The organism is Streptomyces sp. NPDC043952, from assembly GCF_056435325.1.
The window spans coordinates 1-54,449 of the sequence record NZ_JBWKES010000044.1 but is presented as its reverse complement, the minus strand read 5'-3'; the positions used below and the strand labels follow the sequence as shown (position 1 = coordinate 54,449).

Genomic DNA, 54,449 nt, shown 5'->3' with positions numbered 1-54,449 from the left:
GCCACCCGCTACGACAAGACCACCCAGTCCTACCAAGCAGCCGTCACCCTCGCAGCACTCCTGATGTGGGCGTGACATTTGACGACAGATCCTAGCGCGGCTGGAGGAATTCCAGGCGGTTGCCGACCGGGTCCCGCGAGTAGAAACGCAGCTGGCCGGGGAGGTTGTCGTCCCAGGTCACGGGCGCGCCGTGGGCGGCGAGGCGGGCGGCGTAGGCCTCGATGTCCCGTACTTCGAGGCCCGGATGGGCCTTCCCGGCGGGGCGGAAGTCGTCTTCGATGCCGAGGTGGAGGCGGACGGGGCCGGCCTCGAACCAGCAGCCGCCGCGGGCCGCGAGCACCGGCGGTTTGGGGACCTCGGTCATGCCGAGGACACCGGCGTAGTACGCGCGCAGCGCGTCCTCCGAGCCGGGCGGCGCCGCGAGCTGCACATGGTCGACGGCCACGAGCATCGTCAGTCCTCCTTCACGGCGACGGCGAACAGGCGGCAGAAGGGCAGGACGGTGCCGTAGGGCTCCCGCGGGTAGGCCGCGCGCAGCAGGTCGCGGTAGGCGGCGAGGAACGCGTCCCGCGCCTCGGGGTCGTCGGCGAGCGCGGTGAGGACGGGCCGCAGGCCGGTGCCCTTCATCCAGTCGAGGACCGGGTCCTCGCCGTCCAGGACGTGCAGGTACGTGGTCTCCCAGACGTCGGCGGCGCAGCCGAGGCGGGCGAGGCGGTCCAGGTAGGCGGCGGGGGTGTGCACGGAGTCGGTGCGGCGCGGGACCCCGGCGAGCCGGTCTCGCCAGCGCGGGTCGGCGGCCAGTTCGCGCAGCAGGACGTGCTGCCGGGCGTCGGTGTTGGCCGGCACCTGGAAGGCGAAGGTCCCGCCGGGGGCGAGGGCCCCGATCCAGTCAGCGAACCGGTCGAGGTGGCCGGGCACCCACTGGAAGGCGGCGTTGGAGACGATCAGGTCGTACGGCTCCTCGGGCGTCCAGGTGCGGGCATCGGCGTGGGCGAAGTCCAGCCGGCCGCCGCCGGGCGTGGGGCCCTCGTGCCGGGTGTGGGCGGTGTCCAGCATCTCGGGCGAGTTGTCGTACCCGGTGATGTGCGCGGTGGGCCAGCGCTCGGCGAGGGTGGCGGTGACGTTGCCGGGGCCGCAGCCGAGGTCGGCGATGCGGGGCCGGGCGCCGGGCAGGGCGGGGACGCGGGCGAGGAGGTCGGCGAAGGGGCGGGCGCGGTGGCCGGCGTGCCGGAGGTACTGGCCGGGGTCCCAGGTCGGTGTCGTCATGGTCACCACCTTCCCGCCCCAACTCTCTTGATGTCAAGATACTCGCGTTGGAGATACTCGATTCCAAGAGACTTCATGTCGACACAACCACTACACTGATCTCATGGAGGACGAGGTCGATCGGCTGGTCGCAGCGTGGCGCCGGGAGCGTCCGGACCTCGATGTGGAGCCGCTGGAAGTGCTCAGCCGGGTGAGCCGGCTCGCCCGGCATCTGGACCGCGCCCGCCGGCTCGCGTTCGCGGAGCACCAGCTGGAGCCCTGGGAGTTCGACGTGCTGACCGCGCTGCGGCGCGCGGGCACGCCGTACCAGCTCTCCCCCGGACAGCTGCTGACCCAAACCCTGGTCACCTCGGGCACCATGACCAACCGGATCGACCGGCTGGCGAAGAAGGGCCTGGTCGAACGGCTCCCCGACCCCAGTGACCGCCGCGGTGTGCTGGTGCGGCTGACCGACACCGGCCGGGACCGCGCGGATGAGTCCCTCGCGGGGCTGCTGGCCCAGGAGCGGGCCATCCTCGGCGAGCTGTCCCGCGCGCAGCGGGCGGAACTGGCGGGTCTGCTACGCCAGTTGACCGCCCCGTTCGACAACATCCCCGGCTAGGTCCACCGGGCCCACCCCGGCCCGGCGGGCGAGGGCGACGGCGGCCAGGGTGGAGTGGACGCCGAGTTTGCCGAGGACGTTCTGCATATGGGTGCGGACGGTGTGCGGGGAGAGGAACAGCCGTTCGGCGACGGCCTTGCGGCCCAGGCCCGCGACCATGCAGCGCAGCACCTCCCGCTCCCTCGGGGTGAGGGACTCCACCAGGCGTTCGCTCTCGCTGCGGTGCCTGCGGGCGGCGGTCAGCTCCTTGAGCACGCCGGTCAGCAGGGCGGGAGGCAGATGCGTCTCGTCGCGCAGCACGCCCCGGATCACCGCGAGCAGCCGCGACAGGGAGCAGTCCTTGGCGACCCAGCCGCTGGCGCCGGCGCCGAGCGCGAGGGCGGCGCGGCGCGGGTCGTCCTTCCCGGCGAGGACCACGGTGCGTACGGCGGGCTGGGCGGCGCGCACCCCCGCGACCAGCGAGAGCCCGTCGACCAGCCCCTCTTCGTCCGCGTCCCGCACGGGCACCGGGGAGCGGCCGCCGGTGGGCTTGCCGCCCAGGTCGGCGTCGACCAGCAGGACGTCGTAGCGGCGGCCCTCGGCGACGGCCCGCTCCAGGCAGCGCAGCGCGGCCGGGCCGCTGCCGGCGGCGGCGACCTCGACATCGGGCTCGGCGGCCAGGGCGGCGGCGAGCGACTCGGCGAAGATGCGGTGGTCGTCCACGACCAGGACTCGGATACGAACCACAGAACCCCCTGAACGGCACCGGCCCCCACCGGTCGCTGTATCTCAGCGTACGGATACCGGCACGCAGCGGAAGGAGATTTACAGAACTGGCCGTCCGGCGCGTTTATGGTGTGCCGCATGTTTCGTATCGAGGCGGAAGTCGACAAGGCACGACAGGACTTGCTGCGCACCCGGCTGCTGGACGCCAACACGGCGGCCTCGCCGGTCCTGGCCGCCCTGCGCGGCACCCCCGCCGAGCGCGAAGTCCCGCTGCACGTCTGGGCCCTCGATCCGGCCGGGGCCCTCGCGGGCGGCCTGGTGGGTCACACCTGGACCGCCTGGCTGCACGTCACCTACCTCTGGGTGGACGCCCCGCACCGCGGCACGGGCCTCGGCTCCCACCTGCTGGCCCGCGCCGAACACCTCGCCACCGACCGCGGCTGCACCGCCGCCCGCCTGGAGACCTGGGACTTCCAGGCCCCGGCCTTCTACCGCCGCCAGGGCTACGACGTGGTCTGCGAGATCCCCGACTACCCGCCGGGAATCACGGAGTACACCCTGGTGAAACGGCTGGCCTGACGGCGGATCACGCCGAGGGGGGCGGCTCCGGCGGGCGCCTGCGACGCGGAGCGGCCGGCCGGTGGGCGAGCGGGAAGTCGGCCGGGGCAGCTCCGGAGGGCGTCCGGCTCCCGCTCCACCGGCGGGGGGCCGCCCATCCGCAGCCGCTCGATCGCCCGCTCGGCCCGGCGGGTCTCGGCGGACACCAGCCGGCACCCGAGGGCATGCGCGATCGGTTCGGCCCGCGCCCTGATCGACTCCCCGCCGCGGGCGTCAGAGCACCCGCCGCGCCCCCGCCGACGGCACCGCCTCGAAGATCCGGGGGATCGTGAAGCCCGCTGTCGTGAAGGCCTCTTCCAGGGCTTTGGTCAGGGTGGGGACCTCGGCGGTTTCCGTGAGGACGATGGCCGAGCCGCCGAAGCCGCCGCCGGTCATGCGGGCGCCGAGGGCGCCGTGCGCGAGGGCGGTGTCGACGACCAGGTCCAGTTCCGGGCAGGAGATGCGGAAGTCGTCGCGCAGCGAGGCGTGGCCCTCGGTGAGGACCGGGCCGATCGCGCGGGGGGTGCCGGCGCGCAGCAGGGCGACCGTGCGCTCGACGCGCTCGTCCTCGGTGACGACATGGCGCACCAGGCGGCGGATCTCCTCCTCCTCGCCCAGCCGGTCCAGCGCCGCGTCCAGGTCGGCGTAGGCGATGTCGCGCAGGGCGTCGACGCCGAGCAGGGCCGCGCCCTTCTCGCAGCCGGCCCGGCGCTTGCCGTACTCGCCGCCGCTGTGGGCGTGCTTGACCTGCGTGTCGACCACCAGGAGGCGCAGGCCCCCGGCCGCGAGGTCGAAGGGGATCTGCCGCTGGGACAGGTCGCGGGTGTCGAGGAAGAGGGCGTGGCCCGGCTCGCAGCAGGCGGCGGCGGTCTGGTCCATGATGCCGGTCGGCGCGCCGACGTAGACGTTCTCGGCGCGCTGGCACAGCCGGGCCAGCTGCCAGCGGGCGAGGCCGAGGCCGTACAGCTCGCCGAGGGCGAGGGCGATCACGACCTCCAGGGCGGCGGAGGAGGACAGGCCGGCGCCGGTGGGCACGGTCGAGGAGAGGTGGATGTCCGCGCCGGTGACCGCGTGGCCCGCCTCGCGCAGGGCCCAGACGACGCCCGCCGGGTACGCCGTCCAGCGCGGGTCGCTGCCCGGCGCGAGCGCGTCGAGGCGCAGCTCGACGACGCCCTGGGCCATGTCCGCCGAGTGCAGGCGCAGCAGGCCGTCGGCGCGGCGGGAGACCGCCGCGAGTGCCTGGTGGGGCAGCGCGAACGGCATGACGAAGCCGTCGTTGTAGTCGGTGTGCTCGCCGATCAGGTTGACCCGTCCCGGCGCCGCCCACACTCCCTCCGGGCGCGCTCCGTACAGCTCGGCGAAGCGCTCGGCGACCTGCTGTGCCCCCACTAGTCCTCCTTGGCCAGGTTCTGCGCGAACTCCCAGGCGTCCGCGACGATGCCCGCGAGATCCGCGCGGGTCGGGTTCCAGCCCAGCTTCTCGCGGGCGGTGTCCGCGGCGGCGACCAGGACGGCCGGATCGCCGCCCCGGCGCGGGGCGGCGACCTCGGGGATCGGGTGCCCGGTGACCTCGCGGACGGTCTCGATGACCTCGCGCACGGAGAAGCCGTTGCCGTTGCCCAGGTTGCAGATCAGGTGCTCGCCGGGGCGCGCGGCCGTCAGCGCCAGCAGGTGCGCGTCGGCGAGGTCGGCCACGTGGATGTAGTCGCGCACGCAGGTGCCGTCGGGGGTCGGGTAGTCGTCACCGTAGACGGAGATGGCCTCGCGGCGGCCCCGGGCGACCTGGAGGACGAGCGGGATGAGGTGCGACTCGGGGTCGTGGCGCTCGCCGTACGCGCCGTACGCGCCCGCCACGTTGAAGTAGCGCAGCGAGACCGCCGCGAGGCCGTGGGCGTGCGCCTCGCTGGTGATCATGTGGTCGACGGCGAGCTTGGACGCCCCGTAGGGGCTGGTCGGGCGGGTCGGGGCGGTCTCGGTGATCGGGACCTGCTCGGGCTCGCCGTAGGTGGCGGCGGTGGAGGAGAAGACGAGGGTGCGCACGCCCGCCTCGCGCATCGCGCCGAGCAGCGCGAGGGTGCCGGCGACGTTGTTGTCCCAGTACTTCTCGGGCTTCACCACGGACTCGCCGACCTGGGAGAACGCGGCGAAGTGCAGCACGCCGTGGTAGGAGGCGTCGAGCCACTTGGCGGCGTCGCGGATGTCGCCCTCGACGAAGGCGGCGCCGGGCGGGACGCCCTCCCTAAAGCCGGTGGAGAGGTTGTCGAGGACGGTGACCTCGTGTCCGGCCTCCAGCAGATGCTGGGCCACCACGCTGCCGACGTATCCCGCGCCACCCGTCACCAGGTACTTCATGAAGTCGCTACCTCTCGCAGTCGCTCGGCCGCGCGTTCCGGCGGCACGTCGTTGATGAACACGCTCATGCCGGACTCGGAACCCGCGAGAAACTTCAGCTTGCCGGAAGTGCGGCGGATGGTGAAAAGCTCCAGATGGAGCGCGAAGTCCTCCCGCGTCACCCCGTCGAGACCGGCGAGCGCCCCGAACGGCGCCTGGTGCCAGGCGGCGATGTACGGCGTCGGCGGCTCGCCGGGCCCGAAGATCCGGTCGAAGCGCCTCAAGAGTTCCAGATACACCTGGGGGAATTCTGTGCGCGCCGCCTCGTCCAGCGCGAGCAGATCGGGGACGCGGCGCTTGGGATACAGGTGGACCTCGTACGGCCAGTGCGCCGCGTACGGCACGAAGGCCACCCAGTGTTCACCCTCCAGGACGACCCGCTCACCGGCGCGTTCCCTCTCCAGGACGGCGTCGAACAGGTTCTCCCCGCCATGTGCCGCCCGGTGCGCGGCGAGCGAGCGGAGCATCAGCGTGGTGCGCGGGGTGATGAAGGGGTAGGCGTAGATCTGTCCGTGCGGGTGACCGAGGGTCACACCGATCTCGGCGCCGCGGTTCTCGAAGCAGAACACCTGCTCGACACAGGGCAGCTGCGACAGCTCCGCCGTGCGGTCGGTCCACGCGTCCAGCACCAGGCGCCCCTGCTCGGGGGTGAGATCGGCGAAGGAGGCGTCGTGGTCGGAGGTGAAGCAGACGACCTCGCAGCGTCCGGAGTCGCCGGCGAGCGAGGGGAAGCGGTTCTCGAAGACGACGACGTCGTACGAGGAGTCCGGGATCTCGCTGAGCCGCTCGCCCTCGGTCGGGCACAGCGGGCACTGGTCGGCCGGCGGGTGGTAGGTGCGGCCCTGCCGGTGGGAGGCGACGGCGACCCGGTCGCCGAGCAGCGGATCGCGGCGGATCTCGGAGGTGGTGGCCGTGCGGTCCAGCGGGCGGCAGTCGACGGCGTCGCGCACGGTGTCGTCCCGCAGGTCGTAGTAGATCAGCTCGCGACCGTCGGCCAGCAGGGTCGGGGTCTTCTTCACGCCGGACTCCTCTCAACAGAATCAAACATAACAGACCACAACCCGACACAGAATCAGATCATCACAATCGAACAAAGATCACCATCACAACTGTTCATTTTCTAAACACACAGGCGTAGGTTCCGCTCTGATCAGTTCGCGCAACGAAGCGAGTTCTTATGCAAACGTCCACATACGCGTATACGTATCTGGCGGCGGCCGAGCTACGGCTCCCGACCAACTGGCTGGACTACACGATCCTGGCGATCTACTTCGTCGTCGTGCTCGGCATCGGCTTCGCCGCCCGCCGGTCGGTCAAGACCAGCCTCGACTTCTTCCTCTCCGGACGCTCGCTGCCCGCCTGGATCACCGGCCTCGCCTTCATCTCGGCGAACCTGGCGGCCACCGAGATCCTCGGCATGGCCGCCAACAGCGCCCAGTACGGTGCCTACACCGTGCACTGGTACTGGATCGGCGCCATCCCCGCCATGGTCTTCCTCGGCCTGGTGATGATGCCGTTCTACTACGGCAGCAAGGTCCGCTCGGTCCCCGAGTTCCTGCTGCTGCGCTTCGACAAGGCAGCCCATCTGCTCAGTTCGATCCTGTTCGCCTTCGCCGCGATCCTGATCGCCGGCGTCAACCTCTACGCCCTCGCGATCGTGGTCGAGGCCCTGCTCGGCTGGCCGCAGTGGGTGGCCATCGTGGTCGCCGGCGCCTTCGTGCTCGCGTACATCACGCTGGGCGGCCTGTCCTCGGCGATCTACAACGAGGTGCTCCAGTTCTTCGTGATCCTGGCCGCGCTCATCCCGATCACCATCCTCGGGCTGCGCAAGGTCGGCGGCTGGGGCGGGCTGACCCACAAGCTCGCCGAGACCCACGGGCACAACTTCACCACCGCGTGGGGCGGCACCGGGATCGGCAGCAGCAACCCGCTCGGCGCGAACTGGCTGACGATCGTGCTCGGCCTCGGCTTCGTGCTCTCCTTCGGCTACTGGACCACCAACTTCGCCGAGGTGCAGCGGGCCCTGTCCGCGAAGAACCTCTCGGCGGGCCGGCGCACGCCGCTGATCGCCGCGTACCCGAAGATCTTCATCGTCTTCCTGGTGATGATTCCGGGCCTGGTCGCGGCCGCGCTGGTGCCCGGCATCGGCACCAGCGGCTCCGGGCTCCAGTACAACGACGCCATCCCGTACCTGATGCAGGAGCTGCTGCCCAACGGTGTGCTCGGCATCGCGGTCACCGGTCTGCTCGCCGCGTTCATGGCCGGCATGGCGGCCAACGTGTCGTCCTTCAACACCGTGTTCACCACGGACATCTGGGCGAAGTACGTGGTGCGCGGACGGGAGGACGCGTACTACGTCCGGTTCGGCCGGTGGATCACCGTGATCGGCGTCTGCGCGTCGGTGGGCACGGCGTTCCTCGCGTCGTCGTTCTCGAACATCATGGCCTACCTCCAGACCCTGTTCTCCTTCTTCAACGTGCCGATGTTCGTCGTCTTCATCATCGGCATGTTCTGGAAGCGGGCGTCGGTCAAGTCCGGCTTCTGGGGGCTGCTCGCGGGCACCGTCACCGCGATGGTCAACTACTTCGTCCTCTACAAGAAGGGGATCATCTCCATCCCCTCCGACCAGGGCGCCAACTTCGTGTCGGCGATCGCCGGGTTCGTCGCCGGCGCGGTGGTGATGGTCCTGGTGTCGCTGTTCACCAAGCCGAAGCCCGCGCAGGAACTCCAGGGCCTGGTCTACGGCACCCGGTCGCCGGGGATGTCCGAGCCGCCGGCGCCCGGTGACGACGCGTGGTACCGCAGGCCGGCGCTGCTGGGCTGGGGTGCGGTCGTGCTGGCCGCCGTCTGCTACATCCCGTTCTCGTTCTGACGCGGGAGGATCGAGGGAACATGTCCGAGAACTCCGAACACCACTACACCGAGGGCGATATCGCGCGCGAGGTCACCGAGCTGGAGACCAAGTCGGCGACGGCGTCCCGCATCTTCGACCTGCGCCGGATCATCGGCGGGCTTTTCGTGCTCTACGGCGTGATCGTCACCATCGCCGGGATCACGGATTCGCGGTCCGCTATCGACAAGGCGCAGGGGGTCAACATCAACCTGTGGACCGGGATCGGGATGCTGGTGCTGGGTGTCTTCTTCCTGGTGTGGCTGAAGATGCGTCCGATGCCTGCGGCTCCGCAGCAGGAGGACTAGCGCCTCGGGGGGCGGGTCCGTCCGCCGAGTGCGGCCGCGTCGTGGCTGATCGCGCAGTTCCCCGCGCCCCCTGACGGGGCGCTGTGGCGGGGCCGGGAGCTATGTTCCCGGCCCCGCCGCGCGGTCCAGCAGGCCCGTGCGCGCGGCCAGTGCCGCCGCCTCCAGGCGGGAGCCGACGCCCAGTTTCATCAGCACCCGCTGCACATGCGTCCGCGCCGTGCTCGGTGCTATCCGCATACCGGAGGCGATCACGCGGGTGTCCTCGCCGTCGGCGACCCGCACGAGGACCTCGACCTCGCGCGGCGTCAGCACGCTCAGCAGGCGCTGGGCCTCGTCGTCGGGCTGGGCGGCGGGGTTCAGCAGTTCCCCGAACGCCTCCTGGAGGAGCGCCGGGGCCACCGCCGACTCGCCCGCCCGTGCCTTCAGGAGCGCGCGCTCGACCCCCTCGATGCGCTCGTCGTGCCGTACGTATCCCGACGCCCCGGCGGCGAACGCCGCGGCGATCCCGCGCGGCGAGGGCACCGGACCGAGCACCACCACCGCCACCTGCGGCCGCTCCCGCTTGATCTTCGCCACCGGGTCGAAGGCCCCCGGCTCGGCCGGGGCAGCCGTGCCCAGCAGGCACACCTCCGGCGCCCGCGCGATCACCAGATCGGCGGCGCCCGCGGCGGGCGCGGCCGAGGCGAGCACCCGGTGCCCGCGCAGTTTCAGCGCCGATGCCAGCGCCTCCGCGAGCAGGCGATGGTCGTCCACGACCATGAGCCGTACTCCCATAGAGAAACCCCCCAGTCCCGCCCATGGATGCCCCACTATGGACGTCCACCGGCCCGAAGGACAGAGGGCCCCCCGGCACCCCGCCCCTTTGCATGCCCCCGGAAGCTACACGCTTGTTCGACGCCATGCCGCCCCTGGACAGCAGAAGTGCCCCGGACCGATGACATCCGGGGCACCGCTGACCAAGTCACCCGTCCGGGTGATTGTGTGGGGGCGGTCAGCCGTCCGTGCCGAAGGCCAGCACCAGGTACGACTTGTCGTCGCCCGCGGCCACCTTGTCGACGAAGACGTCGGACATGTACAGCCGGCCGTTTCCGAACAGGATCTCCGCGTAGTCCGGCAGCATGCTGTCCTCCGCGCGCCGGGAGCTCTCCGTGGCCGGGTTCTCCAGGAGCTTGGTCTGCTTGAAGGTGGAGCCGTCGATGCTGACGATCTGTCCGCCCTTGTCGTACGGCGGCTTCTTGTAGGCGATGAGGTTGGCGCCGTCCATGCGCAGCGGCGACAGCAGATAGCCGTCCCCGGCCTCGGCGCGCTGGCCGGTGGGCTTGCCGGTGGTCAGGTCGAAGGCGACGACCTCGTTGGTGGTGCTGTAGGAGGTGCCGCTGCCGTCGTGCTCCTCCGTGGGCACGAACAGCTTGCCGCCACCGACGACGACCTCGTGGCAGTCCTCGATGCGGGTGATGCCGTCGCAGCGGCCGCCGTAGGTCTTGCCGGGCGCGGAGATCCGGGCGAGCAGCTTGCCGGTCTTGTTGTCGATGGAGAAGTAGTCCGAGATGCCGCTGCCGTCGCCCGCGCTGTCGCCGACGTCGGCGGCCACCACCAGCGGGTCGGTGGAGACGACCGAGGCGTACTCGATGCCCGGATCCATCTTGTACTCGGAGAGGACCTTGCCCGACCGCGGGTCGATGGTCTGGATGGACAGCCGGGTGTTGTCCGACTCGCCGCAGCTGCGCACCGCGACCAGCTTGGCGCCGCCGCCGTACCCCGCGTCGTAGCAGTCCTCGCCCTGCTTCGGCTGCCACAGCGGCTTGCCGGAGTCGATGTCGAAGGCCGCGCCGCCGTTGCTGTCGCCGAGCGCGACGGTGTGCTGGGAGACCGTCACGTTCTGGTAGTTGATCGGGTAGTCACCGACCTTGACGGTCTTCGTCCACAGCTTTTTGCCCGCGTCGAGGTCGATCGCCGCGATGTCGGAGCAGCCGTCGTACTTCTTGTTCGTCGGCTGGTAGGTGATCGCGGTCTTGTCGTCGGCGGTCATGTGCCGGCTGGCCGCGCAGACCGGGCCGGGCAGCTTGACCGTCCACAGCCTGGTGCCCTTGGCGGGGTCGTAGCCGACGATCTCGTCCACGCCGGTCTTGGCGTACACCTTGCCGGTCAGCCAGGAGCCGGAGGTGCTCACCGTGTCCTGCACGGAGGGCGAGGGGACCTGGAAGAGGACCTTGGCGGCCGGGTTCGCCGGCACCTTCTCCTTGCCGCCGGTCGAACCGCCGGAGCCCTTGTCCTGGCCTCCGCCGCCGGTGCCGCCGGAGGAGGCGGAGTCCTGCTTGGTGCCGCCGTCACCGGAGCCCGCGTACCAGATGCCGCCGACGACGATCAGCGCGATGACGACGACCGCCGCGATGACGATGTACAGCGCGCTGTTGCCCCGCCCGCCACCGCCGCCCCGCTGCTGCATCGGCATGGTCGGGGGCTGGCCCGGATAGCCGTAGCCCGGCTGCCCGGACTGCTGCATGGGCTGGGTGGGCATGGCGTACGGGTTCTGCTGCGGCGCCCCGTAGGGGGCGGGGGGCTGGGTGCCGTACGGGTTCGGGGGCGCGGCGGGGTAGCCGTAGCCGGCCGGCGGGGCCGGGGGCGCCTGCTGGGGGTAGCCGTAACCGGGGGCCGGCTGCTGCGGATAGCCGTAGCCGGGGGCCGGCTGCGGGGGGCCGGCCGGCGGGGCCGGCTGGTCCTGCCGCGGGGGCTGCTTGTCCAGCGAGGGCGGCGGGGTGGGCGGGGCCGGCTGCGGCGGGGACGACGGGGGCGGCGGGCCGAAACCCCCCTGCTGCGGGGGCTGGTTCGGCGGGGGCGGGGGCGGCTGGGTCATGACTCGGGTACCTCGGTGACACTCGGAAGACCGGACGGCGGACGGAAGGGGAGGAGGGCCGGGAAGCGGGCCGGGCTCAGTTGCCGAAGGCCATGATCAGCTTCTCCTTCGCCTCGTCGCTGCCGTTCAGCCGGCCGGACGAGATGATGAAACGACCGTCGGCCCAGTCCACGACGCCGTCGTAGAAGGTGTCCTCGATCTCCGCGGTGCCCTGCGGGTTCTGGAGCAGCTTCGTCGTGGTGTGGGTGGAGCCGCCGGTCGGGATCGAGACCACCTGGCCGCCCGCGTCGTACGACGGCTGCACATACGCGATGAGCTTGCCGCCCTCGACCTTCATCGGGGCCATCGGCTCGTTTGCCGGGGACTTGACCCGCCACTTCGCGGTGCCGGTGGAGAGGCTGATCGCGACGATCTCGTTGGCGGTGGACGTGGTGTCCGTGGGCAGGTAGAGCGTGTCGGCGTCGGCCGCGACGCCCTGGCAGCCCTGGAGGTCGCGCTCCAGGATCGCCCAGCCGCAGCTCGGGGAGAACTTCTCGTCCACCTTGACCTGCGAGCGGAATTTTCCGTCCGCGGTGAAGGTGGAGATGTTCCACACCTTCTTGTCGTCGTTGGTCAGATAGACCACGAGCGGATTCATCGAGTACACCCGGCTGACCTGCCAGCCCTTCTTCAGGGGCTGGGTCCACCGCACCTTGCCGGTGGCCGGGTCGAGTTCCTGGAGCTCGTCGTGCTCGCCGCTGGTCGAGGCCCCGCAGGACGCCACCTGGACGAGCTTGCCGGCGCCGCCCGCGTACCCGGCGGGGAAGCAGGCGTTGCCGTAGCGCTTCTTGTCGTACAGCTTCTTGCCGCTGTCGATGTCGTAGGCGGTGCCCGACTCGGCGCGGCCCACCATCAAGGTGCTGCCCGCCACGCTGAGTTCGACGTTGAGCGCGCTGTCGAACAGCCCGCCGTCGGCGACCTGGGCGCTCCAGCCCTTCTTGCCGGTGGCGAGGTCGAGCTGGACGAGCTGGTTGCACTTGGCGTTGTCGCTGGTGCCGTTCATGTACGCCACGACGACCTTGCCGTCGTCCGACTTCTGCGGGGTGACCGCGCAGATCTTCTGCGGGAAGGTGACCGGACCCCAGGGAGAGGAGCCGTTGCCGGTGTCGTAGGCGAAAACCTGCTTGTACGCCGCCTTCACCACGGTGTTCCCGGCGACCCACATGCCGGGGGCGTCGGCGCCCTCGCCCGGCGCGTCCGGGGCGGACTTGTACCAGAGGACCTTCGCCTCGCCGGGCGCGCGGCCCTTGTTGAGGTCCTCGGGGTCGTCGCCGCCGGTGGACGAGGAGGAGGCCGAGGGGGCGCCGGACGAGGTCGGCGCGCCGCTGCCGCTCTGCTCGGCCACGGGCTTCTTCTTGCCGTCGCCGCCGCTGGTGACGGCGTAGACGGTGCCGGCTATGACGAGCAGCGCGGCCGCCGCGGCGCCCACGATCAGCGCCGTCTTCTTCTTGTTGCCGCCGCCGCTGTGGGGCGGGAAGGGGGCGCCGGGCGCGGTGCCGGGGGCGCCGGGGTACGGCGGCTGCGGCGGGAAGCCGTAACCGGGCTGGGGCTGCTGCCCGTAGGGGCCCGGCTGCGGGGGCTGCTGCGGGTAGCCGTAGGGGCCGGGGGCAGCGGGGGTGGCGTAGGGGCCGGGCGCGCCGGGGGTTCCGGGTGCCGTAGGGGTTCCGTAGGGGCCGGGCTGCTGCGGGTAGCCGTAGCCGGGCGCGGGCGGGGCCGGGGGTGCGGGCGGCTGGGAGGGGACCGGCGGCGGGGCGCCGAAGCCGCCGTTTCGCGGCGGCTCGTTCCCCGGAGACTGATTCCCCGGATCCCGCGGGTCCGCCGATGCCTCCGGACCCTTCGGGTCTCTGGGATCTCTCGGATCCTGCGGTGCTCCGAAGCCGCCGCTGGGCGACTGGTCGGGCGGCTGAGTCATCAGCGCTCTCCCCCTCGTTCACTGATTTTTAGCCACGCCCTGAGGTTCTCTACGGACCCAAGGTCGTTGTGCAGACGGTTCTCAGACCGCTCTTTCTATCACTCGGCACGGACAGCGCTACGGGCCGGATCCGCCCTGTTCCCAAGGGAGAACCGGCCCGTGATGCCTCCGTTACGCGCCTTCACGCCCCCTTCACGCGGCGCACGCGCGGCCCGTCGGGCGCCGGGGGCGGACCGCCCGCCGCACTGGCTGATTCACGGCGGGCGAACCGCTACGCGTCCTCCGCCAGTTCCAGCCAGCGCAGCTCCAGTTCCTCGCGTTCACCGGCGAGTTCCCGCAGCTGGGCGTCCAGTTCGGCCACCTTCGCGAAGTCCGTCGCGTTGTCCGCGATCCGGGCGTGCAGCTTGGCCTCCTTCTCCGAGACCTTGTCCAACTGCCGCTCGATCTTCTGGAGTTCCTTCTTGGCGGCGCGCTGGTCGGCGGCGCTGCGCTCCTGGGTGGCCGGCTTGGGCGCCGCGGCGGCGGTGCGTTCGGCGACCGCCTCCTCCATCCGCTGCCGCCGCTCCAGGTACTCGTCGATGCCGCGCGGCAGCATCCGCAGCGCGCCGTCGCCGAGCAGGGCGAACACCCGGTCCGTGGTGCGCTCCACGAAGAACCGGTCGTGGGAGATGACGACCATCGAGCCGGGCCAGCCGTCGAGGACGTCCTCGAGCTGGGTGAGGGTCTCGATGTCGAGGTCGTTGGTGGGCTCGTCCAGGAAGAGGACGTTGGGCTCGTCCATCAGCAGCCGCAGCAGCTGGAGGCGGCGGCGCTCACCGCCGGAGAGGTCGCCGACCGGCGTCCACTGCTTCTCCTTGGTGAAGCCGAAGGTCTCGCAGAGCTGGCCGGCGGTCATCTCGCGCCCCTTGCCGAGATCGACGCGCTCGCGCACCCGCTGCACGGCCTCCAGGACCCGCCAGGTGGGGTCGAGTTCGGCGACCTCCTGGGAGAGGTAGGCCAGCTTGACCGTCCGGCCGACGTTGATCCGGCCGCCGACCGGCTGCTCCTCGCCCCCGGTGCGGGCGGCCTCGGCCATGGCGCGCAGCAGCGAGGTCTTGCCGGCGCCGTTCACCCCGACCAGGCCGATGCGGTCGCCGGGGCCGAGCTGCCAGGTGACGTGCTTGAGCAGCACCTTGGGGCCGGCCTGGACGGTGACGTCCTCCAGGTCGAAGACCGTCTTGCCGAGCCGGGAGGAGGCGAACTTCATCAGCTCGCTGCTGTCGCGGGGCGGCGGCACGTCGGCGATCAGCTCGTTGGCGGCCTCCACCCGGAAGCGGGGCTTGGAGGTGCGGGCGGGCGCGCCGCGGCGCAGCCAGGCCAGCTCCTTGCGGATCAGGTTCTGCCGCTTGGCCTCTTCGGTGGCGGCGATGCGTTCGCGTTCGGCGCGCGCGAAGACGTAGTCGGAGTAGCCGCCCTCGTACTCGTACACATCGCCGCGCTGCACGTCCCACATGCGGGTGCAGACCTGGTCGAGGAACCAGCGGTCGTGGGTCACGCAGACGAGTGCCGAGCGGCGGTTCTGGAGGTGCCGGGCGAGCCAGGAGATGCCCTCGACGTCGAGGTGGTTGGTGGGCTCGTCCAGGACGAGCAGGTCCTGCTCCTCGATCAGCAGCTTGGCCAGCGCGATGCGGCGGCGTTCGCCACCGGACAGCGGGCCGATGACCGTGTCCAGGCCCTTGGGGAAGCCCGGTAGGTCCAGGCCGCCGAACAGTCCGGTCAGTACGTCCCTGACCTTGGCGTTCCCGGCCCACTCGTGGTCGGCCAGGTCGCCGATCACCTCATGGCGGACGGTGGCGGCGGGGTCGAGCGAGTCGTGCTGGGTGAGCACGCCGAGGCGCAGCCCGCCGGAGTGGGTGACGCGGCCGGTGTCGGCGTCCTCCAGCTTGGCGAGCATCCGGATCAGCGTGGTCTTCCCGTCACCGTTGCGGCCGACGACCCCGATCCGGTCCCCCTCCGACACACCGAGCGAGACGCCGTCCAGCAGGGCACGGGTGCCGTACACCTTGCTGACGTTCTCGACATTGACCAGGTTGACGGCCATTTCACTCCTGCTCGCGGGGCGGTATCGACATGCGGCTCCGCCGCGTGGGTCAGCCTTCTAGCGTAGGGCCTCGGGGGCGGGGGGCGGCGCGCGAGGGGATGGTCACTCTTTGTGATGACGTGATCGGGAACGGGCCGCTACCGTGGAGTGCAGGCAGCAGGATCCCGTCCATGGGAGGAACCATGACCGCCGAGTCCGCAGAGCACCGGGTCCACTGGCCGGTGCCGCCGCACGACGGCTACACCGTGGATGACCTGTTCACCCTGCCGGATCTCCCGCCGCACACCGAGTTGATCGACGGGAGCCTGGTTTTCGTGAGTGCCCAGCGGGACTTTCACAGTGTTGTCATCGACCTGCTGGTCAGCGAGTTGCGGCGCACCGCTCCGCGAGAACTGAAAGTGCGCCGTGAGATGACCATCGTCATCGATCGACACAACGGCCCGGAGCCGGACATCTCGGTTGTGCGCGCGGAGGCCCGCAAGAGCCCGGAGCAGACGTACTACCGAGCCTCCGATGTCCTGCTCGCCATCGAAGTGGTCTCACCGGACTCCGAGGCTCGTGACCGTGACTACAAGCCTCACAAGTACGCGGCCGCCGGCATCCCCCACTTCTGGCTGGTCGACATGGCGGGCCAGGACAACCACCCCGTCATCCAGGTCTACGAACTCGGCAATGCAACCGGTACGTACGCCCTGACCGGCATCTATCACGACCAGGTCAAGATCACCGTCCCCTACGACATCGACATCGACCTGAGCGCCATCGACGCGCTCTGAGCGCTAGAGCACCGTCGCCCCCGCCACCGGCCCCGCCGCCGTCCGTACCGTCCGGCAGGTGCCGGAGGCGGAGAGGGCTTCCGCGACCTTCTCGGCCGTGGCGGCGTCCCGTGTGAGGAACGCGGTCGTCGGGCCCGAGCCGGAGACCAGGGCGGCGAGGGCGCCCGCCGCGCGGCCCGCCGACAGGGTGGCCGCGAGTTCCGGGAAGAGGGAGAGCGCGGCCGGCTGGAGGTCGTTGGCGACGGCCGCGGCCAGCGCGTCGGCGTCGCCCTTGGCCAGCGCGTCCAGCAGTTCCCGCGCGGCCACCGGCTCCGGGATCTCCCGGCCCTCGGCCAGCCGGTCGAACTCGCGGAAGACCGCCGGCGTGGACAGCCCCCGCCCGGCCATCGCGAACACCCAGTGGAAGGTGCCGCCGACGTCGAGACCGGTCAGCCGCTCGCCACGGCCGACACCCAGCGCCGCCCCGCCGACCAGACCGAACGGCACATCGCTGCCCAACTCGGCGCAGATCGCGAGGAGTTCGGCCCGCGAGGCGCCCGTACCCCACAGCGCGTCGCACGCGAGCAGCGCGCCCGCGCCGTCCGCGCTGCCGCCCGCCATGCCGCCGGCGACGGGGATGTCCTTGTCGATGTGGATGTGCACCTTCGGCTCGATGCCCCGGCGCGCGGCGAGCGCGAGGGCGGCGCGGGCGGCGAGGTTGGTGCGGTCCAGCGGGACCTGGGCGGCGTCCGGGCCCGCGCAGGTGACGCGCAGTTCGTCGGCGGGGGCGACCGTGACCTCGTCGTACAGGCCGACGGCGAGGAAGACGTTGGCGAGGTCGTGGAACCCGTCGGGGCGGGCGGCGCCCACCGCGAGCTGGACGTTGACCTTGGCGGGGACACGGACCGTGACGCTCACTGCGCTCCTTGGACTGTGCGGCTGTACGGCTGTGCGGGCGGCCGGCGTCAGACGCTGGTCTGGGCGTGCTCGGCGATACGGGCGAACTCCTCGACCGTCAGCGACTCGCCGCGGGCCTGCGGGGAGATCCCGGCGGCGACCAGGGCGGCCTCGGCGGCGGCCGCGGAACCGGCCCAGCCGGCGAGCGCGGCCCGCAGGGTCTTGCGGCGCTGCGCGAAGGCCGCGTCGACCACCGCGAAGACCTGCCGCTTCGTGGCCGTCGTCGCGATCGGCTCGGTGCGGCGCACCAGGGAGACGAGCCCGCTGTCGACGTTCGGCGCGGGCCAGAAGACGTTGCGGCCGATGGCGCCGGCCCGCTTGACCTCGGCGTACCAGTTGGCCTTCACGGACGGGACGCCGTACACCTTCGAGCCGGGCGCGGCGGCGAGCCGGTCGGCGACCTCGGACTGCACCATGACCAGGGTGCGTTCGATGCTCGGGAAGGTGTCGAGCATGTGCAGCAGGACCGGGACGGCGACGTTGTACGGCAGGTTCGCGACGAGCGCGGTCGGGGCGGGGCCCGGCAGCTCGGTGACGTGCATCGCGTCGGAGTGGACCAGCGCGAAGCGGTCGGCGCGGGCGGGCATGCGGGCGGCGACGGTGGTGGGGAGGGCGGCGGCGAGCACGTCGTCGATCTCCACGGCGGTGACGCGGTCGGCCACCTCCAGCAGCGCGAGGGTGAGCGAGCCCAGTCCGGGGCCGACCTCCACGACGGTGTCGTCGGGGCGGACCTCGGCGGTGCGGACGATCCGGCGGACCGTGTTCGCGTCGATCACGAAGTTCTGGCCGCGCTGCTTGGTGGGGCGGACACCGAGCGCGGCCGCGAGCTCGCGGATGTCGGCGGGGCCGAGGAGGGAATCGGGGGCGGGGCTACTCACGGGACAAGGGTACGGGGCGGTGAGAGGCGCCCTTGCCAAGCGGGCCCCGCACCAGAGCACCCCAGCGGGTCCAGCACAGTCTCCGACGCCCGCCCAGCTCCCGACGCCCCCGCACACCCCGGAGGCCCCGGTCGCCCGCAAACCCCGCATGCCCCGCATGCCCCGCAAGTCTCCGGCGCCCCGCACACCCCCGACCCCCGCAAGTCTTTGGCGCCCCGCACATCCCGCCGGCCCCGCAGGCTTCAGCCACTCCCGTAAGTCCCGCACGCCCCTCAGACGTCAGCCGTCCCCGCCCCCCTCTCAGCCGTGCAGTCGCTCCCCGCAATGCGGCCAAGGGCTCTCGCCCCGGCGCGCGTACAGCTTCTTCGCCCGGTACGTCTGTTCCGACTCCGGCGCGTCCTGCGGCAGCCCGGTACCGCCCAGCGTGTGCCACGTGTGCGCGTCGAACTGGTACAGACCCCCGTACGTCCCCGACGCGTCCACCGCGTGCGGGTCGCCCCCGGACTCGCACACCGCGAGCCCGTGCCAGTTCAGCGCGTCCACCCCGGCGGCCGAGCGCGGCAGCGCCTTCGTGCCGACCTTCACCACCTGCCGCCGTGGCCGCCGCACCACCTCCGAGCCCTCCCGGCGCGGCGCCTGACGCACCCCGTTGACCGTGCGCAGCAGGTAGGTGATCCGCCGCAGTCCGGGGCGGCCGGGGCGGGCGACGACCTCGGTGCCCTTGATCAGCGAGGGGTCGTACCGCCGCTCGACCTGGAAGGGGATCTCCTCCTCGCGGACCTCCCGCCCCCCGGTCACCCGCAGCACCGTGACGGTCTGCCCGTCGCGCGGGAAGCTGCCGGCCGGGGCGGAGAGCGTGTCCTCGGGGCCCAGGGCGACCCCGGCCTCCTCGACCGCCTCCCCGACCGTCGCCGCGTTGGTGCGGATGGTGCGGGCCCGGCCGTCGGCCATGACGGTGACCGCCCGCTCGGTGCGCACATCGAGCGCGAGCCCGGCGCGGCCGATGCTCTGGGAGCGCGAGGCCGACAGATACGCGCCCTCGGCGCGCACCCCCAGCTCCCGCAGCGCGCCGTCCACGGTGTGCGCCGTCGTCCACACCTGATGCCGCCTGCCGTCCAGGGTGAGCCGCACGGGACGGCCGTAGCGCACCGCGATCGCGTCGCCGGCGGCGAGCGGGGTGCCGGGGGCGGGCGCGACCAGGTCGTGCTCGCCCACCCGTACGCCCTCCTCGGCGAGGAGCGCGTCCACGTCGTCGGCGAAGGTGTGCAGCGCCCGCGGCCGGCCGTCGATGTCGAGCCGGATCGCGCGGTCCTGGGCGACGAAGGCGGTGGTGCCGCCGGCCAGGAAGGCCACCACCAGCGCCTGCGGCAGCAGCCGGCGCACCACGGAGTCCGGCCGCTCGGCCGCCCGCGCCCCGCGCCGGCGCGCACGCCGGCCACCGCGCCGCTCCGGCGACGCGCCCGTCTCCAACCGCCGTTTGCTGCTCACGCCGACACGCTCCAGAGAGGCCGAAAGGTCCGGATCGGGGGCAGAACCTAGCGGACCCTCCGTCACTCTCCAAAGCGGCGCGGATACCGAGCGTTACGACGGCGGGGTCATGCCGGGTAGTCGAAGGCGCGCGCGGTGTTCGCGTTCAGGGCCGTCGCCAGCGCGTCTTCACCGATGCCGCGTACGGCGGCCATCGCGCGCACGGTGACCGGAACGAGGTACGGCGCGTTGGGCCGTCCGCGGTACGGCGCCGGGGTGAGGAAGGGCGCGTCGGTCTCCACGAGGACCAGTTCCAGCGGGGCGACGGCGAGGGCGTCGCGCAGATTCTGGGCGTTCTTGAAGGTGACGTTCCCGGCGAAGGACATGAAGTAGCCCTCGCGGGCGCAGATCCCGGCCATCTCGGCGTCGCCGGAGTAGCAGTGGAAAACGGTGCGCTCGGGAGCGCCCTCCTCCTTGAGCACGCGCAGCACGTCGGCGTGGGCCTCGCGGTCGTGGATGACGAGCGCCTTGCCGTGCCGTTTGGCGATCTCGATGTGCGCGCGGAAGGACCGCTCCTGGGCCTCCTTGCCCTCGGGGCCCGTGCGGAAGTAGTCGAGGCCGGTCTCGCCGACGCCCCGGACGTGGGGCAGCGCGGCGAGCCGGTCGATCTCGGCGAGCGCCTCGTCCAGCGCGGCCTGCCCGCCCGGCTCCCTGGCCCCCTTGCGGGACCATCCGTCGGGGTCGCCGTGGACGATGCGCGGCGCCTCGTTCGGGTGCAGCGCGACGGCGGCGTGCACGTTCTCGTACGTCTGCGCGGTCGCGGCCGCCCACCGGGAGCCGTCGATGTCGCAGCCGACCTGGACGACCCTGGTGACGCCGACCGACGCGGCCTTCGCCAGGCCCTCCTCGACGGTGCCGGACTGCATGTCGAGGTGGGTGTGGGAGTCGGCGACGGGCACCCGCAGGGGTGCGGGCAGCGGCGGGGCCGCGTTCTTGTCGTCCGGGGAGCCGCTCGGGCCGGCGTTCGAAGGCATGCCCCGATCCTACGAAAGGGGCACGGCCCCGGCGGCCGGGGCCGCCCCCGCGGGCTCAGCCCGCCTTGCGGTGGAAGGGGTGCAGCAGGTCCGCCAGGTGCCAGTGGTGCTGCGTCCCGCCGCCCCCGGCCGCCCCCTCGGCAGCCGGCACCCGCGGCACCTCCACCGGCCCGGCCAGCGGCGCGCTGTGCTGATGGCGCGCGCCCGCCTCCCGTACCGACGACACCTGCCCGGCGCGCATGATGCGCAGCACGTGACCATCGCAGTTCTGGCAGCGGGGGCTGCGCAGCGGCGACGGCACTATGCGCCCGTCGGCCACGTACAGCACGAACTGCTGCCCGTCGGCGTCCGTGTGGTGCTCTATCTCGTACGACTGCTCCCAGCCGTGCCCGCAGCGCATGCAGGCGAATGAATACGACTCGTGAACGACGGCTGTGGCCGTACCGCGGAGGCCGGTCTGCCCTGCGATCTCACTCATGCCAGCTCCTCGTTTCCGCTGGACCGGCACCCCTGAGCGGGGTCCCTTCGACCAGTGGACGCCTTCGCCGGCGCGAATGCAGCAGGGCTGTCGAGTGTTGGAGGCGATTTGAGTCTTCCTTGCCGAAAAGCCCCCGCGGGCCGCCTCGGCGCTTTGCCAACGGCGACAGCCTTTTGCCGCCCATTGGCCCAGTCGCTCATCGGAGATGAGCGCTGCTCAGAGGGGTTGCGGCAGGCGCCCCGCAGGGGCGCGGGGAACTGCGCGACCGGCCACGACGCACCCGCACCCCGCGCCGCATCGCACCCCCGCGGCGCTACCGGAACGGCGTCCTCACCCGGCGGAGCGCTTCGCTGCCACAACGGCGTCGAACACCACCCTCTTCGGCAACCCCGCCTCCACCGCCACCGCCGCGATCGCCTCCTTGCGCCGCTCCCCGGCCTCCTCGCGCACCCGCACCCGGCGCACCAGTTGCGCCGCGTCCAGCTCCTCCGGGCCGGTCTCGGGCGCGCCCTCGACCACGACCGTGATCTCCCCGCGCACCCCCTGCGCCGCCCAGCTCGCCAGCTCGGCGAGCGGGCCCCGGCGCACCTCCTCGTACGTCTTCGTCAACTCCCGGCAGACCGCGGCCCGCCGCTCGGCGCCGAAGACCTCGGCCATCGCGGCGAGGGTGTCGTCGAGGCGGTGCGGGGCCTCGAAGTAGACCAGCGTGCGCCGCTCGGCCGCGACCTCGCGCAGCCGGGAGAGCCGTTCGCCCGCCTTGCGCGGCAGGAAGCCCTCGAAGCAGAACCGGTCCACGGGCAGCCCGGACAGGGCGAGCGCGGTGAGCACGGCGGACGGGCCGGGCACCGCGGTGACCCGGATGTCCCGCTCGACGGCCGCCGCGACCAGCCGGTAGCCGGGGTCGGACACCGAGGGCATGCCGGCGTCCGTGACCAGCAGCACCCGCGCCCCGCCGGCCAGCTCCTCGACCAGTTCGGGCGTGCGCGCGGATTCGTTGCCCTCGAAGTACGACAGCACCCGGCCGCCCGGTGTGACGCCGAGCGCCCGGGTGAGCCGGCGCAGCCGCCGGGTGTCCTCGGCGGCGATGACGTCCGCGGTCTCCAGCTCCCGCACCAGCCGGGGCGGCGCGTCCGCGATGTCGCCGATGGGGGTACCTGCGAGGACAAGGGTTCCAGTCACGCCCCCATCCTCGCAGGGGTCCCCGAGCCGGAGGAAAACGACCGCTTCGCGGCCCGCGCCGCCGCGTGCACGGGACTCGCACAGCACCGTTCCCTACGATGGCGCGGTGACCAGTACCGCGTCCTCCATGGATCTGAGGCAGGGCCAGGCGCCGCACGACAAGCGGCCGCCGTGGCAGCAGCGGCTGCGCCGGTTCGGGTACGCGCCGGCGAAGGACGCGCCCGAGGGCGACGTGCGCGGCCGGCTGGTGCCGCCGTACCCGGCCCCCGGCCCCCGGCTGTGGCGGGCGCTCGGCGTGCCGCCCGTGCTGGCCGACCGGATCGATCGCTGGTCCGGCTGGGTGGGGCCGCTGCTGGTGACGCTGGTGGCGGGCGTGCTGCGGTTCTGGAACCTGGGCAGCCCGCGGGCGGTGATATTCGACGAGACGTACTACGCGAAGGACGCGTGGGCGCTGGTCCACCGCGGCTTCGAGGTCAACTGGGACAAGAACGCCAACGACGTGGTCCTCCAGACGCACGGGCATCTGGCGATCCCGGCGGACGCGGCGTACGTGGTGCACCCGCCGGTCGGGAAGTACGTGATCGGGCTCGGCGAGCTGATGTTCGGGTTCAACCCGTTCGGCTGGCGGTTCATGACCGCGCTGCTGGGCACGCTGAGCGTGCTGATGATCTGCCGGATCGGGCGCCGGATGTTCCGTTCGACGTTCCTGGGCTGCCTGGCGGGCGCCCTGCTCGCGGTGGACGGGCTGCACTTCGTGATGAGCCGCACCTCGCTGCTCGACGGCGTGCTGATGTTCTTCGTGGTGGCCGCGTTCGGCTGTCTGCTGATCGACCGGGACAGGTCACGGGCGAGACTGGCCGCCGCGCTGCCCGTGGGGCCGGACGGCCTGGTCCGCCCGGACGCGCGGGTCGCGGACTCCGCCCGGCTCGGCGCCCGTCCCTGGCGCTGGGCGGCCGGGCTGATGCTGGGCCTGGCCACCGGCACCAAGTGGAACGGCCTGTACATCCTGGTCGCGTTCTGTGTGATGGCGGTGCTGTGGGACGTCGGCGCCCGCAAGGTGGCCGGCGCGTCCCGCCCCTACCGCGCGGTCCTGAAGTACGACACGGGGATCACCTTCCTGGCGACGGTCCCGGTGGCGATCGCCGTCTACCTGCTGTCCTGGCTGGGCTGGATCCTCTCCCCCACGGACGGCACCGGCGGTTACTTCCGCAACTGGGCGCTCACCGACGGCCGGGGCGGCTCCTGGACCTTCCTGCCGGACTGGCTGCGCAGCCTGTGGCACTACGAGCACGAGGTGTACGAGTTCCATCTGCACCTGGACTCCCCGCACACCTACCAGTCCAACCCGTGGAGCTGGCTGGTGCTGGGCCGCCCGGTGTCGTACTTCTACGAGTCGCCCTCCCCCGGCACCGACGGCTGTCCGGCGGACGCGGGCCAGAAGTGCGCGCGCGAGGTGCTGGCGCTCGGCACGCCGCTGCTGTGGTGGGCGGCCTGCTTCGCGATCGTGTACATCCTGTGGCGCTGGGCGTTCCGCCGCGACTGGCGGGCCGGCGCGATCGCCTGCGGCATCGCGGCCGGCTATCTGCCCTGGTTCCTCTACCAGGAGCGGACGATCTTCTTCTTCTACGCGGTCGTCTTCGTACCGTTCCTGTGCCTGGCCGTGGCCATGATGATCGGCGCGATCATCGGCCCACCGGGCTCCGGCGACACCCGCCGCGTCATCGGCGCCACCTCGGCGGGCGTCCTGGTCCTGCTGATCACCTGGAACTTCATCTACTTCTGGCCCCTGTTCACCGGCACGGCGATCCCGATCGACAGCTGGCGGGCGAGGATGTGGCTGGACACCTGGGTCTAGCTGGGCAGATGCCACGAGGGTGCGGTCATCGGGCCGCGTGCTCGTGGTCAGTTCATGGTCGCAGGCGGGTGGCCTACCGACGCCGGCGTTCGAGATGGGGACGGACCTCGCTCCGGTCCCGGCCGGGGCGTTGCCGACGCGGGTGCCTGGCATAGGGGCTTGCCTGCGGCTGCCGGCCGCGCTGGAGACCGACGGCGGCAAAGAGACCGGACGGCACACGGCGGACCCACTGGTGCCGACTGGTTCTTCTGCGACCATGGGTGCGCTTCCCCGGCCGGCGTCCACGGCCGGGGAAGCGCTCGGCTGGATCAGCCCATGGCGATGAAGTGGAAGGGACGGTCTCCGACGACACCGTCCGACTTGCCCGTGATGACCGTCACCCGCTCAGTGGTGGCACCACTGACGTGCGTGTTGTCCAGCAGGGACCACTCCTCGCCGTCCATGGTGGCAACGACCGACGGCTACTCCAGGAAGTCGTTGTTGAAGGTGATGATGTACTTGCCGGTGCTGACCTTCGTCACCTTGAAGCCGTGGCCGGCCGTCCGGGTGCCGTCGGCCGCGACGGTCCCACGGACGATCTGGAGATTCTCGTAGGCGTCGATAGCCATTCCTGTGCTCCTTTCAGGGGGGATTTTCCTTTCTGGGCATGTCCGGGCTTAGTGGCACCCATGCTCCATTCGGGCGAAATGCGCCCGCTCGGGTGAATCATCGAATTACCTGATCGCTAGTCAGATACTTACTCCTACGGGGTCTCTCGACGTCGTCTCGCCGACCGACCCGCGAGGACGGCGGCCTCTACAACCCCTGAGACAGCCTCCGGGCAAGGCACCCACTCCCGGTCGGCCACATATGATCATGGGCATGTCCGAACTGCGTGAGCGTGCCGCGCGTCATCAGCTGGCGCCCGGTGAACAGCTCCTGGCGTACGCCTCCGTCGTGCCCGCGGCCAGCGCCAAGGGTGTCAGCGTGAACCTCGGCGGGGTGCTCGCGAACGGTCTCATGAACCAGGTCGGCGCGCAGGGCGGGAAGGCCGGCAGCATCGCGTCGCAGCTGCCGGGGACCTCCGGGGCGCTGCTGCTGCGCGTCACCGACCAGCGCGTCGGGCTGGTGAAGCCGCTGGACGGCACGCCGGTGTGGGAGGTGCCCAGGACCTGGGTGGCACGGATCGAACGGCGGCCCCGGCTCCAGCTGATGGCCCGTTTCCGGGTGCACTACGCCGACGGCTCCTGGCTCGCCTTCCTCACCATGCGCCGCCGCAACATCGAGCGATTCCGCGCCCTCTTGGGCTGAATCCCCCGGTCCGATTGTCGCAACCCTGCTACGGAATGACCGGACGCGTCACCCGCCCCGGCCGGGACTTTAGGGTGAATGCCGTCGTTGGGGAGTCGAGGGGCCGGGGGACCCCCCGCGAGGGTGGAGGAAGACAGGCTGTGGGCAAGAGAAGACGGGTCGCCGAACGGCGCACGGCCCCTCCCGGCGTGATAGGCGCGGTGATCGCCCTGGTCGTCTGCGGCGCCGGACTCACCGCCTACGCGCTGTACGACGGCGGTTCCGCGGCCGGCGAGACGAGCGCCACCGCCGACCACCGGAAGGTCAGGACCGGCCCGCTCAGCGCGGCCGAGGTGCGCACCGCCGCCACCGCCTTCCTCACCGACTGGCAGCACGGCCGGGTCGCCGCCGCGGCGGCCGCGACCGACGACGCCCCGGCGGCCGGCGCCCTGCTCACCGGCTACGCCAAGGACGCCCACCTCACGGGCGTCACGCTCACTCCGGGCACCGCCACGGGCGCCAAGGTGCCCTTCTCCGTCAAGGCGACACTGGCGTACAAGGGCGTCTCGAGGCCGCTGGCGTACGGCAGTTCGCTCACCGTCGTACGCCGGGCGAGCGACGGCAGGCCCCTGGTCGACTGGCACGCCTCCGTCGTCCACCCGGATCTGCGCGACGGCGACACGCTCGTCACCGGCGCCTCCGGCACCCCGCCCATCAAGGCCCTGGACCGCGACGGCGGCGAGCTGACGGCCGCCAAGTACCCGTCGCTGGGGACGGTGCTGGACGGGCTGCGCGAGAAGTACGGCAAGAAGGCGGGCGGCACCGCGGGCGTGGAGCTGCGCGTGGTGCGCGGCGCGGCGTCGCGGAAGGCGAAGCTGTCCGACAAGACGCTGGTGACGCTGAGCCAGGGCACTCCGGGCACGGTGAAGACCACCCTGAGCCCGGCCCTCCAGGCGGAGGCGGAGGCGCAGGTCGGCAAGCGCAAGCACGCCTCCGTGGTCGTCCTGCGGCCCTCCACCGGCGAGATCCTCGCGGTCGCCAACAGCGAGCACGGCTTCAACGTCGGCTTCCAGGGCTCCCTCGCGCCCGGCTCCACGATGAAGATCGTGACCTCGACCATGCTGTTCGAGAAGAAGCTCATCACCCCGGACGCCTCGCACCCCTGCCCCAAGACGTACAAGCTCGCGGGCTGGACGTTCCACAACGACGACGACTCCGAGATCAAGAAGGGCACCTTCAAGACCGCCTTCGGCGCCTCCTGCAACAACGCCTTCATCGATTTCGCGCCCAAGCTGTCCGACAGCGATCTGACCAAGGAAGCCCAGCAGGTCTACGGCCTCGGCATGGACGACTGGGCCATCGGCGTGCCCTCCTTCGACGGCTCCGTCCCGGTGCAGAGCGGCGCGCAGATGGGCGCCTCGCTGATCGGGCAGGGCGGGGTGCGGATGAACCCGCTGAACATGGCCTCCGTCGCGGCCACCGTGCAGTCGGGCCGCTTCCGCCAGCCGTACCTGGTCTCCCCCGAGGTGGACCACCGCACCCTGGCGACGGCCGCGCGCACCATGTCCGCGAAGACGCAGGCCCAGCTCAAGGAGGTCATGAAGTTCACGGCGGACTACGGCACGGCCGCCGAGGCGATGGCCGGCCTCGGCCCGGACTACGGCGCGAAGACCGGCTCGGCCGAGGTCGACGGGCAGAAGAAGCCGAACGGCTGGTTCACCGCCTACCGTGGCGACCTGGTGGCCGCGGGCGTGGTGCAGGCCGGCGGCCACGGCGGCGACACGGCGGGCCCGATCGTGGCCGACCTGCTCCGCAAGGGCGGCGGCTGACCGGACCGGTCAGTTGTGCACGGGCACGGCCGTGTAGGTCCGGCGCAGGAAGCGGATCAGCGCCTTGGAGTCGAACTGGAGCACATCCACGCCCTGGTCGGAGTGGAACTCCACGACCGCCTGGACCCGGCCGCACGGCCACACCCGTACGGAGCCGCTCTCGGCCGGCGCCCGCAGCCCGCGCTCCAGCAGGGCGCGGGAGAAGCTCCACTCGTGGGTGCCCGGCAGATCGATCCGGACCGAGCGCGGATCGTCGTCGGGGTCGTACCGCAGCCGCACCGGGACGGCCCCCGGATCCTCGTCATCCGTGACGACATGGGCGCGCGCGTACTGCTCGATCACAGACATGGGAACGCCCTTTCACACTCAGTGACCTATGCGAAAGCCGTTTTATCCGCTTTCATGCGCTTCCTCTCCAATGTCGCACATTTCCCCCGAAGCGCTTCCGGAGCACGGAGGCACTGGTGTCCGTTGACATCGAACCCAGTCGTCTTGCCATCGGACCGAGCCCTGCCGAATCCGGCATGCCCACGCCCGCAAAGAGCTGGCGATCTATGGACCGCTACGTCGTCGCTATAGACAACCCAGACCCCAGTCCGCAACGCTGCCTACAGCGATCTATAGAGGACACATAGAGTGCCGCGGAAGGCCATCTGGAGGCCGCCGTACTGCGCGAGGCATTCCCGCGCGGACTGCGCGGCCCCACCGTGGCCCTGACCTACGCCTCAAGCGCGGCGTCAGGCATGGTTGGTGGCCCGCAGGACGGATGGCGGCAGGCATCGGCCTACGAGATGTCCAGTGAGGATCTACCCGTCTTCCGCGCTGCCCTCGCCCACTACGACGCCACCACATCCCGGCCCCCTTGGGACGAGGAGGCACCGTCCGCGTTCGCCGTGCATCCAAGCTGGGCGGCCGACGCTGACGCACTGAGGGCGCTGTACGACGATCCGCCGACCGCACCCAACTTCCCGACTGAGGAGCAAGGTGAACGGGGGTTGCGCGGCTAACCCCCGCCTGCCGGATAGTCGGCGCGGCCCGTCGCAGCGGCGGGCCCTAACCGCCTCGCAGGAGTGATGCCGTCGTGTCCGCGCTCTTCGACAAGTTCCTGATTCCGATTGCAGTCGGTCTGGTCGTCACCGGTCTCGCCGCCGCAGCCGGCTGGCTCTACCGGCGTCGCCGGACCACTCCGACACCTCCCCGCGTGCTGCGCCGCTTCAGCCTGCTGGGCACCACCGGCGCCGACGGCACCCCGCTGTACTACGAGACCACCCGGGTCCCCGGCAGCGTCGTCACCCGCCGGGTCGGCAGCCTGTCCCAACGCTTCGAGCTGACTGATGCCCCGCTCGGCGACGGAACGTACGCCGCCGAACCCCTCGACCACCTGTAGGACGACCAGAGCATGGAGTGTGTGTGACCGCGAGCGCCTTCGGGCAGGGCTGCCCACCAGCACTTTCACCGCACGCGATTAGTTTCACAGCCACAGCCAGCCGAAACGGCTGCGTTCGCCGTCGAACGACTGGGTTGAATGCCAGCGGACAACTGGAGGCAATGGAGGCAAGTGCCTGGTACTTGCAAAGTGTTTGCAACAGGCGTCTAAAATCGAACGGTGCATGTACCTGACGGATTCATCGACGCCCCCACCTCCGCCGTCACCGCCGTGGTCGCCGCCGGCGCCCTCGCGGTGAGCCTGCGCGGCGCCCGACGGGAACTCGGCGGAGAGAAGGCGGCCCCGCTGGCCGGGCTCGTCGCCGCGTTCATCTTCGCCGTGCAGATGCTGAACTTCCCCGTCGCGGCCGGCACCAGCGGCCATCTGCTGGGCGGGGCGCTGGCCGCGATACTCGTCGGCCCGTACACCGGCGTGCTCTGCGTGTCCGTGGTGCTGCTGATGCAGGGCGTGCTGTTCGCGGACGGCGGGCTGACCGCGCTCGGCGTGAACATCACGGACATGGCGCTGGTCACCACCGTGGTGTCGTACGCCCTCTTCCGGGGCCTGCTCGCCGTGCTGCCGCGCGGCCGCCGCTCGGTGACCGTCGCCTCCTTCGTCGCCGCGCTCGTCTCGGTGCCGGCCGCGGCCTGCGCCTTCACCCTGATCTACGCGGTCGGCGGCACCACCGACGTGCCGATCGGCAAGGTGGCCACCGCGATGATCGGCGTCCATGTGCTGATCGGCGTCGGCGAGGCGGTCATCACCGCGCTGACGGTCGGCGCGGTGATCGCCGTACGCCCGGACCTGGTGCACGGCGCACGTGGGCTGCGGCAGCGGCTCCGGCTGCGGGTGGACGGCGAGCTGGTGGACGCGCCCGCCGTGCCCGTCTCCCCCGCGGCGGCGCCCGTCTCGCGGCGCAAGGTGTGGGTGACCGGCCTCGTCGCCTCCCTCGTCCTCGCCGGCTTCGTCAGCTTCTACGCCTCCGCGAACCCCGACGGCCTGGAGAAGGTCGCGCACGACAAGGGGATCGACACCAAGGCGAAGGAGCACGCCGCCGCCGGTTCCCCGCTCGCCGACTACGGCGTCAGGGACGTCTCCGACGCGCGCCTGTCCGGCGGGCTGGCGGGCGTGATCGGGGTCGGGGTGACGGTGGCCGCGGGCAGCGCGGTGTTCTGGGCCGTGCGCAGGCGCCGCGACGCGGACGTCTCGCCCGCCGACCACGGTCTCTGAGATGGGCGCGGGCCACGCTCACCGCCTCTACCGGCACGGCACCTCGCCCGTGCACGCGCTCCCGCCGCACACCAAGCTCGCGGCCGCCTTCCTCTTCGTGCTGGTCGTGGTCTCCACCCCGCGCGAGGCGGTGTGGGCGTTCGCGGCGTACGCCGTGCTGCTCGCGGCCGTCGCCCGTCTCGCCCGCGTCCCGGCCGGGTTCATGCTGCGGCGGCTGCTGATCGAGGTGCCCTTCGTGGCGTTCGCGGCGCTGATGCCGTTCGTCGCGGAGGGCGAGCGGGTGCACGTCCTCGGGCTCTCGCTGAGCGTCGGCGGCCTGTGGGGCGCCTGGAACGTGCTCGCCAAGGGCACCCTCGGCGTCGCCGCCTCCGTGCTCCTCGCGGCCACCACCGAACTGCGCCAACTCCTGCTGGGCCTTGAGCGGTTGAGGCTGCCGCCGCTGCTGGTGCAGATCGCCTCCTTCATGCTCCGCTACGGCGACGTCATCACCGACGAGATGCGCCGGATGCGGATCGCCCGCGCCTCCCGCGGCTTCGAGGCACGGGGGGTACGGCACTGGGGGGTGCTCGCCAAGTCCGCCGGCGCGCTGTTCATCCGCTCCTACGAGCGCGGGGAGCGCGTGCATCTGGCCATGGTGAGCCGGGGCTACGCCGGTTCGATGCCGGTCATCGAGGAGGCCACCGCGTCCCCGGCGCAGTGGCGCCTCGCCCTCGCGCTCCCCTGCTCGGCCCTCGTCGTCTGCCTGTTGGGATGGACCCTGTGAGTACCGCTTCGCTGGAGGTCTCCGGCCTCGCCTTCGCCTACCCGGACGGCCATCAGGCCCTGTTCGGCGTCGACTTCACCATCGGGCGCGGCGAACGCGTCGCGCTGCTCGGCCCGAACGGCGCCGGCAAGACCACCCTGGTGCTGCACCTCAACGGCATCCTCGGCGGCGGCGCCGGGACGGTCACCGTGGCCGGACTGCCCGTCGGCAAGCGGCACATGGCGACGATCCGGCAGAAGGTCGGCATCGTCTTCCAGGACCCGGACGACCAGTTGTTCATGCCGACGGTGCGCGAGGACGTGGCGTTCGGCCCGGCGGCGGCCGGGATCAGGGGCGCCGGGCTGGAGGCGCGGGTACGGGACGCCCTGGACCGGGTCGGCATGGCGGAGTTCGCGGACCGGCCACCGCACCATCTCTCCTTCGGGCAGCGGCGGCGCGTGGCGGTGGCGACCGTGCTGGCGATGGAGCCGGAGATCCTGGTCCTGGACGAGCCGTCCTCCAACCTCGACCCCGCCTCCCGGCGCGAGCTGGCCGACATCCTGCGCTCGCTCGACGTCACGGTCCTGATGGTCACGCACGACCTGCCGTACGCCCTGGAGCTGTGCCCGCGCTCGCTGATCCTCGGCGACGGCGTGATCGCGGCCGACAGGCCGACGGCGGACCTGCTCGGCGACGAGGAGCTGATGCGGGCGCACCGCCTGGAGCTGCCGTTCGGCTTCGACCCGCGGGTGACGAAAACCATGAAAACGGGCAACTGATCTCACCGAGGAATCGCAGGCCCGCACCCGCTGTTGCACCCACTGTCGCAGGCGGCGAGTGGAAGGGAAGCGGGACGTGGAAGGCGCGGACGTGGTCGTGCACGGCACGGTGGCCGAAGGCTTCGAGCCGGTCAGGGAGGCGTTCGCGGGGAACTTCGCCCTGCTCGGGGAGCGCGGCGCGGCGGTCGCCGTGTACCGCGAGGGCAGGCGGGTGGTCGACCTGTGGGCGGGCACCAGGGACGTGGACGGTACGGCACCCTGGGAGCCCGGCACCGCCCAGATCGTGCGCTCGGCCACCAAGGGCGTCGTCGCCGCCGGGCTTCTGCTGCTGCACCAGCGCGGGGAGCTGGACCTGGACGCGCCGGTGGGCACGTACTGGCCCGAGTACAAGGCGGCGGGCAAGGAGCGCACCCTCGTACGCCATCTGCTGGCGCACCGCGCGGGCGTGCCCGTCCTGGACCGCCCGCTGACCCCGGCCGAGGCCGCCGACCCGGACCTCGGCGCGGCGGCCGTCGCCGCGCAGGCCCCGGTGTGGGAGCCGGGCACGGACCACGGCTACCACGCGCAGACGTACAGCTGGCTGACCGGTGAACTGGTCCGGCGGGTCACCGGGCGCCCGGTCGGCGCGTGGCTGGCCGACGAGATCGCCGGGCCGGTCGGGGCCGACCTGTGGCTCGGCCTGCCCGCGGCCGGACAGGGCCGGGTGGGACGGGTGGGGGACATCGGGGCGCCGCAGTCCGCGGGCGCGCTGAAGCTGCGTCCCAAGCGTGCGGTGTCCGCGGCCTACGCCGACCCGGACTCGCTCACCCGGCGCGCCTTCGCCGCGATCACCCCGCTCCCGGACGAGAACGACCCCGCCTACCGCGCCGCCGCCCTGCCCGCCTCCAACGGCATCGCGACGGCCGACGGGCTGGCCCGTGTCTACGCCTCGCTGATCGGCGAAGTGGACGGCGGGGTCCGGCTGTTCACGCCCGAGACGCTGGAGCTGGCGCGCGCCGAGCGGTCGGTGGGTCCGGACCGGGTGCTGGTGGTCAACACCCGTTTCGGCCTCGGCTGGATGCTGCACGGCAGCGCGTCCCCGCTCCTCGCCCCCGGTTCCTTCGGGCATCCGGGCCGCGGCGGCGCGCTCGCCTTCGCCGACCCGGAGTCGGGCATCGCGTTCGGGTACGTCACCAACGGCTTCCGCAAGAGCGTGACGGCGGACCCGAGGGCGCAGGCGCTGGTCCGGGCGCTGAAGGTGGCGCTGGGGGCGTGAAGCGGCCGAGGACGCGCGCCGCCTCGTAACAGCGCGCGCCCTTCCGTGACTCGAGGATCAGACGTGGATCGGGTGCGACGTGCGCCCCGAGTCCGCGTCGATCTCCGCGTGCGCCTTGTTCAGCAGCTCCATGGCGATCTGGTTGAGGGCGCGGGCTCCGGCGATCTCCTCGCCGACCCTGGGCTGGTCGTTGTCGACGCGGTGGCGGCTGGCGTGCCCGTGCCCCCGGATCTCGCTGCCGTCGGGCAACCGCACCAGGGCCGCGGCGCGCGTGTGCTGACCGTCCTCCTCGAACTCCAGCTCGACATGCCACCCGACGGCGATGTGCGTCGGGGTCCGCGTCTGCTGCATGGTCTGCGTCATGTCGGCCACCTCCGGGAAACACACATTCCGGCTGTCTCCAGCGTGCTCCCGACCACGCCCCGCGTCATCTCGGCGACCGGGCCCGCTCAGCCGTCCTCGCCGTCGAAGCTGGCGAAGTACGCGGCGGCCATGTCCTCCTGGCCGTGGCCGCGGGCGGCGGCGCGGGCGAAGCGTTCGGCGGTGGCCTCGGCGACGTCGAGGCGTACGCCACTGCCCTTGCCCGCGGCGACGATCAGCCGGGCGTCCTTCTCGGCGGTGGTCACCGCGAACGACGCCGGGGTCAGCCTGTCCTCCAGCAGCAGCTGCGACTTGGCCCGCAGGTAGCCCATGTCGAGCGGACCGCCCCCGATCAGCTCGAAGAACTTCCGCGGGTCGACGCCGAGGCCCTTGGCGAGGGCCAGCGTCTCGCCGGTGGCCGCGGTGACGGCGAGCACCCAGCTGTTGGCGACCAGCTTCAGCCGGCTGGCGCTGCCCGCGGCGCCGTCCGCGCCGGTCCACAGGGTCTTGGCGCCCACCGCGTCGAACACCGGCGTGACCGCCGCGCGCCCCTCCTCGGGCCCGGCCGCCAGCACGGTGAGCTGCCCGGCCTCGGCGGGCTCCTTGGTGCCGAGGACGGGGGCGTCGTAGAAGAGGAGTCCGTGCTCGCGGGCGAAGCCGGCCAGGTCGCCGATCAGCTCGGACCCGGCGGTGGTGGACTGCACCCAGGCGGCCCCGCGGCGCAGCGCCGGCGCGGCCTCCCGCATGACCTCCAGGACGGTGTTGCCGTCGTAGAGCATCGTCAGGACGACATCGGCGCCCTCGACGGCCTCGGCGGGCGTGCCGGCGATCCGCGCCCCGTCGGCGGCCAGCGGCTCGGCCTTGTCACGGGTGCGGTTCCAGACCCGCACCTCCAGCCCCGCCCGGCACAGATTGCGGGCCATGGCGGCGCCCATGATGCCGGTGCCCAGGACACTGACGATCGGCTTGTCGCTCATTGACACTCCCTGAAATCGCAGTAAGCCACGGTGTGTCTCCACCTTCCCGCACGACGGCAGCCGATGCAGGAACCGGCTCGACCGGGCCTGTGTGCGACATCCGCCCAGTACGACGACAGGAAGTCCGGCCGACGACAGGTGACGGCAGGCAGGTAATTCAGCCATACAGGCTCAAATGCAAGCACGCCGAACTCTTCAGTCGTGCGTTACCTCAGAACATGCTCAGACAGTTGGGCAACTACTTTGAGTACTCACCGCTAATCACATAGTGTCCAAGCATCGAACCGCAGGACCAGCGGTCGTACAGCAGGGGGGGGGAAACATGGGCATAGGCATGCGGCGAGCCGCCATCACGTCCAGCACCGCGTTGTTGCTTTGTTTCGCAGCAGTCGGGACAGCAACCGCGGATCAGGAACCGCCGATTCCGGGGTGCCAGCGACACCGAGCAGGCAGCGACTACGGACTCCATCTCCGCGGACGCCACCACCGATATCAATGACCGCACCGGCTGGGACGACGACGAGGCCACAGCTGTAGTGCAACCGCAATACTGCGCCGGCCCGCAGACATGGATCGATATCACGTCGAAGACGAATTACCACATCGCATCGTGGTGGAATGGGACCAAATACAAAGACGGCCCAGGTGGATCCATGACTGCCAGCGTAACCAAGTCCGGGACCATCTCGGCCGAAGTTTCGGGTAGTACCGAAGTATCCGCGAGTTCGGTCGTCGTGGCGGCCAAGGCTTCCGTCAGCGCCAAGATTGGCGGCAGCGTCAGCATCACCACCGGACATACCTATACGCACAACATCGCCAAGAACAAGTACGGACATCTACAGTACGGATCTTGGGGCTATAAGGTGTCCTGGGCGAAGTACCGGCGCAAGGGGGACGGATGCCACGGCGCGACTCTGGTCGACAGCGGTACGGCAACACTGCCTACATCGGAGACCGGCTGGAAGTACTGGGAGACCGCGTCATGAGGCCCCGACCCCTGTGGCTCCTCGGATGCGCCCTGGCTCCAGCACTCGTTCTCACAGCCTGCACCTCGCACAACGGCCCCGCTCCGAGCCACAGCCCTTCGTCTCCGGCTGCCCACCAGAGCGGCGGAGCACCGGCCGATAAAAAGCTCACGGCGCAGGCGCAGTCCGCGCTCGACGCGGCGAGCGACGAGGGCAGTTCCATGGTCGAGTCAGGCGTCGAGCGCGTCTCGGACGGGGTGCACACGCAGCCCGGACTGACCCACGGCACGGCCTACAAGCTGACCGTGGTGTGCGCCGGGAAGGGAGCCGCGGAGCTCGTCGTGACGCCGTCCGGCGCGGGCGGGAAGAAGGCGGTTCCTTGCGACGGCTCCGTGGTCTTCGAGCGTTTGACGGCCGAAGGCCCGCTCAAGGTCGACGTACAGGGGAAGCCCGGCGCGGCGGGCATGGTCGCCTGGCGGATCAACAAGGTCGGTTCGTAGCCCTGACCAGAGCGTCACGAAGTCTGCTCACGCACGTCCACCAGCGTGGCATGTGCGTGAGCAGCGCCGGGATGGACGCGGAGCGACCGGTTCCGCGTTGGTCGCCCTCGCTCACGAGGTCGCGACAGCGCACTTCAGGAAACCCGACCAGGCGGCCGGGGTGACCGTCAGCCATGCGACGCCCGAAGTCTTCGAGTCGCGGACGTGCACCATGGCGGGGGTGACAGCTACCTCGACGCAGTCGCCGGGGTCGTTGCCGTCGCTGTAGGTGCTCTTGAACCAGTGGAGTTCCGGAGTGTTCATGGTGCTAGCGATGCCCACCGACCTGGGCGACGAAATCCACCCAGGCGGAGGGGGCGACGGTCAGGTGCGCAGTGTGGGGGGTCTTCGAGTCACGGACGTGGACCGTGGCGGGGGTGGTGGCCACCTCGACGCATTCGCCGGACTCGTTGCCGTCGCTGTAGGTGCTCTTGAACCAGTGGAGTTCCGGAGTGCTCATAGTCTCCCCAACATCTGCTCGATGAAGGCCAGCGACCTTCTCGGTGTGAGAGCCTGCGCTCGGATCATGCCATAGCGCGATTCGAGGATGCGGAGGTCTCTAGGGTTCCCGACCGGGCGACCGTTGAACATGCCGGTGGCCCGCCCGGCACCCGAACCGTCCGCGAACTTCAGCACATGGAGCTGGCCATCTCCTGACATGCCGGCATGCTCTTCCAGGTCGGTCGGCATGACCTGGAGAGAGATGTGCCTCAACTGAGCTAATTCCAAAAGGTGCTCAAGTTGACGGCGCAACACTGCCTTCCCCCCGATCGGCCGCTCCAACGTCACCTGTTCCTGGACGAAACTGATCACCGGAGCCGGGTCCCGCTTGAGCACTGCTTGCCGGTCCACGCGCCCGGCGACCTCCTGCTCGATGACGTCCTTCGGATGCGGCGGGTGGCGCACCTCGTACAACGCCCTCATGTACTCCGGCGTCTGTAGCAGACCGTGGAGGTTGTGGGTGCTGTACAACAGCATCTCCACCGCGCGGCCTTCCATCTCGACCAGCTCCCGGACCTTCTTCGGGTACCGGGCCCGCCTCATGTCCTCCATGAACGCCCGGAGATGGCCTTGCGCGTGCAGCACGTGGTCGGCCTTGTCGAGGAACTCCGGCCGGGGGATGCGCTGACCTCGCTCGATCTTCCGGATCAAGTCCTCGCCGTACCCGAGTACTTCCGCCAGTTCGCCGGGCCGCATCCCCGCTGCCTCCCGGCACACCTTCAGCAGGCGTCCAACCGCCTGCACCAACGGTTCGATCTCGTCCCCGGGCTCTACGGACCAACCCGACTCGTCCACGTCATCGACCATGGCTCCTCCTTCGATGCGCACGCATACCCGTACAACGCGGCGAAGAGCCAGGACCGCACGGGACAACCCCCGGACAAGAAAAAGCCGGTGAGAGTGCAGCCCCGTCCCCACGGGCACCCTCACCGGCCGTTCACAGGCGGCAGCCGTACGTCAGGCGCGTACCAGCTCCCGCTCGTCCTCCGTGCCGTGCGCGGCGGACGGCGTGCGCAGGCCCTCGCCCTCGACGTCCACGTTGGGCAGGACCCGGTCCAGCCACTTCGGGAGCCACCAGGCGCGCTTGCCCAGCAGGGCGAGGACGGCCGGGACGATCGCCATGCGGACGATGAACGCGTCGAAGAAGACGGCGATGGCGAGGCCGAAGCCGATCATCTTGACCATGGACTCGCTGGAGCCGATGAAGCCGGAGAAGACGGCGATCATGATGACGGCGGCGGCGGTGACCACACGGGCGCCGTGCTTGAAGCCCGTCACCACGGCCTGGGTCGGCTTCTCGCCGTGGACGTACGCCTCGCGCATCCGGGTGACGAGGAAGACCTCGTAGTCCATCGCGAGCCCGAACACCACGCCCACCATGAAGATCGGCATCATCGACATGACCGGGCCGGTCTGCTGGACGTTCATCAGGCCGGACAGCCAGCCCCACTGGAAGACCGCGACGACCGCGCCGAGCGCCGCGAGCACGCTGAGCAGGAAGCCGAGGGCCGCCTTCAGCGGGACGAGGACCGAGCGGAAGACCACGATCAGGAGCAGGAAGGCCAGGCCCACGACCAGCGCGAGGTAGGGCAGCAGCGCGTCGTTCAGGCGCTGGGAGACGTCGATGTTCATCGCCGTCGAGCCGGTCACCAGCAGCTTGGCGTCCGTCTTCGCGGTGATGTCCGCGCCCTTGCCGCGGATCGCGTGCACCAGGTCCTCGGTGGACTTCGAGGACGGCTTGGACTTCGGGACGACCGTGATGATCGCCGTGTCGCCCGCCTTGTTGGGCGTGGCCGGGGTGACCGCGACGACGTCCTTGAGGCCCTTGATCTCCTTGCCGACCTCGGTGAAGGCCGTCGTGGGGCGGGCGCTGCCCTTGGCGTCGACGACGACCATCAGCGGGCCGTTGAAGCCGGCGCCGAAGCCCTCGGACAGCAGGTCGTAGGCGCGGCGCTGGGTGGTGGAGGTGGGCTGGGAGCCGTCGTCGGGCAGGCCCAGTTCCAGGGAGGAGACCGGGACCGCGGCGGCGCCGAGGCCGATCACGCCGAGCAGCAGGACCGCGACGGGGCGCCGTACGACGAAACTGGCCCAGCGGGTGCCCATGTTGGGGCGGCCCGGCTGCTTGGCCGGACGGCCGCCGCCGAGCAGCTTGCTCTTCTCGCCGGCCGGCTTGACCTTGCGGCCGGCGTAGCCGAGCAGCGCGGGGATCATCGTGAGCGCGATCAGTACGGCGATGGCGACCGTGCCCGCCGCCGCGATGCCCATCTTGGTCAGCATCGGGATGTTGACGACGGAGAGGCCGACCAGCGCGATGACGACGGTCAGGCCGGCGAAGACCACCGCGGAGCCCGCCGTGCCGACGGCGCGGCCCGCCGCCTCCTCGCGCTCGCGGCCCTCGGCGAGTTCGGCGCGGTAGCGGGAGACGATGAACAGGGCGTAGTCGATGCCGACCGCGAGTCCGATCATCATCGCCAGGGTGGAGGTGGTGGAGCCCAGGTCGAGGGCGGTGGCGAGCGCGGTGATGGAGGAGACGCCGATGCCCACGCCGATGAGCGCGGTCAGCAGCGGCAGCCCGGCCGCGAGCAGGGAGCCGAAGGTGATGACGAGGACGACGGCGGCGATGCCGATGCCGATCAGCTCGCCGGCGCCCTCCTCGGGCATGGCGGTGAGCGCGTCGCCGCCGACCTCGACGGTCAGTCCGGCGTCCCGCGCCTGCTGCGCGGCCTCCTTCAGCGCGTCGCGCGAGGAGTCCTTCAGCTCCATGCCGGAGACCTTGTACTTCACCGAGGCGTAGGCGATGGAGCCGTCCCGGCTGACCGCGTGCCCCGTGTAGGGGTCGGCGACGGAGGCGACCTCGGAGCCGTGGCCCAGCTCGCGCACGGTCTTGTCGACGGTGGCCTTGTTGGCCTTGTCGGTCATCTTCTCGCCGGCCGGCGCCTTGAAGACGACCCGTGCGGTGGCGCCGTCGGCGCTCATGCCGGGGAAGCGCTGCTCCAGCAGGTCGAACGCCTTCTGGGCCTCGGTGCCGGGGATCGAGAAGGAGGAGTTGCCGGCGGGCGGCGCGGAGGCGGCGCCCACCCCGGCGAGGGTGAGCAGCGCCACCCATATCAGGGCGACGAAGTGCCGTCGCCGGAAGGCGAGCCGGCCGATGCGGTACAGGAATGTGGCCACGGAGGCGTACTCCCGGTCAGGTCGTGGGATTCATCAGGGCAGGGGTGATCAGCCCGACGACGTGAGCGGTGACGTCAGATGGTGGGCTTGATGGGGAGGTCGTGCGAGGAGGGTCAGACGCCGAGGGCGGGGAGGACCACGGCGTCGATGTACGAGGTGAGGAATTCCTGGGTGGGCGGCTGGTCCTCCAGGAGCGTCCTGGTGGCGAAGCCGCCGACCATCATGTGCACCATGAAGTCGATCGCCGGGCAGTCCGGGCGGACCTCGCCCCGGTCGATGGCCCGCTGGAGCATCTGCCGGCCGTTGACGATCTCCGCCTCGACGATCTGCGCCCGGAACGCCTCGCGCAGATCCTCGTTGTGGTGCATCGCCATGGCGATCCCGCGCATCAGGGCGGAGTTCTGCTCCATGGTGCAGTCGTCCTCCAGCGCCACGAGGGCGTGCAGGTCGCCGCGGAGCGAACCGGTGTCGATGTCCGCGATGTGGCCGCGCTTGTTGTGCCGCAGTGCCCTGACCACCAGCTCGGCCTTGCCGCCCCACTGGCGGTAGAGCGTGGCCTTGCTGGACCGGGTGCGGGCGGCGACGGCGTCCATGGTCAGGGCGTCGTAGCCGACCTCCCGGAGCAGGTCGAGCACGGCCTCGTACAGCTCGGCCTCGCGCTCGGGGGTGATCCGACTACGACGTGCAGCCGCGACGGCCTCGGTCATGTCGCTCACCCTTCCGCTCCGGAACTTCCTTGCGTACGTCCATCTTCGTACGTCACTGAAGATACCCCCATCCCAGAGCGAAACGAAACCGTTTCGTACGTGGGGTCCGTCACGGATGTCTGGAACGCATAAAGCACGGACGGGCGGGACGGAAGACGGCCGCACAAGTTGCCCGCCCCCATCGCGCGGAAAAGCATGGGGAGGGTGAGCTATCTGCGCTTCCCCCACCTCAGCGGCGACCTGCTGTGCTTCGTGGCCGAGGACGACCTGTGGCTGGCCCCCCTCGACGCCCCCGGCCGCGCCTGGCGGCTCACGGCGGACCGCACCAAGACCGGGCACCCCCGCTTCTCCCCCGACGGCACCCGGATCGCGTACACGAACTGGCGCAGCCTGGTCCCCGAGATCCATCTCGTGGACGTCTCCGGCGGCCCCGCACGGCAGCTGACGTACTGGGGCAGCACCGACACGCGGGTGTGCGGCTGGTCCCCGGACGGCGACATCCTGGCGGTGGCCTCGCACCAGCAGCCGTTCTCCTACTTCACCTGGGCCTACAAGGTGACCCCCGACGGCGATCCGGGCGGCCGGCTGCCCTGGGGCCCGGTCACCGAGATCCAGGTCGCCGACCTCGGGGGCGAGCGCAAGACGCTGCTGCTCACCGGCACCCCGCCGCACGAACCGGCCTCCTGGAAGCGCTACCGGGGCGGCGCCATGGGCCGCCTGTGGCTGCACGGCGAGCGCCTGCTGCCCGACCTCGGCGGCCATCTGGCCAGCCCCGTGTACGTCGCCGGGCGGATCGCCTTCCTCTCCGACCACGAGGGCGTCGGCAACCTCTACTCCTGCGCCTACGACGGCACCGACCTGCGCCGCCACACCGACCACGACGCCTTCTACGCCCGGCACGCGTCCAGCGACGGCGACCGGGTGGTCTACCAGTGCGCGGGCGACCTGTGGATCGTGGACGACTTCTCCGCGCACGGCACCCCGCGCAAGCTGGACGTCCGCCTCGCCGGGCCCGCCGCGGGCCGGCGCCGCTACCAGGTGCCGGCCGCGCAGAACGTGGACGGCATCTCCGTGGACGAGACCGGCCGGGCCAGCGCGGTCGTGGTGCGCGGCAGCCTGTACTGGCTCACCCACCGCGACGGCCCCGCCCGCACCATCGCGGACACCCCCGGCGTCCGGGTCCGGCTGCCGGAGATGCTGGGCTCCATGGGGCAGGTCGCCTATGTGACCGACGCCGGGGGCGAGGACGCGGTGGAGATCGCCCAGCTGCCCCGCGCCACCGGTGACCGCCCGCCCCGCCGGCTCGCCCGTGGCGCCCTCGGCCGGGTCCTGGAGATGGTCGCGGACCCGGACGGCGAGCGCCTGGCCGTCGCCTCCCACGACGGCCGCCTGCTGCTGATCGACGTGCCCGAGGAGCCCGGCGCCGGGGTCCCGGACGCGCCCGGCACCGGGGTCGGCGCCGAGGCCGAGGAGGGCGCGGTCACCGAGCTGATCCGCTCCGTCAACGGGCCCGTGCGCGACCTCGCCTTCTCCCCCGACGGCAGCTGGCTCACCTGGTCCCACCCCGGCATCGGCCGCTCCCTGCGCCAGATCAAGCTGGCCCGGATCAAGGACCGGCTGATCGTGGACGTCACCGACGGCCGCTTCGAGGACGAGACCCCCGTCTTCACCCGCGACGGCCGCTACCTCGCCTTCCTGTCCTGGCGCGGCTTCGACCCGGTGTACGACGTGCACACCGGCGACCTGTCCTTCCCGCTCGGCAGCCGCCCCTACCTGGTGCCGCTGTCCTCGGCGACCCCCTCGCCGTTCGCCCTGAACCCCGAGGGGCGCCCGGCGGCCGGCGGCCTCGACCCGCTGGAGGACGAGGAGAGCGGCGAGGCGGGCGCGGTGACGGTCGAGGTGGAGGGCCTGGCCAGCCGGGTCACCCCGTTCCCGGTGATCGCCTCCAAGTACTCCTCGCTGTACCCGGTCGCGGGCGGCGGCCTGGTCTGGCTGCGCTGGCCGATCTCCGGCGCGCTCGGCGAGACCTTCGTCAACCCGGCCGACACCAGCGGCCGTCCCACCCTGGAGTACTTCAACATCGCCAAGGGGAAGAAGTCCGAACTCGTCGGCCACCTGGACTGGTTCGCGGTGAGCGGCGACGGCACCCGGCTCGTCGTGGTGGACGAGGGCGAGCTGCGCGCGGTGCCCGCCACCGAGATGGGCGACACCGACAGCACCGTCTGGATCGACCTGCGCCGCATCCTGCACGAGGTGGACCCGCCCGCCGAGTGGCGCCAGTCGTACGACGAGGCGGGCCGGCTCATCCGCGCCTACTTCTGGGATCCGGGCATGAGCGGCATCGACTGGGACGCGGTGCTCGACCAGTACCGCCCGCTGGTCGAACGGGTCGCCTCCCCGGACGAGTTCGCGGATCTGCTGCGCGAGGTCCTCGGCGAACTCGGCACCTCGCACGCCTACGTCACCGCCTCCCGCCGCAACGAGGGCCCGCCCCACTACCAGCGCTGGCAGGGCCTGCTCGGCGCCAACCTGGTGCGCCGGGAGGCCGGCTGGACGGTCCGGCGGATCCTGCCCGGCGACTCCTCGGACTCCAAGGCCCGCTCACCGCTGGCCGGCACGGGCATCCGCGAGGGCGCCGTCCTCACCCATGTCGACGGCCGCCCGGTCGACCCCGCCACGGGCCCCTACCCGCTGCTCGCCGGCTCGGGCGGTACGACGGTGGAGCTGACCTTCGCCCCCGCCGAGGGCACCGGCGGGCCCCGCCGGGTCGCCGTCGTCCCGCTGATCGACGACCGGCCGCTGCGCTACCAGGACTGGGTGGCCAAACGCCGGGACGTGGTGCGGGAGTTGAGCGGCGGCAAGTGCGGCTACCTGCACATCCCCGACATGGGCGGCTCCGGCTGGGCGCAGTTCAACCGGGATCTGCGCATGGAGGTGTCGCGGCCCGCGCTCATCGTGGACGTGCGCGGCAACGCGGGCGGCCACATCAGCGAGCTGGTCATCGAGAAGCTGACCCGTACGATCCTGGGCTGGGACCTGACGCGCAACGCCCAGCCGGTGTCGTACACCTCGAACGCGCCCCGCGGCCCGGTGGTGGCGCTGGCCGACGAGGCGACCTCCTCCGACGGCGACATGATCACGGCCGCGTTCAAACTCCTCAGGCTGGGGCCGGTGGTGGGGCAGCGCACCTGGGGCGGAGTCGTCGGCATGACCGGCCGGCACCGCCTCGGCGACGGCACCGTCATCACCGTGCCCATGAACGCCGCCTGGTTCGACGCCTACGGCTGGTCCGTCGAGAACCACGGCGTCGCCCCGGACCTGGAGATCCTGCGCACCCCCCTGGACTGGGCCGAGGGCCGCCACGCCCAGATGGACGACGCGATCCAACTGGCCCTGAAACTCCTCGAATCCCACCCCGCCGCCGTCCCCCCGGACTACTCCGACACCCCCGACCGCTCCCGCCCGAAACTGCCGCCGAGGGCAACGTCCTGACGATGGGCGCGTTTCCTGGGGGCGCGGGGAACTGCGCGATCGGGCACGACGCGCCCGCACCCGAACACGCGACGGAACCACCCCGGAAAACAAACGCGGGGCGCCCTCCGAAGCGAAGGGCACCCCGCATCCCCGGCCGAAGCCGAGCGCCGCGGCTACGCGTCGTAGTCGTGGTCCATCCGGTCCCGCATCTCCGTGTCGTCGATGTCCTGACGACCCCGGTCGGGCCGCTGGCCCTGCTGCTGACCGCGCTGGCCGGCACGCTCACGCGCCTGGCCCAGCTTGCCCTTGCCCTGCTGCCGGCCCTGGCCGGGGCCCTGGTGCTGCTGGTCCTTCATACCCATGTGGGTTCACTCCTGTGGTGAGTGAGAGCGGGGGATCGGCCCCTCGGCGGGGCCAGCACCAGATTCACACGGCCCACCACCCTGCGCATGTGGATCAGTCACGGTGGGTGACCCGCGCCGCCTCGTCCGCCGCGCCGCCCGCGCCGACCAGCCCGGACCGCATCCCTTCGAGCCGCGGCCCGAACCGCTTCATCTCCCGCTGGCCCACCGACCCGATGATCCCCGGCAGATACCCGCGCACGCTCTGCATGCCCCGCAGCCACCACTGCGCGTACACATGCGAGGAGCGCCGCTCGATCCCCGCGACGATCCGGTCCACCGCGGGCCCCAGCGGATACGTCTTGTTCGACGGCCACGGCAGCCGCTGCCGCAACTCCCGCATGACGTCGTCCTGATCGGCCCCGCGCACCATGTCGGTGTCGGTCCACGACAGGTACCCGACGCCGACCCGCACCCCCTGGTAGCCGACCTCGGCCCGCAGGCTGTGCGCGTACGCCTCCACACCGGACTTGGAGGCGCAGTACGCGGTCATCATCGGCGCCGGGGTGATCGCCGCGAGGGAGGCGATCTGGAGCAGATAGCCCCGGCTCTCCACCAGCACCGGCAGGAACGCGCGGGCGGTCACCGCCGAGCCGATGAGGTTGACCTCGATCACCCGCCGCCAGGCGTCCGGATCGGAGTCGATGAACGGACCGCCCGTCGCCACACCGGCGTTGGCGACCACGATGTCCACCTTCCCGAACCGCGCCTTCACCTCCCGCGCCACCCGGCTCATCGTCTCGTGGTCGGTGACGTCGGCGTACCAGTGGGCGCTCTCGCTGTGCAGCCGCCCGGAGACCTCCTTCAGGGCCTCCTCCTCCAGGCCGACCAGCGCCACTTTCGCGCCGCGCGCGGAGAGCTTGCGGGCGAGCAACTCGCCGACGCCGCGCGCCGCTCCGGTGACGACCGCGACCTGTCCTTCGAGCCCGACCCTGCTCATGCGCCCTCCTTGATCCGCTGGGGCGCGGGTTCGCCGGCCCCCGTGACATACGTGCTGACGAGGTCCCGGATGCGGCCCGTGACCCTCTCGGGCTCCTCGACCGGGGTCATGTGGCCGGCGCCGGGCAGCTCGGTGAGCCCGGCGCACCGCGGGAGTTCGGCGACCAGGGCGTGGGCGTGCACCGGGGGCACGAGACGGTCGGCCGTGCCGTGCAGGACCGCGGTGGGCATGTCGAGCCGGCGTACGCCGCTGACGAGATCGAGCGTCGCGAGCACCTGGGACCAGGCGTGCCGGGCGCCGGTCGGGCAGCCGTGCACGATCCGCGCGCACGCCTCCACCATCTCCGGTGTCGAACGGGCGCCCATCGTGCCGTACTTGAGGATGCGCTTGGCGAGCGGGGTGACCGGTCCGAGCGGGGCGCGCGAGCCGAGGACGCCCGCGCTGAGCCGGGTACGCAGCGGTCCTTCGCGCAGCGGCAGCACCCGTGCCTCGGCCACCAGCCGCGAACTGCCGGTGCTGGCCAGCAGGACGGCGGCCGCGTGGGCGCGGAACCGGGGCCTGCCGGCCGCCGCCATGACCGTCATGCCGCCCATGGAGTGCCCGACGACCAGGGCCTGTTCGCCGTCGGCGAGGGTCGCGGCGAGCACCGCCTCCAGGTCGTCCGCGAGCGCGCGGGTGGTGCAGACGGGGCTCGCGGGGCTGCGCCCGTGCCCCCGCTGGTCGTAGACGATCACCCGGTGGTCCCCGGCCAGGTCCCGGATCTGCGCGGCCCAGAAGGCGGTCGAGCAGGTCCAGCCGTGCGAGAGGACGACGGCGGGCGCGTCCTCGGGTCCGTGCACCTCGACGTGCAGCCGGGCGTCGTCGGTGGAGGGGACGGTGAGTACGCGGCCGGGGACGGGCGGGGCGTAGGCGCCGGAGGTCATGTGGGGGGCGCGGGGACGGCTCATACGGCGACCTCGTCGGCCCGCGCGACCGTCGCGTCGGTACGGGCCCCGGCCACCGCCCGGATCACCTCGTACTCCCCCAGGTCCACCCGCCTGGTCGCGCGCCGGAACTCGGTGGTCGTGCCGGGCCACACGGTGGTGTTGCGCCCGCCTGCGTCGAGGTACCAGCTGGTGCAGCCGCCGGTGTTCCACACGGTCCGCTGCATGCGCTCCTGGACCTTGTGGTTCCAGGCCGCGACGGCGCCGGGGCGGGCGTCGAGCGCGGTGCGGCCACCGAGGACGTCGAGCTGGCGCAGGTAGTCGGCCATGTAGTTCAGCTGGGACTCGATCATCAGGATCATGGAGGAGTTGCCGAGGCCGGTGTTGGGCCCGATGACCGTCATGAAGTTCGGGAACCCGGCGGCGGTGGCGCCGCGCAGCGCCTGCATGCCGTCCTTCCACGCCTCGGCGAGCGTGATGCCCTGCGCGCCGACCACGCGCTCGGCGATCGGCATGTCCGTGACGTGGAAGCCCGTACCGAAGACGATCGCGTCGACCTCGGCCTCGGTGCCGTCGGCGGCCACCAGGGTCGAGCCCCGCACCTCGCTGAGCCCGCTCGCGACGACGTCCACATTGGGCCTGGTCAGCGCCGGGTAGTAGGTGTTGGACAGCAGGATGCGCTTGCAGCCGATGCGGTAGTCGGGGGTGAGCTTGGCGCGCAGGGCCGGGTCCTTGACCGCGCGGGCCATGTTGCGCCTGGCGAGCTGCTCGACCAGGCCGAGTTCGTCGGGGCGCTTGGTGAACGCCTGCACCTGGAGCTCCCGGATGCCCCACAGCAGCCCGCGCCGCAGCTGGGTGGTGAGCGGCAGGGAGCGGTGCAGCCAGCGCTCGGCGGGGCTGATCGCGCGGTCCACGCGGGGCATCACCCAGGGCGGGGTGCGCTGGAAGAGGGTGAGCCGGCCGACCTGCGACTGGATGGCGGGCACGATCTGGATGGCGGAGGCGCCGGTGCCGACCATGGCCACGCGCTTGCCGCGCAGGTCGTAGTCGTGGTCCCAGCGGGCGGAGTGGAACACCTTGCCGGGGAAGGAGTCCAGGCCCGGAATGTCGGGCACCTTGGGGTCGGACAGCGGTCCGGTGGCGGAGACGACGACATCGGCGGTCAGCGGCCCGCGCGTGGTCTCGATGTGCCAGCGCAGCTGGTCGCGGTCCCAGCTGAGCAGCTTGACCTCGGCGCCGAAGCGGATCTGCGGGCGCAGTCCGAAGACGTCGGTGACGTGCTCCAGGTAGGCGCGGATGTGCCGCTGTCCGGAGAAGGTGCGCGGCCACTCGGGGTTGGGCGCAAAGGAGAAGGAGTACAGGTGCGAGGGCACGTCGCAGGCGCAGCCGGGGTAGCTGTTGTCCCGCCAGGTGCCGCCGACGTCCTCGGCGCGCTCCAGGACGACGAAGTCGGTGATCCCCTCGCGGCGCAGCCGCACGGCGGCGCCGAGCCCGCCGAAGCCGGACCCGATCACCGCCACCCTCACATGCTCGTGCTCGGCCATCCCGGAGCCTCCACGCGTCGCCTTGAAATGCCGTCCGTCAATGCTGCCAGTGAACACTGGCACGATGGGACTGTAGAGCAGCTCCGTACCGAGCGGTAGGGGGCGCGGGAAGGAAAGTTACCGGCGGTACACCATAGGCTTCGGGCGTGGCAGCAGACACCGAGCACCCGGAGGCACCCCGTGGGGGCCCGCGCGAGTACCGCACACAGGAGCTGGCGCGCCTGGCCGGCATCACCGTGCGCACCCTGCGCTTCTACCGCGAACGCAAACTGCTGCCGCCGCCCCGCCGCGAGGGCCGTATCGCCTGGTACGACGACCACCACCTGGCCCGGCTGCGCACGATCGGCGCCCTGCTGGAGCGCGGCCACACGCTGACCGGCATCGCGGAGCTGGCCGAGGCCCTGGACCAGGGCCGGGACGTCGCCGACCTGCTCGGCGTCGGCGCCCCCACCGAGGAGGAGCCGATCCGCCTCACCCCGGAGGAACTGGCCGCCCGCTTCGAGGGCGAGGTCACCCCGGAGAACCTGGCCGCCGCCATGGAGCTGGGCTACCTGGGCACCGACGGCGACACGATCGTGCACATCAGCCGGCGCCTGCTGGACGTCTCCTCCGCCCTGGTCCGCGAGGGCATCCCGCTCGCCGAGGTCCTCACGGCCGGCGCCCGCGTCCGCGAGCACGCCGAGGCCCTGGCCACCCTCTTCTCCGACCTGATCCTGCGCCACGCCCCGGAAGAGGACCTGCACCGCCTGCGCCCCCTCGCCCGCAGCGTGGTGGAGGCGGAACTGTCCCTGGCCATGGACCGGCAGCTGAACAAGGGGAACTGACCGGGCGGCGGGAACCCGATCCGGAAGAGGGACGCTAGGCGCCGTAGACCACGGTCACCGGGACGCTAGGGGCCGTAGACCACGGTCACCGGCGCGTGGTCGGACCAGCGCTCGGCGTGCGAAGCGGCCCGATCCACGCGCGCCTTGAGCGCCCGCGCGGCGAGGCCCGGCGTGGCCATCTGGTAGTCGATGCGCCATCCCGAGTCGTTGTCGAACGCCCGCCCCCGGTACGACCACCACGTGTAGGGGCCGTCGACGTCCGGGTGCAGGGCCCGTACGACGTCGACGTAGCCGCCCTCTCCGGGGGCGAGGACCCGGTCGAGCCAGGCGCGCTCCTCGGGCAGGAAGCCGGAGTTCTTCATGTTGCCGCGCCAGTTCTTGAGGTCGGCCTCGCGGTGGGCGATGTTCCAGTCGCCGCAGACGACCACCTCGCGCCCCTCGGCGGCGGCGCGTTCGCGCAGCGCCCCGAGGTGGTCGAGGAACTCCGCCATGAACCGGATCTTCTCGTCCTGCCGCTCGGTGCCGACCTCGCCGGAGGGGAGGTAGAGGGAGGCGACGGTCACACCGGGCAGGTCGGCCTCGGCGTAGCGCCCGCTGCCGTCGAACTCCGCGGACCCGAAGCCGGTCCGGACCCGGTCGGGTTCGCGCCGGGTGTACAGGGAGACGCCCGCGCGCCCCTTGGCGGCCGCCGGGGCGTGCACGACATGCCAGCCTGCGGGCTCGCGCACCTCCTCGGGCAGCTGGTGCGGCTCGGCGCGCACCTCCTGAAGGCACACGACGTCCGCCTCCGTGGCGGTCAGCCAGGGCACGAAGCCCTTCTTGGCGGCGGCCCGCAGCCCATTCACGTTCACCGAGGTCACAGTCAGCACCGGAGCACGATACCGGCACACTGGACGGAGCCCTCACGAGCGAGGGGTCCCTCCCGCACGGAAGCGCGATGCCCAGATGAACATTCGCCGCGTACGTTTCGACCACCCCGACGCCGTCAAGCTCAACGACGCGGTGCAGGCCGAATACGCCCTCCGTTACGGCGACGACGGCGACGAAACCTTCCTCACCCCGCAGGACTTCCTCCCGCCTCGGGGCGTCTACCTGATCGCGTACGACGAGTCGGACCGCCCGGTGGCCACCGGCGGCTGGCGCAGTCAGGAGCACAACGAGGAGGGCTACTCGGACGGCGACGCCGAGCTGAAGCGCATGTACGTGATCGAGGAGATGCGCGGCCGGGGCCTGGCCCGCCGGATGCTGGCCGCCCTGGAGGAGGACGCCCGCATGGCCGGGCGGCGGCGGATGGTCCTGGAGACGGGCACCAAGCAGCCGGAGGCCATCGCCCTGTACACCTCCAGCGGCTACACCCTCTGCCCCAAGTTCGGTTTCTACCGCTTCCACGAGGAGAGCCGCTGCTTCGCGAAGGACCTGTGACGGGGGCCGGGGCCATGGCCGCGGCGGGGCCGGAGCGACGGACGCGAAGGCCCCGCCACGGCCACCGGGCGGGCGAACCCACCGCGCACCATGCCGTCCTGGCATACGTCAAAGCCCCGGTCGGTTTCCCGACCGGGGCTTTGAGCTGCGTGGACCTGAGGGGATTTGAACCCCTGGCCCCCTCGATGCGAACGAGGTGCGCTACCGGACTGCGCCACAGGCCCTTGCAACGAGTGAAACTCTAGCACCCTGATCGGGGTGCTTGGAAATCCGTTCCCGAACTGGTCAGGGGCGGCTTCCCGGATGTGGCGGCCGTCACTCGTTGGCGGCGCGCGGACGGTCCCCGTCCTCGTACTGGTCGAACAGCGGGGTGCGGCCGCGCTCGCGGGAGCGGCGGGCGGAGGCGGCACGCCGCGCGCCGCCGCGGCCGTCGGCCGGCCGGTCCGCCGACGGCGCCGGCTCGCCCTCCCCGGCCGCGGGCGCCTGGCCCGTCTCCTGCTCCGGGGCGACCGAGCTGGACCGCGCCGAACTCCAGGTGTCCGGCCCGCCGAGGTCGATGCCGGAGGTGGCCCGCGGCGCGACCGGCGCGGTCACGTACGTGGGCAGGGGCACCGGCACCGGGTCCCAGCTGTCCCCCTGACCGGGCCGCCGCTGCCGCTCGCGCTGCTGGTCGACCCACTCGGCGTGGTCGGTCTGCTCCACCAGGGCGCGCCGGTCGGCGGCGAGCGCCAGGAGGCCGGGGTCCGTGTCGGTCCCTGTGGCCTCCTCCGGTTCGTCGGCGGCGCGGGCGGCCTCCGCGGTCGGACGCCGGCGCGGCTGGCGCTCACGCAGTCGCTGGGCGGCGGCCTCGGCGCGGCGGCGGTCCATCTGGTAGGCGAAGCGGCGGCGTTCCTGGGCGCGCAGATAGGCGATGTACGCGCTGAGGAGCACGGCGGGCCCGGCGGGCGCCCACAGAAAGGCGAGGCCCCCGACGGCGGCGACGATCGCGCCGACGGTGAAGGCGAGGAACAGCAGTACGGTGGTGCGCCGACGGCGCGCGAGCACCTTCGTGCGCCGGGCACGCGCTGCGGCCGCCTGCGCCGAGGGCGCGCGGCGGGCCGCCGGTGCGTGCTGCTGCGCGGGGATCGCGGGGGCGTGGCCCCGGCCGACTTCCGGGCCGCGGGACGCCTCGGGCTCGCTCTCCGCCGTGACCTGACGGCGGGTCGGAGGCACGGCGAAGGCCCGGACGTCCACCGAATCGGTGACGGCGTCCGGATCGACGGCGTCCGGCTCCCCCTCCTCGGCGGAGCGCGCCCGCAGGTCCTTGGCGTACCGGCGCTCCATCCCCGCCCGTCCGGAAAGCAGCCGGATGGCGGTGCTGAAGCGTTCCGTCGGACGGGCCTCGTTCAGCTCGTCCTGCCTACGGAGCCACATCGGCACCAAGTAGGCGGCCCAGGCCCCGACAATGACTGCATAGATGAGGCCGCTGCTGCTCACGACTCACACGGTAGAGGGGTTTGACCGAAGGGATCGGCCAATTGAGCCGGTGTGTCGCACGATCTGGCTGATATTTCCAGCATTTTTTGCGGCCCATACGATCAGAATTTCGAACGTATATTCAATTCCTCGGTCCTTGTGCCGCCGCCCGCGCCCGCCGCCACCGGCCCAGCAGCCCGTCCGGCACCTCCTCGGCGGTCAGCGCGAAGACCAGGTGGTCCCGCCAGGCGCCGTCGATGTGCAGATAGCGCGGCCGCAGCCCCTCCTCGCGGAAGCCGAGCTTCTCCACCACCCGGCGGCTGGGCCGGTTCTCGGGGCGGATGCACACCTCGATGCGGTGCAGCCCGACCGCGCGGAAACAGTGGTCCACCACCAGCGCGACGGCCGTGGGCATCACCCCGCGTCCGGCCACCGACTCGTCCACCCAGTAGCCGATGTGCCCGGAGCACATCGACCCCCAGGTGATCCCGGCGACCGTCAACTGCCCGACCAGGCGGCCCTGGTACTCGATGACGAACGGCAGCATCCGGCCCGCGTGCGCCTCGCGGCGCAGATGCCGGACCATCTGCCGGTACGTCGGCCGGTGCGCGACCGGGCCGCTCGGGGTGGGCGGCGGGATCGTGGCCTCCCAGGGGCGCAGCCAGTCCCGGTTGCGCCGGTTCACCTCGCGCCACTCCCGCTGGTCGCGCAGCTTTATCGGCCGCAGGACGACATCGCCGTCCACCAGCACGACCGGCCAGGTCGATCCGTTCAGCTCGCACCCCCCGCACTGGGTCTGGCGTGGTCGCCGCCGCGGAGCTGGTCGACGGCGTGGGCCAGCAGGGGCTCCAGGACGGCCAGTCCGTCCTTCACCCCGCCCGTGGACCCCGGCAGGTTGACGATCAGGGTCCGGCCGGCGACCCCCGCGATGCCTCGGGACAGCGCGGCGGTCGGCACCTTGCGCAGGCCGAAGGCCCGGATGGCCTCGGCGATGCCCGGCACCTCGTGGTCGATGACGGCACGGGTCGCCTCGGGGGTGCGGTCGGTCGGGGTCAGACCGGTGCCGCCGGTGGTGACGATCACGTCGTATCCGGCGGCGGCGCCCGCGCGCAGGGCGGCCTCGACCGGCTCCCCGTCGGGCACGATTCGGGGGCCGTCCACGGCGAAGCCGAGGCGCGTGAGGCCGTCGGCGATCAGCGGGCCGCCCCGGTCCTCGTAGACACCCGCGGCGGCCCGGTTGGAGGCGGTGATCACCAGGGCGCGGTAGCTCATGCCCGGCTCCAGTCGCCCGACTTGCCGCCCGTCTTCTCCAGCACGCGTACGTCCGTGATGACCGCTCCCTTGTCGACCGCCTTGACCATGTCGATCACGGTGAGCGCGGCGACCGTCACCGCGGTGAGGGCCTCCATCTCGACGCCCGTACGGTCCGTGGTCTTCACGGTGGCCGTGATCTCCACGGCGTCGTCCGCGACCGACAGATCCAGTTTCACACCCGACACCGACAACGGGTGGCAGAGCGGGATCAGGTCCGGGGTGCGCTTGGCGCCCATGATGCCCGCGATCCGCGCGGTGGCCAGCGCGTCTCCCTTGGGCACCCCCTCGCCGCGGAGCAGTTCGACCACGCGGGGCGAGACCAGGACGCGGCCGGCGGCGCGTGCGGTGCGCGCGGTGACGTCCTTGCCGGAGACGTCGACCATGCGGGCCGCGCCGGCCGCGTCGAGGTGCGTGAGGTGGTCCTGGGCGGAGGTCTTGGGGGTCTGCCCCGGAGACGGTTCGGTCATGCTGTGCGGCGCTCCCGGTCCGGGCCCGCGCCGTGCGGTGCGCGGGCCTGCTGTGCGCGACACGGTACCGCCAAGCAGTCTCGCGCAGCCGCCCAGGAGGTGCCTCAGCCGAGCGGTACGACCTCCACCTCGGTGCCGGGCTCGACGGACTCCATGTCCTCGGGCACCACGATCAGCGCGTCCGCGTGCGCCAGCGCCGCCACCAGGTGGGAGCCCGCGCCGCCCACCGGGGTGACCTCGCCGTCCGCGTACCGGCCCCGCAGGAACTGCCGACGGCCCTTCGGGGAGCGCAGCGCCTTGTCCGCGGTGAGCGTGGCCCGCACCACCGGCCGGTGCAGATCGGTGAGGCCCATCAGGGCGCGGATCGCGGGCCGGACGAACAGCTCGAAGGAGACGTACGACGACACGGGGTTGCCCGGCAGCGCGAGCAGCGGCGTGTGGTCGGGGCCGATGGAGCCGAAGCCCTGGGGCTTGCCCGGCTGCATGGCCAGCTTGCGGAACTCGATGCCGCTGCCCGGCACGTCCTCGTCCCCGATGTCCGCCAGCGCCTCCTTGACCACGTCGTACGCCCCGACGCTCACCCCGCCCGTGGTGACCAGCAGATCGGCGCGAATCAGCTGGTCCTCGATGGTCGAGCGCAGGGTCTCGGCGTCGTCGGCGACGGCGCCCACCCGGTAGGCGATGGCGCCCGCGTCCCGCGCGGCGGCGGTGAGGGCGAAGCTGTTGGAGTCGTAGATCCGGCCGCGGCCCAGCTGCTCGCCGGGCTGGACGAGTTCGCTGCCGGTGGAGACGACGACTACGCGCGGGCGCGGGCGCACCTTCACCGTGCCCCGGCCGATCGCGGCGAGCAGCGCGATCTGCGGCGGGCCGAGGATCGTACCGGCCTCCAGCGCGCGATCGCCCGCCTTCACGTCGCTGCCCTCGGCCCGGACGTGCGCGCGCACCTCGACGGGCCGGTGCACACGCACCTGGCCCTCGGCGTCCTCGGGAGCGAGGCTGCGGGCCCGCATGCCGCCGGCCGGGCCCTCGCCGAGCCCGCCGTCGGTCCACTCCACGGGGACGACGGCCTCGGCGCCGGGCGGCAGCGGGGCGCCGGTCATGATCCGGGCGGCCTGGCCCGGACCGACCCGCACCGGCTCGTCCGCGCCGGCCGCGACGTCCCCGACGACCTCCAGGGCGGCCGGGAACTCCTCGCTGGCGCCCTCGACATCGGCGACCCGCACCGCGTACCCGTCCATCGAGCTGTTGTCGAAGGGCGGCAGCGACACCGGGACCGTGACGTCCTCGACCAGGACGCAGCCCTGGGCGTCGAGCAGTTGGAGTTCGATGGGCTCCAGGGGCTGGACCGTGGCGAGGATGTCCGCCAGGTGCTGGTCCACCGACCACAGGTCGTCTTCGCCGGTCGGGCGGGGCGCGGCGCTGCTCAACTCTGCTGCATCTCCTCGGCTACGTAACTGCGGAGCCAGGTCCGGAACTCCGGGCCCAGGTCTTCACGTTCGCATGCGAGTCTGACAATGGCACGCAGGTAGTCGCCGCGGTCGCCGGTGTCGTAGCGGCGGCCGCGGAAGACGACGCCGTGCACGGGGCCGCCGAGTTTCTCGTCGGCGGCGAGCTGCTGGAGCGCGTCGGTCAGCTGGATCTCGCCGCCGCGGCCCGGCTCCGTCTTGCGCAGGACGTCGAAGATCTCCGG

The 54,449-nt window shown here is 71.9% G+C and carries 54 protein-coding genes, 1 tRNA gene and 1 pseudogene; 18 read left to right on the top strand and 38 right to left on the bottom strand.

Features of this window, described 5'->3' with window-relative positions; genetic code table 11:
- Positions 1-91: 91 nt before the first annotated feature.
- A complete protein-coding gene (locus tag AC069R_RS31000; protein WP_478770045.1) occupies positions 92-451 on the bottom strand; it encodes a VOC family protein in 360 nt (119 codons plus the stop codon).
- A 2-nt stretch (positions 452-453) separates the two neighbouring features.
- Complete coding sequence (locus AC069R_RS30995) at positions 454-1,266, bottom strand: trans-aconitate 2-methyltransferase (RefSeq protein WP_478770044.1); 813 nt, start codon at positions 1,264-1,266, stop codon at positions 454-456.
- A gap of 103 nt (positions 1,267-1,369) precedes the next feature.
- On the opposite strand from AC069R_RS30995, the gene tamR reads away from it, so the two are divergent.
- Positions 1,370-1,867 (top strand): MarR family transcriptional regulator TamR, encoded by a 498-nt coding sequence (gene tamR / locus AC069R_RS30990; protein WP_397985550.1) that lies wholly within the window; start codon positions 1,370-1,372, stop codon positions 1,865-1,867.
- Here tamR and AC069R_RS30985 read toward each other — a convergent pair.
- Positions 1,826-2,593: a LuxR C-terminal-related transcriptional regulator gene (locus tag AC069R_RS30985; protein WP_397985549.1), complete on the bottom strand. Its 768-nt coding sequence runs from the start codon at positions 2,591-2,593 to the stop codon at positions 1,826-1,828. The genes tamR and AC069R_RS30985 overlap by 42 nt on opposite strands.
- Positions 2,594-2,710: 117 nt before the next feature.
- Here AC069R_RS30985 and AC069R_RS30980 point away from each other — a divergent pair, with 117 nt between their 5' ends.
- A complete protein-coding gene (locus tag AC069R_RS30980; RefSeq protein ID WP_478770043.1) occupies positions 2,711-3,151 on the top strand; it encodes a GNAT family N-acetyltransferase in 441 nt (146 codons plus the stop codon).
- Positions 3,152-3,403: 252 nt separating this feature from the next.
- Here AC069R_RS30980 and galK read toward each other — a convergent pair whose 3' ends face one another.
- Genes galK through galT form a run of 3 tightly spaced genes read right to left on the bottom strand, consistent with a single transcriptional unit; the run spans position 3,404 to position 6,578 of the window.
- Positions 3,404-4,558 carry a galactokinase gene (galK, locus tag AC069R_RS30975; RefSeq protein WP_478770042.1) on the bottom strand — a complete coding sequence of 385 codons (1,155 nt, stop codon included), beginning with the start codon at positions 4,556-4,558 and terminating at the stop codon, positions 3,404-3,406.
- Positions 4,558-5,520, bottom strand: a complete 963-nt coding sequence (galE, locus tag AC069R_RS30970) for a UDP-glucose 4-epimerase GalE (protein WP_478770041.1) — start codon at positions 5,518-5,520, stop codon at positions 4,558-4,560. Before galE ends, galK begins: the two co-directional genes overlap by 1 nt.
- Positions 5,517-6,578: a galactose-1-phosphate uridylyltransferase gene (gene galT / locus AC069R_RS30965; protein WP_478770040.1), complete on the bottom strand. Its 1,062-nt coding sequence runs from the start codon at positions 6,576-6,578 to the stop codon at positions 5,517-5,519. Before galT ends, galE begins: the two co-directional genes overlap by 4 nt.
- Before the next feature lie 158 nt (positions 6,579-6,736).
- Here galT and AC069R_RS30960 point away from each other — a divergent pair, with 158 nt between their 5' ends.
- A complete protein-coding gene (locus AC069R_RS30960; RefSeq protein ID WP_478770039.1) occupies positions 6,737-8,431 on the top strand; it encodes a sodium:solute symporter family protein in 1,695 nt (564 codons plus the stop codon).
- A gap of 20 nt (positions 8,432-8,451) precedes the next feature.
- Positions 8,452-8,757, top strand: coding sequence for a hypothetical protein (locus tag AC069R_RS30955; RefSeq protein WP_478770038.1), 306 nt, complete (start codon positions 8,452-8,454; stop codon positions 8,755-8,757).
- A gap of 99 nt (positions 8,758-8,856) precedes the next feature.
- Here AC069R_RS30955 and AC069R_RS30950 read toward each other — a convergent pair whose 3' ends face one another.
- The 4 genes from AC069R_RS30950 to AC069R_RS30935 all read right to left on the bottom strand — a co-directional run bounded on the left by AC069R_RS30950 (position 8,857) and on the right by AC069R_RS30935 (position 15,642).
- The gene (locus AC069R_RS30950; RefSeq protein ID WP_478770037.1) at positions 8,857-9,531 is read right to left on the bottom strand and encodes a helix-turn-helix transcriptional regulator; all 675 of its coding nucleotides are present in this window, start codon (positions 9,529-9,531) and stop codon (positions 8,857-8,859) included.
- A gap of 217 nt (positions 9,532-9,748) precedes the next feature.
- Complete coding sequence (locus AC069R_RS30945) at positions 9,749-11,611, bottom strand: outer membrane protein assembly factor BamB family protein (RefSeq protein ID WP_478770036.1); 1,863 nt, start codon at positions 11,609-11,611, stop codon at positions 9,749-9,751.
- A gap of 76 nt (positions 11,612-11,687) precedes the next feature.
- A complete protein-coding gene (locus AC069R_RS30940; RefSeq protein ID WP_478770035.1) occupies positions 11,688-13,562 on the bottom strand; it encodes an outer membrane protein assembly factor BamB family protein in 1,875 nt (624 codons plus the stop codon).
- Positions 13,563-13,833: 271 nt separating this feature from the next.
- Positions 13,834-15,642, bottom strand: coding sequence for an ABC-F family ATP-binding cassette domain-containing protein (locus tag AC069R_RS30935; protein ID WP_478770034.1), 1,809 nt, complete (start codon positions 15,640-15,642; stop codon positions 13,834-13,836).
- Positions 15,643-15,824: 182 nt separating this feature from the next.
- Between AC069R_RS30935 and AC069R_RS30930 the strand changes: the two genes are divergently transcribed.
- A complete protein-coding gene (locus AC069R_RS30930) occupies positions 15,825-16,418 on the top strand; it encodes a Uma2 family endonuclease (protein WP_478770033.1) in 594 nt (197 codons plus the stop codon).
- A 3-nt stretch (positions 16,419-16,421) separates the two neighbouring features.
- Here the strand turns inward: AC069R_RS30930 and AC069R_RS30925 are convergent, their stop codons facing one another.
- From AC069R_RS30925 to rsmI, 6 genes are all read right to left on the bottom strand, one after another.
- Positions 16,422-17,315 (bottom strand): 4-(cytidine 5'-diphospho)-2-C-methyl-D-erythritol kinase, encoded by an 894-nt coding sequence (locus tag AC069R_RS30925; RefSeq protein ID WP_478770032.1) that lies wholly within the window; start codon positions 17,313-17,315, stop codon positions 16,422-16,424.
- Positions 17,316-17,362: 47 nt separating this feature from the next.
- Positions 17,363-18,232, bottom strand: coding sequence for a 16S rRNA (adenine(1518)-N(6)/adenine(1519)-N(6))-dimethyltransferase RsmA (gene rsmA, locus AC069R_RS30920; RefSeq protein ID WP_478770031.1), 870 nt, complete (start codon positions 18,230-18,232; stop codon positions 17,363-17,365).
- Positions 18,233-18,532: 300 nt separating this feature from the next.
- On the bottom strand, positions 18,533-19,786 hold the full coding sequence (locus AC069R_RS30915; RefSeq protein WP_478770030.1) for a ubiquitin-like domain-containing protein: 1,254 nt from the start codon (positions 19,784-19,786) through the stop codon (positions 18,533-18,535).
- A gap of 41 nt (positions 19,787-19,827) precedes the next feature.
- Positions 19,828-20,733 (bottom strand): TatD family hydrolase, encoded by a 906-nt coding sequence (locus tag AC069R_RS30910; RefSeq protein ID WP_478770029.1) that lies wholly within the window; start codon positions 20,731-20,733, stop codon positions 19,828-19,830.
- A 55-nt stretch (positions 20,734-20,788) separates the two neighbouring features.
- Entirely contained in the window at positions 20,789-21,211 is a 423-nt protein-coding gene (locus AC069R_RS30905) for a hypothetical protein (protein WP_478770028.1), read from the bottom strand.
- A 330-nt stretch (positions 21,212-21,541) separates the two neighbouring features.
- A complete protein-coding gene (gene rsmI / locus AC069R_RS30900) occupies positions 21,542-22,390 on the bottom strand; it encodes a 16S rRNA (cytidine(1402)-2'-O)-methyltransferase (RefSeq protein ID WP_478770027.1) in 849 nt (282 codons plus the stop codon).
- A 106-nt stretch (positions 22,391-22,496) separates the two neighbouring features.
- Here rsmI and AC069R_RS30895 point away from each other — a divergent pair, with 106 nt between their 5' ends.
- Positions 22,497-24,245 (top strand): dolichyl-phosphate-mannose--protein mannosyltransferase, encoded by a 1,749-nt coding sequence (locus tag AC069R_RS30895; RefSeq protein ID WP_478770026.1) that lies wholly within the window; start codon positions 22,497-22,499, stop codon positions 24,243-24,245.
- A gap of 308 nt (positions 24,246-24,553) precedes the next feature.
- On the opposite strand, the gene AC069R_RS30890 is transcribed toward AC069R_RS30895, so the two are convergent.
- Positions 24,554-24,688 carry a hypothetical protein gene (locus AC069R_RS30890; protein ID WP_478770025.1) on the bottom strand — a complete coding sequence of 45 codons (135 nt, stop codon included), beginning with the start codon at positions 24,686-24,688 and terminating at the stop codon, positions 24,554-24,556.
- A gap of 18 nt (positions 24,689-24,706) precedes the next feature.
- Positions 24,707-24,853, bottom strand: coding sequence for a hypothetical protein (locus AC069R_RS30885; RefSeq protein WP_478770024.1), 147 nt, complete (start codon positions 24,851-24,853; stop codon positions 24,707-24,709).
- 253 nt (positions 24,854-25,106) lie between these two features.
- Between AC069R_RS30885 and AC069R_RS30880 the strand changes: the two genes are divergently transcribed.
- Positions 25,107-25,535, top strand: a complete 429-nt coding sequence (locus AC069R_RS30880; protein ID WP_478770023.1) for a hypothetical protein — start codon at positions 25,107-25,109, stop codon at positions 25,533-25,535.
- 140 nt (positions 25,536-25,675) lie between these two features.
- Positions 25,676-27,343: a penicillin-binding transpeptidase domain-containing protein gene (locus AC069R_RS30875; RefSeq protein ID WP_478770022.1), complete on the top strand. Its 1,668-nt coding sequence runs from the start codon at positions 25,676-25,678 to the stop codon at positions 27,341-27,343.
- A gap of 9 nt (positions 27,344-27,352) precedes the next feature.
- Here AC069R_RS30875 and AC069R_RS30870 read toward each other — a convergent pair whose 3' ends face one another.
- Complete coding sequence (locus tag AC069R_RS30870; protein WP_397985527.1) at positions 27,353-27,691, bottom strand: SsgA family sporulation/cell division regulator; 339 nt, start codon at positions 27,689-27,691, stop codon at positions 27,353-27,355.
- A gap of 733 nt (positions 27,692-28,424) precedes the next feature.
- On the opposite strand from AC069R_RS30870, the gene AC069R_RS30865 reads away from it, so the two are divergent.
- From AC069R_RS30865 to AC069R_RS30845, 5 genes are all read left to right on the top strand, one after another.
- Positions 28,425-28,730, top strand: a complete 306-nt coding sequence (locus AC069R_RS30865) for a hypothetical protein (protein ID WP_478770021.1) — start codon at positions 28,425-28,427, stop codon at positions 28,728-28,730.
- A gap of 219 nt (positions 28,731-28,949) precedes the next feature.
- On the top strand, positions 28,950-29,999 hold the full coding sequence (locus AC069R_RS30860) for an energy-coupling factor ABC transporter permease (RefSeq protein ID WP_478770020.1): 1,050 nt from the start codon (positions 28,950-28,952) through the stop codon (positions 29,997-29,999).
- Position 30,000: 1 nt separating this feature from the next.
- On the top strand, positions 30,001-30,762 hold the full coding sequence (gene cbiQ, locus AC069R_RS30855; protein ID WP_478770019.1) for a cobalt ECF transporter T component CbiQ: 762 nt from the start codon (positions 30,001-30,003) through the stop codon (positions 30,760-30,762).
- A complete protein-coding gene (locus tag AC069R_RS30850) occupies positions 30,750-31,520 on the top strand; it encodes an energy-coupling factor ABC transporter ATP-binding protein (RefSeq protein WP_478770018.1) in 771 nt (256 codons plus the stop codon). Before cbiQ ends, AC069R_RS30850 begins: the two co-directional genes overlap by 13 nt.
- A gap of 91 nt (positions 31,521-31,611) precedes the next feature.
- Positions 31,612-32,775 carry a serine hydrolase domain-containing protein gene (locus tag AC069R_RS30845; protein WP_478770047.1) on the top strand — a complete coding sequence of 388 codons (1,164 nt, stop codon included), beginning with the start codon at positions 31,612-31,614 and terminating at the stop codon, positions 32,773-32,775.
- Between the two features lie 57 nt (positions 32,776-32,832).
- Here AC069R_RS30845 and AC069R_RS30840 read toward each other — a convergent pair whose 3' ends face one another.
- Positions 32,833-33,138: a DUF1876 domain-containing protein gene (locus AC069R_RS30840; protein WP_397985523.1), complete on the bottom strand. Its 306-nt coding sequence runs from the start codon at positions 33,136-33,138 to the stop codon at positions 32,833-32,835.
- An 86-nt stretch (positions 33,139-33,224) separates the two neighbouring features.
- Positions 33,225-34,112 carry an NAD(P)-dependent oxidoreductase gene (locus AC069R_RS30835; RefSeq protein ID WP_478770017.1) on the bottom strand — a complete coding sequence of 296 codons (888 nt, stop codon included), beginning with the start codon at positions 34,110-34,112 and terminating at the stop codon, positions 33,225-33,227.
- A 653-nt stretch (positions 34,113-34,765) separates the two neighbouring features.
- Between AC069R_RS30835 and AC069R_RS30830 the strand changes: the two genes are divergently transcribed.
- Positions 34,766-35,098 (top strand): hypothetical protein, encoded by a 333-nt coding sequence (locus AC069R_RS30830; protein ID WP_478770016.1) that lies wholly within the window; start codon positions 34,766-34,768, stop codon positions 35,096-35,098.
- A 200-nt stretch (positions 35,099-35,298) separates the two neighbouring features.
- The gene (locus AC069R_RS30825; protein WP_478770015.1) at positions 35,299-35,577 is read left to right on the top strand and encodes a hypothetical protein; all 279 of its coding nucleotides are present in this window, start codon (positions 35,299-35,301) and stop codon (positions 35,575-35,577) included.
- Positions 35,578-35,688: 111 nt separating this feature from the next.
- On the opposite strand, the gene AC069R_RS30820 is transcribed toward AC069R_RS30825, so the two are convergent.
- The 5 genes from AC069R_RS30820 to AC069R_RS30800 all read right to left on the bottom strand — a co-directional run bounded on the left by AC069R_RS30820 (position 35,689) and on the right by AC069R_RS30800 (position 39,995).
- On the bottom strand, positions 35,689-35,880 hold the full coding sequence (locus tag AC069R_RS30820; RefSeq protein ID WP_478770014.1) for a DUF397 domain-containing protein: 192 nt from the start codon (positions 35,878-35,880) through the stop codon (positions 35,689-35,691).
- Between the two features lie 4 nt (positions 35,881-35,884).
- Entirely contained in the window at positions 35,885-36,076 is a 192-nt protein-coding gene (locus AC069R_RS30815; RefSeq protein ID WP_478770013.1) for a DUF397 domain-containing protein, read from the bottom strand.
- Positions 36,073-36,924, bottom strand: a complete 852-nt coding sequence (locus AC069R_RS30810) for a helix-turn-helix domain-containing protein (protein ID WP_145490734.1) — start codon at positions 36,922-36,924, stop codon at positions 36,073-36,075. Before AC069R_RS30810 ends, AC069R_RS30815 begins: the two co-directional genes overlap by 4 nt.
- Before the next feature lie 150 nt (positions 36,925-37,074).
- Complete coding sequence (locus AC069R_RS30805) at positions 37,075-39,288, bottom strand: MMPL family transporter (RefSeq protein ID WP_478770012.1); 2,214 nt, start codon at positions 39,286-39,288, stop codon at positions 37,075-37,077.
- A 113-nt stretch (positions 39,289-39,401) separates the two neighbouring features.
- Entirely contained in the window at positions 39,402-39,995 is a 594-nt protein-coding gene (locus tag AC069R_RS30800; RefSeq protein WP_397985518.1) for a TetR/AcrR family transcriptional regulator, read from the bottom strand.
- A gap of 204 nt (positions 39,996-40,199) precedes the next feature.
- Between AC069R_RS30800 and AC069R_RS30795 the strand changes: the two genes are divergently transcribed.
- The gene (locus AC069R_RS30795) at positions 40,200-43,487 is read left to right on the top strand and encodes a S41 family peptidase (protein WP_478770011.1); all 3,288 of its coding nucleotides are present in this window, start codon (positions 40,200-40,202) and stop codon (positions 43,485-43,487) included.
- Positions 43,488-43,642: 155 nt separating this feature from the next.
- On the opposite strand, the gene AC069R_RS30790 is transcribed toward AC069R_RS30795, so the two are convergent.
- The 4 genes from AC069R_RS30790 to AC069R_RS30775 form a co-directional block, all read right to left on the bottom strand.
- Positions 43,643-43,831 (bottom strand): hypothetical protein, encoded by a 189-nt coding sequence (locus AC069R_RS30790; protein WP_478770010.1) that lies wholly within the window; start codon positions 43,829-43,831, stop codon positions 43,643-43,645.
- A gap of 94 nt (positions 43,832-43,925) precedes the next feature.
- Positions 43,926-44,810 carry an SDR family oxidoreductase gene (locus AC069R_RS30785; RefSeq protein WP_478770009.1) on the bottom strand — a complete coding sequence of 295 codons (885 nt, stop codon included), beginning with the start codon at positions 44,808-44,810 and terminating at the stop codon, positions 43,926-43,928.
- Positions 44,807-45,757: an alpha/beta fold hydrolase gene (locus AC069R_RS30780; RefSeq protein WP_478770008.1), complete on the bottom strand. Its 951-nt coding sequence runs from the start codon at positions 45,755-45,757 to the stop codon at positions 44,807-44,809. Before AC069R_RS30780 ends, AC069R_RS30785 begins: the two co-directional genes overlap by 4 nt.
- Positions 45,754-47,277 carry a flavin-containing monooxygenase gene (locus AC069R_RS30775; RefSeq protein ID WP_478770007.1) on the bottom strand — a complete coding sequence of 508 codons (1,524 nt, stop codon included), beginning with the start codon at positions 47,275-47,277 and terminating at the stop codon, positions 45,754-45,756. The genes AC069R_RS30780 and AC069R_RS30775 overlap by 4 nt, the downstream gene beginning before the upstream one ends.
- A gap of 146 nt (positions 47,278-47,423) precedes the next feature.
- Between AC069R_RS30775 and AC069R_RS30770 the strand changes: the two genes are divergently transcribed.
- Positions 47,424-48,101: a MerR family transcriptional regulator gene (locus AC069R_RS30770; RefSeq protein WP_478770006.1), complete on the top strand. Its 678-nt coding sequence runs from the start codon at positions 47,424-47,426 to the stop codon at positions 48,099-48,101.
- A 65-nt stretch (positions 48,102-48,166) separates the two neighbouring features.
- On the opposite strand, the gene AC069R_RS30765 is transcribed toward AC069R_RS30770, so the two are convergent.
- On the bottom strand, positions 48,167-48,961 hold the full coding sequence (locus AC069R_RS30765) for an exodeoxyribonuclease III (protein ID WP_478770046.1): 795 nt from the start codon (positions 48,959-48,961) through the stop codon (positions 48,167-48,169).
- A gap of 85 nt (positions 48,962-49,046) precedes the next feature.
- On the opposite strand from AC069R_RS30765, the gene AC069R_RS30760 reads away from it, so the two are divergent.
- Positions 49,047-49,523 (top strand): GNAT family N-acetyltransferase, encoded by a 477-nt coding sequence (locus AC069R_RS30760; protein ID WP_478770005.1) that lies wholly within the window; start codon positions 49,047-49,049, stop codon positions 49,521-49,523.
- A 150-nt stretch (positions 49,524-49,673) separates the two neighbouring features.
- Here AC069R_RS30760 and AC069R_RS30755 read toward each other — a convergent pair.
- The 7 genes and pseudogenes from AC069R_RS30755 to AC069R_RS30725 all read right to left on the bottom strand — a co-directional run.
- Positions 49,674-49,747, bottom strand: a tRNA-Ala gene (locus tag AC069R_RS30755).
- A gap of 91 nt (positions 49,748-49,838) precedes the next feature.
- Positions 49,839-50,999: a divisome protein SepX/GlpR gene (gene sepX / locus AC069R_RS30750; RefSeq protein WP_478770004.1), complete on the bottom strand. Its 1,161-nt coding sequence runs from the start codon at positions 50,997-50,999 to the stop codon at positions 49,839-49,841.
- 121 nt (positions 51,000-51,120) lie between these two features.
- Complete coding sequence (locus AC069R_RS30745; protein ID WP_478770003.1) at positions 51,121-51,729, bottom strand: GNAT family N-acetyltransferase; 609 nt, start codon at positions 51,727-51,729, stop codon at positions 51,121-51,123.
- Positions 51,730-51,749: 20 nt separating this feature from the next.
- Positions 51,750-52,250: a MogA/MoaB family molybdenum cofactor biosynthesis protein gene (locus tag AC069R_RS30740; protein WP_478770002.1), complete on the bottom strand. Its 501-nt coding sequence runs from the start codon at positions 52,248-52,250 to the stop codon at positions 51,750-51,752.
- Positions 52,247-52,759, bottom strand: coding sequence for a cyclic pyranopterin monophosphate synthase MoaC (gene moaC / locus AC069R_RS30735; RefSeq protein ID WP_397985507.1), 513 nt, complete (start codon positions 52,757-52,759; stop codon positions 52,247-52,249). Before moaC ends, AC069R_RS30740 begins: the two co-directional genes overlap by 4 nt.
- Before the next feature lie 104 nt (positions 52,760-52,863).
- On the bottom strand, positions 52,864-54,186 hold the full coding sequence (gene glp / locus AC069R_RS30730) for a molybdotransferase-like divisome protein Glp (RefSeq protein WP_478770001.1): 1,323 nt from the start codon (positions 54,184-54,186) through the stop codon (positions 52,864-52,866).
- Positions 54,183-54,449: pseudogene (locus tag AC069R_RS30725) on the bottom strand (UTP--glucose-1-phosphate uridylyltransferase); the annotation flags it as partial. The gene glp and the pseudogene AC069R_RS30725, both read right to left, overlap by 4 nt.

What these genes read in the sequence shown, in the direction of transcription:
- AC069R_RS30825 (WP_478770015.1), top strand. Translation starts at nt 35,299, where the DNA reads ATGGTCGAGTCAGGCGTCGAGCGCGTCTCGGACGGGGTGCACACGCAG.
- tamR (WP_397985550.1), top strand. Translation starts at nt 1,370, where the DNA reads ATGGAGGACGAGGTCGATCGGCTGGTCGCAGCGTGGCGCCGGGAGCGT.
- AC069R_RS30945 (WP_478770036.1), bottom strand. Translation starts at nt 11,611, where the DNA reads ATGACCCAGCCGCCCCCGCCCCCGCCGAACCAGCCCCCGCAGCAGGGG.
- AC069R_RS30995 (WP_478770044.1), bottom strand. Translation starts at nt 1,266, where the DNA reads ATGACGACACCGACCTGGGACCCCGGCCAGTACCTCCGGCACGCCGGC.
- AC069R_RS30905 (WP_478770028.1), bottom strand. Translation starts at nt 21,211, where the DNA reads ATGAGTGAGATCGCAGGGCAGACCGGCCTCCGCGGTACGGCCACAGCC.
- AC069R_RS30815 (WP_478770013.1), bottom strand. Translation starts at nt 36,076, where the DNA reads ATGAGCACTCCGGAACTCCACTGGTTCAAGAGCACCTACAGCGACGGC.
- AC069R_RS30820 (WP_478770014.1), bottom strand. Translation starts at nt 35,880, where the DNA reads ATGAACACTCCGGAACTCCACTGGTTCAAGAGCACCTACAGCGACGGC.
- AC069R_RS30940 (WP_478770035.1), bottom strand. Translation starts at nt 13,562, where the DNA reads ATGACTCAGCCGCCCGACCAGTCGCCCAGCGGCGGCTTCGGAGCACCG.
- AC069R_RS30775 (WP_478770007.1), bottom strand. Translation starts at nt 47,277, where the DNA reads ATGGCCGAGCACGAGCATGTGAGGGTGGCGGTGATCGGGTCCGGCTTC.
- AC069R_RS31000 (WP_478770045.1), bottom strand. Translation starts at nt 451, where the DNA reads ATGCTCGTGGCCGTCGACCATGTGCAGCTCGCGGCGCCGCCCGGCTCG.
- AC069R_RS30890 (WP_478770025.1), bottom strand. Translation starts at nt 24,688, where the DNA reads ATGGACGGCGAGGAGTGGTCCCTGCTGGACAACACGCACGTCAGTGGT.
- AC069R_RS30835 (WP_478770017.1), bottom strand. Translation starts at nt 34,112, where the DNA reads ATGAGCGACAAGCCGATCGTCAGTGTCCTGGGCACCGGCATCATGGGC.
- galE (WP_478770041.1), bottom strand. Translation starts at nt 5,520, where the DNA reads ATGAAGTACCTGGTGACGGGTGGCGCGGGATACGTCGGCAGCGTGGTG.
- AC069R_RS30740 (WP_478770002.1), bottom strand. Translation starts at nt 52,250, where the DNA reads ATGAGCTACCGCGCCCTGGTGATCACCGCCTCCAACCGGGCCGCCGCG.
- AC069R_RS30885 (WP_478770024.1), bottom strand. Translation starts at nt 24,853, where the DNA reads ATGGCTATCGACGCCTACGAGAATCTCCAGATCGTCCGTGGGACCGTC.
- AC069R_RS30760 (WP_478770005.1), top strand. Translation starts at nt 49,047, where the DNA reads ATGAACATTCGCCGCGTACGTTTCGACCACCCCGACGCCGTCAAGCTC.
- AC069R_RS30850 (WP_478770018.1), top strand. Translation starts at nt 30,750, where the DNA reads ATGGACCCTGTGAGTACCGCTTCGCTGGAGGTCTCCGGCCTCGCCTTC.
- AC069R_RS30830 (WP_478770016.1), top strand. Translation starts at nt 34,766, where the DNA reads ATGACTGCCAGCGTAACCAAGTCCGGGACCATCTCGGCCGAAGTTTCG.
- AC069R_RS30870 (WP_397985527.1), bottom strand. Translation starts at nt 27,691, where the DNA reads ATGTCTGTGATCGAGCAGTACGCGCGCGCCCATGTCGTCACGGATGAC.
- AC069R_RS30910 (WP_478770029.1), bottom strand. Translation starts at nt 20,733, where the DNA reads ATGCCTTCGAACGCCGGCCCGAGCGGCTCCCCGGACGACAAGAACGCG.
- AC069R_RS30955 (WP_478770038.1), top strand. Translation starts at nt 8,452, where the DNA reads ATGTCCGAGAACTCCGAACACCACTACACCGAGGGCGATATCGCGCGC.
- AC069R_RS30800 (WP_397985518.1), bottom strand. Translation starts at nt 39,995, where the DNA reads ATGACCGAGGCCGTCGCGGCTGCACGTCGTAGTCGGATCACCCCCGAG.
- AC069R_RS30810 (WP_145490734.1), bottom strand. Translation starts at nt 36,924, where the DNA reads ATGGTCGATGACGTGGACGAGTCGGGTTGGTCCGTAGAGCCCGGGGAC.
- AC069R_RS30785 (WP_478770009.1), bottom strand. Translation starts at nt 44,810, where the DNA reads ATGAGCAGGGTCGGGCTCGAAGGACAGGTCGCGGTCGTCACCGGAGCG.
- AC069R_RS30950 (WP_478770037.1), bottom strand. Translation starts at nt 9,531, where the DNA reads ATGGGAGTACGGCTCATGGTCGTGGACGACCATCGCCTGCTCGCGGAG.
- cbiQ (WP_478770019.1), top strand. Translation starts at nt 30,001, where the DNA reads ATGGGCGCGGGCCACGCTCACCGCCTCTACCGGCACGGCACCTCGCCC.
- AC069R_RS30880 (WP_478770023.1), top strand. Translation starts at nt 25,107, where the DNA reads ATGTCCGAACTGCGTGAGCGTGCCGCGCGTCATCAGCTGGCGCCCGGT.
- AC069R_RS30780 (WP_478770008.1), bottom strand. Translation starts at nt 45,757, where the DNA reads ATGAGCCGTCCCCGCGCCCCCCACATGACCTCCGGCGCCTACGCCCCG.
- AC069R_RS30960 (WP_478770039.1), top strand. Translation starts at nt 6,737, where the DNA reads ATGCAAACGTCCACATACGCGTATACGTATCTGGCGGCGGCCGAGCTA.
- moaC (WP_397985507.1), bottom strand. Translation starts at nt 52,759, where the DNA reads ATGACCGAACCGTCTCCGGGGCAGACCCCCAAGACCTCCGCCCAGGAC.
- AC069R_RS30980 (WP_478770043.1), top strand. Translation starts at nt 2,711, where the DNA reads ATGTTTCGTATCGAGGCGGAAGTCGACAAGGCACGACAGGACTTGCTG.
- AC069R_RS30930 (WP_478770033.1), top strand. Translation starts at nt 15,825, where the DNA reads ATGACCGCCGAGTCCGCAGAGCACCGGGTCCACTGGCCGGTGCCGCCG.
- AC069R_RS30790 (WP_478770010.1), bottom strand. Translation starts at nt 43,831, where the DNA reads ATGGGTATGAAGGACCAGCAGCACCAGGGCCCCGGCCAGGGCCGGCAG.
- AC069R_RS30840 (WP_397985523.1), bottom strand. Translation starts at nt 33,138, where the DNA reads ATGACGCAGACCATGCAGCAGACGCGGACCCCGACGCACATCGCCGTC.
- AC069R_RS30935 (WP_478770034.1), bottom strand. Translation starts at nt 15,642, where the DNA reads ATGGCCGTCAACCTGGTCAATGTCGAGAACGTCAGCAAGGTGTACGGC.